Annotated in this window: 49 protein-coding genes (2 of these 49 cut by a window edge); 3 read left to right on the top strand and 46 right to left on the bottom strand. The window is 38.1% G+C overall.

All coding sequences use genetic code 11. The annotated features are described in order from the left end of the window. The 32 genes from JMN32_RS00550 to JMN32_RS00400 form a co-directional block, all read right to left on the bottom strand. Positions 1 to 571, bottom strand: partial view of a polysaccharide biosynthesis protein gene (locus JMN32_RS00550; RefSeq protein WP_238354290.1) — the beginning only. Its footprint begins 1,286 nt before the window's first position; the window shows 571 of its 1,857 coding nt (coding positions 1-571); it begins with the start codon at positions 569 to 571; the stop codon falls past the left edge of the window. Positions 572 to 727: 156 nt separating this feature from the next. Further along, positions 728 to 1,858, bottom strand: coding sequence for a DegT/DnrJ/EryC1/StrS family aminotransferase (locus JMN32_RS00545; protein ID WP_202854318.1), 1,131 nt, complete (start codon positions 1,856 to 1,858; stop codon positions 728 to 730). A 403-nt stretch (positions 1,859 to 2,261) separates the two neighbouring features. Then, positions 2,262 to 2,816, bottom strand: coding sequence for an exosortase family protein XrtF (xrtF, locus tag JMN32_RS00540; protein WP_202854317.1), 555 nt, complete (start codon positions 2,814 to 2,816; stop codon positions 2,262 to 2,264). A gap of 2 nt (positions 2,817 to 2,818) precedes the next feature. Beyond that, positions 2,819 to 3,439 carry an acetyltransferase gene (locus JMN32_RS00535; RefSeq protein ID WP_202854316.1) on the bottom strand — a complete coding sequence of 207 codons (621 nt, stop codon included), beginning with the start codon at positions 3,437 to 3,439 and terminating at the stop codon, positions 2,819 to 2,821. Between the two features lie 118 nt (positions 3,440 to 3,557). After that, positions 3,558 to 3,692, bottom strand: a complete 135-nt coding sequence (locus JMN32_RS27450) for a hypothetical protein (RefSeq protein WP_262896685.1) — start codon at positions 3,690 to 3,692, stop codon at positions 3,558 to 3,560. Positions 3,693 to 3,772: 80 nt separating this feature from the next. Continuing rightward, positions 3,773 to 3,892 (bottom strand): PglD-related sugar-binding protein, encoded by a 120-nt coding sequence (locus JMN32_RS00530; protein WP_202854315.1) that lies wholly within the window; start codon positions 3,890 to 3,892, stop codon positions 3,773 to 3,775. Between the two features lie 105 nt (positions 3,893 to 3,997). After that, on the bottom strand, positions 3,998 to 4,657 hold the full coding sequence (locus JMN32_RS00525; RefSeq protein WP_202854314.1) for a sugar transferase: 660 nt from the start codon (positions 4,655 to 4,657) through the stop codon (positions 3,998 to 4,000). Further along, a complete protein-coding gene (locus tag JMN32_RS00520; RefSeq protein WP_202854313.1) occupies positions 4,650 to 5,819 on the bottom strand; it encodes a glycosyltransferase family 4 protein in 1,170 nt (389 codons plus the stop codon). Before JMN32_RS00520 ends, JMN32_RS00525 begins: the two co-directional genes overlap by 8 nt. Further along, positions 5,819 to 6,802 carry a polysaccharide deacetylase family protein gene (locus JMN32_RS00515; protein WP_202854312.1) on the bottom strand — a complete coding sequence of 328 codons (984 nt, stop codon included), beginning with the start codon at positions 6,800 to 6,802 and terminating at the stop codon, positions 5,819 to 5,821. The genes JMN32_RS00520 and JMN32_RS00515 overlap by 1 nt, the downstream gene beginning before the upstream one ends. Continuing rightward, on the bottom strand, positions 6,799 to 7,632 hold the full coding sequence (locus tag JMN32_RS00510; RefSeq protein WP_202854311.1) for a hypothetical protein: 834 nt from the start codon (positions 7,630 to 7,632) through the stop codon (positions 6,799 to 6,801). The genes JMN32_RS00515 and JMN32_RS00510 overlap by 4 nt, the downstream gene beginning before the upstream one ends. Positions 7,633 to 8,000: 368 nt before the next feature. Further along, positions 8,001 to 8,930 (bottom strand): GNAT family N-acetyltransferase, encoded by a 930-nt coding sequence (locus JMN32_RS00505; protein ID WP_202854310.1) that lies wholly within the window; start codon positions 8,928 to 8,930, stop codon positions 8,001 to 8,003. After that, positions 8,927 to 9,991: a glycosyltransferase family 4 protein gene (locus tag JMN32_RS00500; RefSeq protein WP_202854369.1), complete on the bottom strand. Its 1,065-nt coding sequence runs from the start codon at positions 9,989 to 9,991 to the stop codon at positions 8,927 to 8,929. The genes JMN32_RS00505 and JMN32_RS00500 overlap by 4 nt, the downstream gene beginning before the upstream one ends. A 278-nt stretch (positions 9,992 to 10,269) precedes the next feature. Continuing rightward, the gene (locus tag JMN32_RS00495; protein WP_202854309.1) at positions 10,270 to 10,455 is read right to left on the bottom strand and encodes a hypothetical protein; all 186 of its coding nucleotides are present in this window, start codon (positions 10,453 to 10,455) and stop codon (positions 10,270 to 10,272) included. 22 nt (positions 10,456 to 10,477) lie between these two features. After that, the gene (locus JMN32_RS00490; protein WP_202854308.1) at positions 10,478 to 13,711 is read right to left on the bottom strand and encodes a T9SS type A sorting domain-containing protein; all 3,234 of its coding nucleotides are present in this window, start codon (positions 13,709 to 13,711) and stop codon (positions 10,478 to 10,480) included. Between the two features lie 143 nt (positions 13,712 to 13,854). After that, positions 13,855 to 14,940, bottom strand: coding sequence for a glycosyltransferase family 4 protein (locus JMN32_RS00485; RefSeq protein ID WP_202854307.1), 1,086 nt, complete (start codon positions 14,938 to 14,940; stop codon positions 13,855 to 13,857). A gap of 10 nt (positions 14,941 to 14,950) precedes the next feature. Next, positions 14,951 to 16,201, bottom strand: a complete 1,251-nt coding sequence (locus JMN32_RS00480) for a glycosyltransferase (RefSeq protein ID WP_202854306.1) — start codon at positions 16,199 to 16,201, stop codon at positions 14,951 to 14,953. Beyond that, positions 16,194 to 16,919: a glycosyltransferase family 29 protein gene (locus JMN32_RS00475; protein ID WP_202854305.1), complete on the bottom strand. Its 726-nt coding sequence runs from the start codon at positions 16,917 to 16,919 to the stop codon at positions 16,194 to 16,196. Before JMN32_RS00475 ends, JMN32_RS00480 begins: the two co-directional genes overlap by 8 nt. Positions 16,920 to 16,921: 2 nt before the next feature. Further along, positions 16,922 to 17,674: an FkbM family methyltransferase gene (locus JMN32_RS00470; protein WP_202854304.1), complete on the bottom strand. Its 753-nt coding sequence runs from the start codon at positions 17,672 to 17,674 to the stop codon at positions 16,922 to 16,924. Continuing rightward, positions 17,671 to 18,351 carry an acylneuraminate cytidylyltransferase family protein gene (locus tag JMN32_RS00465; protein ID WP_202854303.1) on the bottom strand — a complete coding sequence of 227 codons (681 nt, stop codon included), beginning with the start codon at positions 18,349 to 18,351 and terminating at the stop codon, positions 17,671 to 17,673. The genes JMN32_RS00470 and JMN32_RS00465 overlap by 4 nt, the downstream gene beginning before the upstream one ends. Positions 18,352 to 18,356: 5 nt before the next feature. Further along, positions 18,357 to 19,922, bottom strand: coding sequence for an N-acetylneuraminate synthase family protein (locus JMN32_RS00460; protein WP_202854302.1), 1,566 nt, complete (start codon positions 19,920 to 19,922; stop codon positions 18,357 to 18,359). Then, a complete protein-coding gene (locus JMN32_RS00455; RefSeq protein WP_202854301.1) occupies positions 19,852 to 20,538 on the bottom strand; it encodes an inositol monophosphatase family protein in 687 nt (228 codons plus the stop codon). The genes JMN32_RS00460 and JMN32_RS00455 overlap by 71 nt, the downstream gene beginning before the upstream one ends. A gap of 7 nt (positions 20,539 to 20,545) precedes the next feature. Continuing rightward, positions 20,546 to 21,448, bottom strand: a complete 903-nt coding sequence (locus tag JMN32_RS00450) for a glycosyltransferase family 2 protein (protein ID WP_202854300.1) — start codon at positions 21,446 to 21,448, stop codon at positions 20,546 to 20,548. Beyond that, positions 21,438 to 22,073 carry a NeuD/PglB/VioB family sugar acetyltransferase gene (locus JMN32_RS00445; protein WP_202854299.1) on the bottom strand — a complete coding sequence of 212 codons (636 nt, stop codon included), beginning with the start codon at positions 22,071 to 22,073 and terminating at the stop codon, positions 21,438 to 21,440. The genes JMN32_RS00450 and JMN32_RS00445 overlap by 11 nt, the downstream gene beginning before the upstream one ends. Before the next feature lie 2 nt (positions 22,074 to 22,075). Continuing rightward, a complete protein-coding gene (locus tag JMN32_RS00440; protein ID WP_202854298.1) occupies positions 22,076 to 23,155 on the bottom strand; it encodes a DegT/DnrJ/EryC1/StrS family aminotransferase in 1,080 nt (359 codons plus the stop codon). Next, the gene (locus JMN32_RS00435; RefSeq protein ID WP_202854297.1) at positions 23,156 to 24,019 is read right to left on the bottom strand and encodes a sulfotransferase family protein; all 864 of its coding nucleotides are present in this window, start codon (positions 24,017 to 24,019) and stop codon (positions 23,156 to 23,158) included. It lies immediately after the preceding gene. Continuing rightward, positions 23,998 to 25,443: a lipopolysaccharide biosynthesis protein gene (locus tag JMN32_RS00430; RefSeq protein ID WP_202854296.1), complete on the bottom strand. Its 1,446-nt coding sequence runs from the start codon at positions 25,441 to 25,443 to the stop codon at positions 23,998 to 24,000. Before JMN32_RS00430 ends, JMN32_RS00435 begins: the two co-directional genes overlap by 22 nt. After that, entirely contained in the window at positions 25,424 to 26,353 is a 930-nt protein-coding gene (locus JMN32_RS00425; RefSeq protein WP_202854295.1) for a hypothetical protein, read from the bottom strand. Before JMN32_RS00425 ends, JMN32_RS00430 begins: the two co-directional genes overlap by 20 nt. A 2-nt stretch (positions 26,354 to 26,355) precedes the next feature. Next, complete coding sequence (locus JMN32_RS00420; RefSeq protein WP_202854294.1) at positions 26,356 to 27,792, bottom strand: MBOAT family O-acyltransferase; 1,437 nt, start codon at positions 27,790 to 27,792, stop codon at positions 26,356 to 26,358. A 13-nt stretch (positions 27,793 to 27,805) separates the two neighbouring features. Next, positions 27,806 to 30,211 (bottom strand): GumC family protein, encoded by a 2,406-nt coding sequence (locus JMN32_RS00415; protein ID WP_202854293.1) that lies wholly within the window; start codon positions 30,209 to 30,211, stop codon positions 27,806 to 27,808. Further along, positions 30,211 to 30,990 (bottom strand): polysaccharide biosynthesis/export family protein, encoded by a 780-nt coding sequence (locus JMN32_RS00410; RefSeq protein ID WP_202854292.1) that lies wholly within the window; start codon positions 30,988 to 30,990, stop codon positions 30,211 to 30,213. Before JMN32_RS00410 ends, JMN32_RS00415 begins: the two co-directional genes overlap by 1 nt. 18 nt (positions 30,991 to 31,008) lie before the next feature. Continuing rightward, positions 31,009 to 31,845, bottom strand: coding sequence for a 3-deoxy-8-phosphooctulonate synthase (gene kdsA / locus JMN32_RS00405; RefSeq protein WP_202854291.1), 837 nt, complete (start codon positions 31,843 to 31,845; stop codon positions 31,009 to 31,011). Beyond that, positions 31,845 to 32,396, bottom strand: coding sequence for a KdsC family phosphatase (locus tag JMN32_RS00400; protein WP_202854290.1), 552 nt, complete (start codon positions 32,394 to 32,396; stop codon positions 31,845 to 31,847). The genes kdsA and JMN32_RS00400 overlap by 1 nt, the downstream gene beginning before the upstream one ends. Positions 32,397 to 32,538: 142 nt before the next feature. On the opposite strand from JMN32_RS00400, the gene JMN32_RS00395 reads away from it, so the two are divergent. Beyond that, positions 32,539 to 34,989, top strand: a complete 2,451-nt coding sequence (locus tag JMN32_RS00395) for a penicillin acylase family protein (RefSeq protein ID WP_202854289.1) — start codon at positions 32,539 to 32,541, stop codon at positions 34,987 to 34,989. Beyond that, positions 34,989 to 35,360: a hypothetical protein gene (locus tag JMN32_RS00390; RefSeq protein ID WP_202854288.1), complete on the top strand. Its 372-nt coding sequence runs from the start codon at positions 34,989 to 34,991 to the stop codon at positions 35,358 to 35,360. Before JMN32_RS00395 ends, JMN32_RS00390 begins: the two co-directional genes overlap by 1 nt. Positions 35,361 to 35,408: 48 nt before the next feature. Here the strand turns inward: JMN32_RS00390 and JMN32_RS00385 are convergent, their stop codons facing one another. From JMN32_RS00385 to JMN32_RS00335, 11 genes are all read right to left on the bottom strand, one after another. Beyond that, positions 35,409 to 36,407 (bottom strand): phosphotransferase enzyme family protein, encoded by a 999-nt coding sequence (locus JMN32_RS00385; protein WP_202854287.1) that lies wholly within the window; start codon positions 36,405 to 36,407, stop codon positions 35,409 to 35,411. A gap of 27 nt (positions 36,408 to 36,434) precedes the next feature. Then, positions 36,435 to 36,965 (bottom strand): DUF4920 domain-containing protein, encoded by a 531-nt coding sequence (locus tag JMN32_RS00380; protein WP_238354289.1) that lies wholly within the window; start codon positions 36,963 to 36,965, stop codon positions 36,435 to 36,437. Positions 36,966 to 37,140: 175 nt separating this feature from the next. Next, the gene (locus JMN32_RS00375; RefSeq protein WP_202854286.1) at positions 37,141 to 38,568 is read right to left on the bottom strand and encodes a pyridoxal phosphate-dependent decarboxylase family protein; all 1,428 of its coding nucleotides are present in this window, start codon (positions 38,566 to 38,568) and stop codon (positions 37,141 to 37,143) included. 42 nt (positions 38,569 to 38,610) lie between these two features. Further along, a complete protein-coding gene (locus JMN32_RS00370) occupies positions 38,611 to 40,095 on the bottom strand; it encodes a M28 family peptidase (protein ID WP_202854285.1) in 1,485 nt (494 codons plus the stop codon). Positions 40,096 to 40,183: 88 nt separating this feature from the next. Then, positions 40,184 to 41,653 (bottom strand): sugar porter family MFS transporter, encoded by a 1,470-nt coding sequence (locus JMN32_RS00365; RefSeq protein ID WP_202854284.1) that lies wholly within the window; start codon positions 41,651 to 41,653, stop codon positions 40,184 to 40,186. 83 nt (positions 41,654 to 41,736) lie between these two features. Beyond that, positions 41,737 to 42,564 (bottom strand): glycoside hydrolase family 16 protein, encoded by an 828-nt coding sequence (locus JMN32_RS00360; RefSeq protein WP_202854283.1) that lies wholly within the window; start codon positions 42,562 to 42,564, stop codon positions 41,737 to 41,739. Between the two features lie 3 nt (positions 42,565 to 42,567). Further along, a complete protein-coding gene (locus JMN32_RS00355) occupies positions 42,568 to 44,850 on the bottom strand; it encodes a glycoside hydrolase family 3 N-terminal domain-containing protein (RefSeq protein ID WP_317191740.1) in 2,283 nt (760 codons plus the stop codon). Between the two features lie 60 nt (positions 44,851 to 44,910). Continuing rightward, positions 44,911 to 46,023: a glycoside hydrolase family 16 protein gene (locus tag JMN32_RS00350; RefSeq protein WP_202854282.1), complete on the bottom strand. Its 1,113-nt coding sequence runs from the start codon at positions 46,021 to 46,023 to the stop codon at positions 44,911 to 44,913. A 67-nt stretch (positions 46,024 to 46,090) separates the two neighbouring features. Continuing rightward, positions 46,091 to 48,013, bottom strand: coding sequence for a PKD domain-containing protein (locus JMN32_RS00345; protein WP_202854281.1), 1,923 nt, complete (start codon positions 48,011 to 48,013; stop codon positions 46,091 to 46,093). A gap of 11 nt (positions 48,014 to 48,024) precedes the next feature. Further along, entirely contained in the window at positions 48,025 to 49,491 is a 1,467-nt protein-coding gene (locus JMN32_RS00340; RefSeq protein ID WP_202854280.1) for a RagB/SusD family nutrient uptake outer membrane protein, read from the bottom strand. Between the two features lie 16 nt (positions 49,492 to 49,507). Beyond that, the gene (locus tag JMN32_RS00335; protein WP_202854279.1) at positions 49,508 to 52,594 is read right to left on the bottom strand and encodes a SusC/RagA family TonB-linked outer membrane protein; all 3,087 of its coding nucleotides are present in this window, start codon (positions 52,592 to 52,594) and stop codon (positions 49,508 to 49,510) included. Between the two features lie 366 nt (positions 52,595 to 52,960). Between JMN32_RS00335 and JMN32_RS00330 the strand changes: the two genes are divergently transcribed. Beyond that, positions 52,961 to 55,798: a ligand-binding sensor domain-containing protein gene (locus JMN32_RS00330; RefSeq protein WP_238354288.1), complete on the top strand. Its 2,838-nt coding sequence runs from the start codon at positions 52,961 to 52,963 to the stop codon at positions 55,796 to 55,798. A 22-nt stretch (positions 55,799 to 55,820) separates the two neighbouring features. Here JMN32_RS00330 and JMN32_RS00325 read toward each other — a convergent pair whose 3' ends face one another. The 3 genes from JMN32_RS00325 to JMN32_RS00315 all read right to left on the bottom strand — a co-directional run. Next, a complete protein-coding gene (locus JMN32_RS00325; RefSeq protein ID WP_202854277.1) occupies positions 55,821 to 56,219 on the bottom strand; it encodes an STAS/SEC14 domain-containing protein in 399 nt (132 codons plus the stop codon). Positions 56,220 to 56,427: 208 nt separating this feature from the next. Continuing rightward, positions 56,428 to 57,375 (bottom strand): FKBP-type peptidyl-prolyl cis-trans isomerase, encoded by a 948-nt coding sequence (locus tag JMN32_RS00320; protein ID WP_202854276.1) that lies wholly within the window; start codon positions 57,373 to 57,375, stop codon positions 56,428 to 56,430. Between the two features lie 209 nt (positions 57,376 to 57,584). Further along, a protein-coding gene (locus JMN32_RS00315) for a hypothetical protein (protein WP_202854275.1) crosses the window boundary here: on the bottom strand, positions 57,585 to 57,671 show its end. Its footprint extends 135 nt past the window's final position; the window shows 87 of its 222 coding nt (coding positions 136-222); the start codon falls outside the window, past its right edge — the gene reads right to left on this strand; its stop codon occupies positions 57,585 to 57,587.

Below are 57,671 nucleotides of genomic sequence, written 5' to 3'. Positions count from 1 at the left end.
TCTTTAGTAAGTCACTCAATTCTGCTCCATTATAAATCGGAGTTCCGTTGAGTTTCTTACCCACCATATGCGGGTTATCTTCTAGAAAAGCTACAACGCGATAATTAGAATCATTACTACCCTCAATCAATTGATGGGTAACAATCCCTAATTGACCAGCGCCAAAAATAAGTATCCTTGATTTTTCATTTGTTGTAGCACGGTAATAAGAGAATAGGTTTTTAATGAGGAGACGGTACTGAAAAAGGAAGAGGAATGATGCCAAAAAAGCTATCAAAATAACTGAGTAAGGTATTAAATTTTTGCTATAATTATAATGATATAGAAGATTCGCTACACAGGTAATTACATGTGCAATGACCAATGAATAAAACACCCTTAGTCCATCTTGTAACCCAGTGTATCTAACAATTCCTGCATAACTTCTTGTAACCAATAAAGCTATAAAACAAGAAAACATGTTGATACCAATACCAAGAAAATAATTGAACTGATTTAACTCTACGATTTCAAAATTAAACCTAAGAAGGTATGCAAGGTAAGTAGCAAACCCCACAATGATTACATCCAATAGAATAATTATCCACCTGGGAAGTATTCGCAGTTTTAACAAAAAATGAGTTATCAAAATTTCTTTATTACATTTTTATACACAAAACGATTATTTGCAATTTAAACACAAATTGCAAAAAAGATGTAAGTATGGACCTCTGAATACGATACATTTCTACGAGAAAAGTCTGAGTAAAACTGATTTAACACGTTGAAGCTGACTTTCATTCATGTTACTTCCGGACGGCAAGCAAATGCCATTTATAAACAAACTTTCTGATACACCGGTCCCATAAAAAGGTGCTCCGGTAAATACTGGTTGAAGATGCATAGGTTTCCATAGAGGCCTACTTTCTATGTTCTCTTCTTCCAGAGCCAAACGAAGATCTTCTCTTGAGATCCCCCCTGTTTCTTCAGGATTTATCAAAGCCGTGGTTAACCACCGGTTAGAAAAAGTATTGGCCCGTTCTAAAAGAAATGATACACCTGAAAATACCCCAAGTAAATCTCTATAAAAATCAAAATTCTTTCTACGTAACAATATATGCTGATCCAACACTTCCATCTGTCCCCTTCCTATTCCCGCACATACATTGCTCATTCTATAGTTATATCCAATTTGTGAGTGCTCATAATGAGGCGCATTATCACGAGCCTGAGTGGAAAGAAAGCGTGCTTTTTGTACGAAATCTACATTTCGTGATAAAAAAGCTCCCCCTCCCGAAGTTGTAATTATCTTATTTCCATTGAATGAAAATATACCAATATCTCCAAATGTACCAAGTTTTTTCCCATGGTAAGTTGAACCTACTCCTTCAGCAGCATCCTCTATTACAGGTATTCCATATTGTTCAGCAATAGACATTAGTTCATCCATTTTGGCTGGCATACCATATAGATGGACCACAACAATGGCTTTTGGCGTTTTTCCTTTAGAAATTCTATCTTCAATTGCCTTCCTAAGAAGCTCCGGGTCCATATTCCAAGTTTCCTCTTCAGAGTCAACAAAAACAGGAGTCGCCCCAAGATAAACAATAGGATTACATGAACCTGCAAATGTAAAAGAACTACAAATCACCTCATCAGTCTGTTGAACCCCCAAAATGATAAGTGCTAAATGTATAGCCGCGGTCCCTGAACTTAAGGCAGCAACATTCAACCCATCAGTATACTCGGAAAGATCCCTTTCAAAACCATCTATATTTGGCCCTACTGGCGAAATCCAATTAGTATCGAATGCTTCCTGTATGTACTTGATTTCCTGCCCCCCCATATGCGGAGAGGATAAGTATATTTTTTCCTGCATTTATCTGTTCTTAGTTTTATATTTTTCCTGATAATAAAAAGCTGGCAACAGCAGTATTAATAGCAATGGATTAATGATTAATCTATGTAAAAATGACACTAATGGACCATTATATGTAGTATAATATTTTAGAACCAGATAAGGGATCAGAATTAGTAATATCCCCCCCAATTGCACATAAAATGCGAATATAACATATTTCCTTTTTAAGAATATGCCGTAAATCAGAAGTATCATCAACAAGTCATTAGCAACAAACCTGAAGGTACGGCCAACAACAAATAGGAGGTATCCTGAAACACCTAGTTGATTAAAAAAAAATGTAATATTATGCTGAAAAATATAGATACATATCAGCATTATTACGCTGAGTATAATAACAAGAGTTCGCTTAATATTGGCTCTATTGGGGAGCATTGTTGCTGATTGATTTAATACCATACGTCTTATTGAGCCATAAATACCACATTACAAAAACGACAACATATATAGTGGCAGTAAACAAGTACTTGTGAGAAAAATACATAAAACGAGGAAAATATATGGAGACACCAAAAAGCATTACAACTCTCAATAAATTGGTAATATGTATAATCAAAACTCCTATAGGGATAAACCAAATTAGTTTTTTAGAGGGACTCCCAAAAGAGAGAAGAAATGCAGAAAAGATTATAATTACATTCAAGCCATTGCAACCTTCATAAACACTAAGAATAATATCTTCCTCTTGTAAAACATCTATTGAAGGTCTGCCGGAGTTGTCCCGTACAGATGTATTAGCCCCGAGAACCTTCAAAGCCCAAACCGATTGTTCTGCAACTTTACGGGTAACAGGATCAGGTTGCGGGTAATAATGATTAATAAAAAGCCCATAAAGGACATTAAGTATAAAGTATAATACAAGAAACTTAACTAAAAAAAGAATTGTTGGTTTGAATTCCTTAATACTGAATGACATACTCACCATTTTTGATTTGCCGGAACGCCTACCACGGTAGTCTCTTCCTTTACTTCCCTGAGCACAACAGCTCCAGCTCCCACAATAGCGCTTTTGCCAATAACAATAGCATTGATCAAGCTAGCTCCCGCCCCCACTAGAACAAGTTCTCCAATTTTAATATTACCGGCAATGTTAACACCAGGCATAACTGAAGTAAACCTTCCTATTGAAACGTCATGACCAATAGTTGTATTTAAGTTAATAAGTACATGGTTGCCAATATGAATATCCGTAGTCAAAATGCTACCCGCTGCCAACACTGTCCCTTGACCTATCGTCACCTTGGATAGATTGCCTATAATAACCGTAGGATGAATAAGAATTGGAAAAGAAACATAAGGGCTAGTGATTTGGGAAACTAATTTGAATTTAATGGCAGGCGCACCTATTCCTATAATCAAGTGCAATGGGCTTGACCACTTATTAAGGTCGTTCAAATCACCTATCACTCCATTCTTTCCTCTATCATCATCAAAATAACCAATAAAATTATAAGTCTTTTTTTTAAGGTTAATGGCATCTATAATAGTTTTGACCTCCCTACCTAACCCTCCTGCCCCATATATAGCTATATCTTTCAATCCGATTTATTTATATTTGTAATTTTCTTTGGATTTCCCACTGCTTAATCAGGTACATCAGCAATAACTACAGCTCCTGCTCCGATAATTACTTCCATGCCAATACTCAAGCTAAGCATTACAGTAGCCCTGCCCCAACAAGTGTTCCTTCTCCTACAGTAATTACACCACATCCAATCAGTTCTCGGGTTACAATAACAGCATTGGGATGAGTAGCGTTCCCATATCGAGTAGTTGTAAATCGTTGAACCACTTCTTTTCGTATTTTATTATTCCAAATTGAGATAATACAAGGAATATGACTTGGTTTATGATCTTCAGCATCTCCTCCTATTACAGATATACCTTCAAGTCCATCGAATCTTCATCATAAAAATCATTTACCCTTATGTTTCTCTTCATAAGAATATCTATAACAACTTTTGAATGTCCACTTGCTCCAAACAAATACATTTCCTGATTATCTCTAATGTGTTTTCAAGTGCAAGCAAGTAAATATATAACTTTTGAATTAAAAAAAGGAAGCAGCGTCACTCCTTACAGCAGTTATTATATACACTAACAATTCTTCCTTTCACTTCCAGCTTTCCTATCTCTACCTTCACTTAATCCTTCTCCTTTGAATTTATCCATAGTAGCCATATTTTGACCACTAATACCTTCAGCTTTAAACACTTTTACCAGAGTTAAAAATAATATCTTCAAATCCAGGTAAAAAGATTGGTTCTGAACATACCATATATCATACTCAAACTTTTTCTCCCATGATATTGCATTACGCCCATTTACTTGCGCCCATCCAGAGATCCCAGGCTTAACCTCATGACGTTTAACCTGTCGTTCATTATAGAGTGGTAGATACTCCACCAATAGAGGTCTAGGCCCAATGAAGGACATATCTCCTTTAATAATATTTATTAGCTGAGGAATTTCATCTAAGGAGGTTTTGCGGACAAATTTACCTATCCAGGTAAGACGATCTTCGTCAGGAAGTAGATTGCCATACTGGTCGCACTCATCAGTCATTGTTTTATACTTGATTAGTTTGAAAATCTTACCATTCTTACCTGGACGGGGTTGTATAAAAAAAACTCCCTTCACTCCATTGCGGTTAAAGGCCCATAATAAAATGCTGCATAGTATAAATACTGGTGATAATATTAAAATCGCCAACAAAGCAACTATTCTATCAATAATATCCTTAATGGGCCTATACATCCTTGATCATGCTTCTATATTCAGTAATAATTTGATCCCAAACGTACTTCTGATCATAGTGTAAGACTACATTCTTCCTGCCCTTTTCAGCAAATTTATTTCGCAACTCCTCATTATCAATCATTTCTTCCATGGCCTTTTTTAAGCAATTTACATCCTTTGCAGGTACTAATAAACCAGTTTCTTTATGACGAATAATTTCATTACACCCATTAATATCTGATACAATGCAAGGCACACCCATGGCACAAGACTGGAGAACCACATTAGGGAACCCCTCCCTATAGCTAGGGAAAACAAATAAATCTGTCAAAGCGAAATAAGGCCGTACATCTTCCTGAAACCCTACAGAAATGATATCTGGATGATCATTGATACTTTCCTTTGTTGTTCGATAAATAGGATTGAGGTCATTTTCATAAGGTCCTACTAATAAAAGTTTGATAGAACGGCTACATTCCTTCTGAAGAGTTATAAATGCCTCAACCAATTCATTAATACCTTTATCACTCACAATTCGCCCTATAAAAGTGAGAACAAAATCATTTTTACTCAATCCCAGTTGTTCCTTAATTAACTCACTTTGCTGAACTATGCTTTTGGTACTCCTAAAGTATACTGTATCAATACCATTAGAGCTTCCATTAGCTATGACATGAAATTTATTCTGCGAATTTGATATTTCTGTTTTAATAAAGTCCATTAGCCGATATGAATTAGGGTAAACTCTTGTCGAGCACCAATAAGTGACCTTTTCTGTAAACTTCAACAAAATTCGCTTAATTCCCGATGCCTCCATAAGTGGCATACCTGCAACAGTATGTAAACGGTATCGAACACCCGCAATTCGTGCCGCTAACATTGCAATCAGACCTGCTTTTGGAGTATGAGAATGTACTATTTGTATTTTCTCCTTTTTTATAAAAGCCACCAGCTTCCATAATGAAACAAAGTCTTGATATGGCGTAATTTTCCTCGTCAATGGAATTATATGATGAGCTACTCCTTCCCTCTTCACAAGCTCATCAATCTCCTCCCCACCTGCACTGGCAGTTATCACATCAAAGCCTTTGCTACGAACATAAGCCAATTGACCTCTTAATAAAACATTTAGAGATACAGGCACCGTAGTAATACGCAATAATTTAACTTTTGGCTCCATTAATTTAAGCAATCTGCTATTTCCCCCATATTCATACTTTGCATCCCAAAATCATGATGTAGTTTCTGATAATGATTGGCTATTTCCACCAAACCATGTAAGTTTTCCTGAGTAAAATTACCAAAATTATGAGGGTGCCACCACAAATGATAAACTTCATTATTTTTAGCCGCCCTGGTCATCTCATTTTTAATTTTTTTTATCTTCAGCTTATTAAGAAACAATTCCTTAGAATTGTATGGCCTCAAAAGCCGACTGGCAGGCAATAAAATAATTCCATTCTCCTTTTTAATAGAATCAAGTGTGAAAGATGTTTTCCCTCCTATAGAAAAATATGCATCAATCCCCCGATTTAGTCTCTTCCATTTAGATTCTCTCTGGGTGCTATGAATCTGCCACCACCAATCCAATGGGTTTACTCTTACAATCTCAACCCCTTCTTTTTTACAGGCTTTTAGATAATCAGAATTATATTGATTTCGCGGAAAAACAAGAGACCTTAGAGTAACTCCATAACCCGCTGCTGCTTTATTAGCTGAACGCAGATCGTGCTGAAATTGAGTAGCATTTTGCCCTTTCTCATTACAGTAGTAGTGGGCAAATGTATGGGTGCCCACTTCCTGACCAGGCACCTTCATTATTTGATCTAAGATCGAAGCAGCATAATGAAAAGGATCTTCTTTTTCGTTTTCACCAATGGTATTGGTTTTCATGAAATGATATGCAGAAAGTTCAACTCTTTCATAATCAGGTTTCTCAGCGGGTAAATTAGCCAACAATTCACTCCTATTTCTATGCATCAATAAGCCTACCGTTGCCCAGGTCACATGCAAACCACTTTGGAGAAACAATGAAAGCAATGTAGGTATGCTGTTCCTTGTATTTAAGAAATAGGTTCGATAACTGTCATTCAATGGCCACTTTTCAAAGCCACCCCAGTGTAGTTCAAAATCAAGAGAGATGGTAAAAATTGATCGCTTCATCGATTAATTAATTGATTTTTCAATCGTTGGTTCTTAAATCTTATGGATCGGATACGTGCCTGGTTTCTTGAATCAAAAAATTCCACTATCACAAATAAAAAAAGTAGCATTACCTGACTTTTTTGACGTATTGCTAACCCCAAATTAGCAGAAATTTGAGCTAATGCTATTGACACTGTAATGAAAGAGAAAAAAGCAGATTTAACCATGTAATCTCCTTTAAACAAGTATTTCAATCCCCCAGAAAAAAGGAACTGGATTGTTATTAACAGTAAAAGTATGTTTTCAAAAGAAACAATAATTCCCAGTAATCCTGGAGCATCAAAAAACAACGGACGATACAGGAAAGTAAACATTAACATTGGAAATGAATAATTAGAAATATCCACGCCGGAAGTTGCCTTAGAAAGGTCATCTATTCTACTTGTTAAATCAAGTCCTTCGATCAACTCATCTCCCTGCTCAATGCCAACCAAGAGTAAAACATCGTTATATATATAAAAGAAAGCAACCCCTGAAACAACTAGAACAGCAACTCTAGTTGTCCACCTGACATCTTTAGCACTAAAAATAAACCCTAAAAAAGTTGAAATAAGTATAACAAACATCACATGGGGTCTAACATGGTATATAATTAGCCCCCCTATTAATATCTGAATCCATCTGTTAGCAGGACGATTAAGCCCAAAAAAATACAAGCCGATAGCCATAAAAATAATGGATCCTTTACCAAAAGAGCCCGACCAAAAATGTAGATTTGGAAGTAAAAAGACCAGATTCAAAAGGCCAATCCCATACATTTTAGGCTCTGTTTTAATTCGCCAACTCATAAACATGTAGAAAAAAACAAACCCAAGAAACCCAAAAAATGAAAAAAGCACCATACAAGCCTCGTATGAAAAGTTAAGGTACTTAATAAAAGGAAAGCCTATCCACTCAATAAAAGTCGTACTCACACCATAGTAATCTGACCATTCTGCACCTCTGTAATCAAGAATTATTTTTCTATAATATTGTTTCGAATCTGAAGGGTTATTGAGTGCATAGAGATAATAAACTAAGGAAAGGAAAGCATGATAATACATCAGAAGCAAAAGAAATTTCTTTTGAACGTTATTCAAGCTCTTACCCATATTATTAACAATAACATAGGAAAGAAGAAAAGTAATTAATAAAAGTATAAGTCCGTAGATCACTTTTAAAAAACCTCCATGTCTCCCAAAGTAGGATTCCAGTTACTTAGACCAATTGAATGACTATTATCAGAAAGAGGCATGAAAGTAACTATTGGTCCACCAACGTTTAAAGCAAACTTATTCATTGAGATATCATTTATCTCTCGGCTGGAAATAAATAGAGGACTCAGTTTTTTCTTTATGTATTTAATTATATTTCTCAGATTTAGGTTATTCCCAAATGTATACAAAATACGAAGTTCTAAGCCAAATTTAGATTGCTTAATTCTAAAAATCACATAAGAATTATCAAGTAAAGCGAGATAATAATCTAACACAGGTATTTTTCCATACCGCCATGCAAAAAAAGCTTTCGAGTAATTTGTGCTCCAAAAATCGCTACTAATTTCAGTATCCCAGTTCTGGCTAATATTCTCATCAATTTTGACAATTAAAACATTTCCATCAGGGTTACTGATTAGATCTACATCTTGATTCCCCCCAAATATACGTCTAGGCAAACATAAATTTATACTTACAGGAAGCTTACCCAGGCTTTTCCACCCCATTTTTATATATCCGGGCATACTCTTATCATTGGGAGTATTATATACAAAATCAACCTCTTCATGTCTGCATAAATCCAACATGGATAAAGTTAGCTTTTTAAAAATACCTTTACCCTGATGATCAGGGTGAGTAGCAGTATCAACAGCCCTTACAGTCCTTAATATATGTGCCCCGTTTCTCCATTCCCATTTCATAAAGGCTCGCACACCTATAATTTGTCCCTTCTCTTCCGCAAGTAATACATAAGACGGCCCAAAAGGATTATCGATATGTTTCCATCGCCAATAAGAATCTGATTTAGGCATAAGAGACTCCCCCAAGCTTAACTTCAATAAGGATACAATATCGGGGATATCTGCTGTTTCAGCTTTTCTGATTATCATGTACCTACACCCTCTTTAGCTTCTAAATAACAATTCTCTAACTCTGATACCATTCGCTGCAAACTAAAAGCTTCTATCACTCTCTTTCTAGCATTAATTGAAAGCCTCACTCTTAAATTTTGATCATTAAGACTATGCAAACTATGAATAAGTTCTTGCCACTCCTCAACATCTACCATAATGCCGGATTTACCATTAATGATCACTTCTCTAATTCCTCCCGCATTAGTACAGGCAATTGAGCACCCCATGCTCATAGCTTCCAAAAGCGCTATAGGAAGCCCCTCAAAAACTGAAGTCATCATGAAAATATCCATTGCTGAATACCAATCTCGCGTGTTAGTTTGTAATCCAGGCATGAGAAGCCTATCTTCTAGCCTCAATTCCTTCCTTAACTCTAATAACTCCTCTTTCAATGGTCCATCCCCAACAATTATTCCAAACAGTTGATCATTATCTCGAGTCGCATTTGAAAAAACTTTCATCCATTCGTGCAGACGCTTCTGAAAACGAAAAACTGATACTGTACCAACCACTAACGCTTTATCAGGTATTCCATACTTCTTTCTTATATTCAACCCGCTTTGGATATCTCGTTGAAAATACTCTGTATTTACACCATTTAGAACTGTTTTAACAGAAATCTCTGGTCGGATATGCTGAATTATAGAAGAGGAGACATCATTTGAAACAGCAATAGCTATATTCTGAAAGTTAAAAGAAAGCTTATTTAGCCAAAAAGTAATTTTATGATACCTTTCCTGCTTATTATGCTCAGTATATAAAACAGGTATCTTTATTTTATAAGATAAAAGTCGGGATAAAAAACCAGCCCATGGTAGATGAGCATGGACTATATCAATTCCATGAGTATATACATACTCTTGAACTTTTTTATACTGTAAAATCAATTGAATATTATTACTAGCCGAATAACACTTAACTATTCCTCCTGCTTGAATCAAATCATTAACCATTTGATCCTTCCAGGGAAGAAAATAGATATAATGAAATTCAAAGTTCCTCTGATTATGCAGCTTCAAAGTTTCGGGCAGCAACATTTCCGCGCCTCCACGCCCCAATGATTTTATTATATGAAGCACTTTTATTTTGTTCGAGGACATGATATTATGTTGGACTTAATTTTGCCTATCTGATTTGAACTATAAAAATAAGCAACCATAAATATAATGTGAGACCTAAAGCTATGGTATTTCCTAAAGTGGCATAAAAGTTTAACTATTGAGCTTTGAACACGGCTTAGTTTTTATCAATAGAACCCCAAACAAAATACTGATGTATTCCTTTAGGAATACATTTTTATACGGATTTATTGGCTTTAACTTCTTTTCCTCGCTGACCAGATTTTTTTTATACCTAATGCAGCACCCGCAGCAATTAGATATTCAAGTCCTCCCAAAGGTACTGGAGCTCCTGATCCCGGATCTCCACCACCACCAGGTTGAGCAATAGTTGCTACGGAAATAAATAAAAGCGCAAGAGAAAGTATTACTCTATGAAGCATGTAAATTAGAAACTTTTATACCTTAATACTTAACTACTTTACTTACAAAAATACCCTCTGCAGTAAGAACCCGCACGAAATACACCCCAGATTTTTTAGTGGACATGTCTATAGTAGAAAAAGTATTTTCTTTTCCACCAACATAAGCAATTTCCTCTACAAATTCACCGACTTGGTTATACATTTTAATATATTCAACTTCGCCAGAATTAAGTTTTATATTCAATTCTTCATTGCCAATTGGGTTAGGCCAAGTTAATAAAGTTACTATTTTGTCATTAGCTAAAATAGGCCTACTTGATAAGTAGAAACGGTCCTTGGTTTGTATTCCATTTTTCAATAAAAATCCATAGCTTACTGTCCCTTTGATTTCAATTGATTTTTCTTCTTCCCTATCAATCAAATAGTAGCCCGATAAATCGGGGTAATTCTCTGTATTTATTTTCAATTCATAAAAACCTTCATTTTGAGCAATAACTTCCAAAGGTAACAAATCAGGAACCTCATTACTAAATGCCATATGATTATACGACCTCACTTGATCATCTAAAATAGAAACACTCAAGCGTTCTATTCCAACCTGAAGCTTATATGCTTCAAGTCCTACATCATATTCATTTGTTGCATCAGGGTGATTAAAAATAAAGGATTGATCTGACGCACCCATATCATCATATAACCCTATGGTAGCTACGGCTACAGGTGCTGTTCTGTGATAGGTTCCTCTACTTACAATAGACTTAGCTGATTCATCTATACCTAAACTAGCTGATCCTGCAGTAGGAACATATACCCAGAAAGCCTGACCAGTAGCAATCACACCACCTGTAAGATCTCCCACACCAGTATTCGCATTGTATGATCTCCAGCTATCACTTAAAACATCCCATACCCATATTGTTGCATCAATATTAGATTTTGTCCAGCCAGGACCATTATCCCAAATAATCGATGAAGGATATGGATTACCTACCAAATTCCATCCATCAGCGAAGGGATCAGCCGGACTTGAGGCTGTATGTCCCAAATTTTGTCCTAAAGATACATTCCCTTTATTAATAGAGCCCGTAAAATTTATTGTGGCAGGTGCAACCCCATTCCACATGTAGACATCAAACCCAATTCCCGGGGTTAATTCCGCTAAATTAGATCCCCCACTGGAAGGGTAGTTAGTATAACCATTACTAAAGGATCCTGTTATAGTTTCATCGTACCACTTTAGAGAAGCTCCATTATTCATACAACCCGTACATGGATAAGAAGTGCCTGTAAAATTTCCCGTTACAGCCACGGCTTGCTGTAACTGAGCCACTGTAGCGTTTGTTACTGGAGAAGAAATGAATCTATTATCATTATCTCTTGCACTAAGATATCTTTGAACGGTAACATCTCCAACTACATCAGCACCTGTTGCCAATGGTGCAATATAGGCATCGATTGCTGGTTGATCCCTTGTAGATAATAGTGTAAGTTGACCATTTGAATTGAAATTAGTTGCTGAATTAATGAACAAACCACCTGTTAAATTAATTGCTGAGGTAAGACTTATATCACCACCTGTCTTATTAACAGCAATATCATTTAGTTCTGCTCCATTTACATTAATAGTTTGGTCACCACTACCATTAAAATTCAACGTACTTGCATTGGAATTAAGAAAAGCTCCTGAAACGATATTGAAATTTCCCCCAATATTAATTTCTTCATCAGGAAGATCTAAAGTTGTCCCTGAATTCACCGTAATATTTCTAAAGGTTTTAACACCAGTACCCCCTATAACAGCACTTCCGCCATCAAATATCACAGTACCCACCCCAGGGTCGAATAAGCTGTTATTAATAAATTCTGTAGTTGTAATCGTTCTTACACCAGCGATTAGTCTTGCCTGAAGGTTTTCAATTCTACCGTTGGTAATATTATTTAACAACTGTACAGTGTTAGAATTATCGATAATTAGAGTTACACCTAACCCAGAAGGATGCCCACTTCCAATTCTTTGGTTATCCGCACCATTGTAAATTACTGTACTTCCATCTTCATAAACCCTATTGGTTACTGGTACTCTAATTTGACCCTCGGTTGTTGAATTTTGTATGGCTCCATTGCCATCTGTACCAACAGTATTTGTTCCCGCCACCATAAGTGTGGCTCCCGTTCTTAGCGTAAATGCCCCACTGCCATTTAGAAAGCTTGTACCTAAATTTAAAGTGTCACCAGACTCTACATAATATCTAAAAACTCCATTCTGAGCTAAGCTATTAGTGACGTTGTGTTCATTTCCTCCAGTGAAATTAAATTGTCCGACCCCGCTTATAATAGAACTCATTGTACCATAAAGTTCCAGGTTGCCACTGAGGTTTATAGTCGTCACAGCCGAGGGAGCAGAACCAAACCTTACATCACCAAGGGGGTTAGTATGAACAAAATCACCTGATATATTGAGATATATAACACCTGTCTGTGTTAATAATGACATACTGCCAGAATTGTATATAAAGGATCCCTCAATATTTAATGTATTATTAATACCTTTTTGAGATACAGTAAATCTGGCACTGTTATTAACAATAAGATCTCCTAAAATATTAACCACACCATTTCCTGTATTATCAAAAAAATGTAGCTCTCTTGTTCCGGTATTATTAATAATGAAATTTCTTCGAATTTCATCAAACCCCAGCATAAAACGTGGCCCTGTCATAGCAGGGCAATCAAAAAAGACATCATAAAAACTTTGCCCTAAATTAGGGGGTACCACCGTACCAGAAACAAAGCCTGTAAATTCGAGAGTAGATCCATCTTCCCATGTTGCAAGAATTACCGCACCGCCTGTTGTATGCTTATGACGAAATACGCCTCCGTTATAAACAGTTGTGTTAGATGCTAAAACATTGGAAAATGTGGTACCATGGGACATCTCAAGTCTACCATATATATCCATTACCGATGTAGCATCAAAAATTAAATCGATTCCCGATCCATTAACAATATCCAGTACTCCCCCGTTTGCTATATTTAAATTACCAGTGGATTGAACAGTTAATTGATCCGCCTGAACAGAGAAACCTGTAGGTATAGTAACGATATCCCCACTTCTTATAACAATGGATGTTGAATTTGTAGCAGTAGGAATGACTCCCCCAAGCCAGGTCGAAGTATTATTCCAATCACCTCCTCCAGTCCCATTTGATTGAATTATTTGAGAAAAAGCAAATAGCGGCATAATCAGGAAGAGTAGCGTTAATAACTTTTTCATAATGAATTTAATTTTATATGTAAAAATACTAAAATAGTCTGATAATATGAAATAACGAATCCGCTTATCTAAACTCTATGGTGTATCCTGAATCATAATCTTAGGTAACCACATTTGCATAATAACTTACATCAATATTTCTTCTACAACAACTTATACATTTCAACAAACTTCTTGGCTATCAAAACATTATCATAATTATTTAAAACATTTTCATAAGCATTTTCTATTATTTCATTACATAGTCTCACATTGCTAAGAGCTTCAGACACAGATAATATAAACCCTTCTTCATCACCCTTTTCGACCAGAAATCCTGTAACTCTATTGACAATTACTTCACCTATACCCCCTACATTATAAGCAACAACTGGCACTTTGGCATACTGCGCCTCTAAAATAACACCTGGCAAGCCCTCAATGTTACTTGGCATTACTAGAGCATCTGCTTTCTTCAAAATTTCCATAACATCCGTTCTACTCCCCAAAAAATGAACATTATTTTGCAGCCCTAACTGCTTGACACGCTCAACCAGTACACCTTTTTCATTTCCAGTACCTAATATGATTAACTGAATACCTTTATGGGCTCGATGTAATCTACTGAAAATATTCAACAGCCCTTTATGATTTTTTTCCGGGACCAAACTTCCTATATTGATTAAAACCGGCCCCTTCTCAAAGATAAATTCAAGATCTTTAGAACAGTTCCCTATAGAAGCAATATTTACTCCTATAGTCCCTGTTTGAACCTTGTCTGCATCAATATTAAATAGTTGAACAAAGTCAGTTCTACAAGCTTCACTCACCGAAATAACGAGTGAGACTTGCTTTATGAGTAAAGCATTAAATTTATAACTGAAGAAGGAGCGAATGAAATCACTCATTTTATTCGCATTACGATAAACGATCGGAAACCTCCATCCAAATACCATTTTTGAAAATACCACAAATTTCAATGTATCTGAAGCATTTGCTTGAATGAGATCAGGTTTAAATTCCTCAATTAACCTTGCCAACAGTCTCCAGCCTTTCAAATCAAAAAATCTCCATTTCAGCTGTCTATTCAATTGTACTATAGGATTTGAAGCAGGCAGAAGTGCTTCTCCAGGATAAATTGCCACTACAATCACTTCATGACCTAACTTTATCAACTCTTCACTTAACTGACATGCAAATATTTCAGCTCCACGTAACTGTTTTTTCTGAATAACTTGGAGAATTTTCAAACCTTTATTCCTATTTTATATTCAATTTTTCACAAACTCTTTTTAACTCATGTAGCCAGGAGCCTTCTTTTTCTGATAACCTCACTGCGTTTTCATGCATTGTGTTATAAATATGCCGGTTTTGTAAAAGAAATTCCATTTTACAAGATAAGTCATCAATATCTCCTGGGACATAAAACAATACCTCTTTTTCATCTGTAAACAGAGATGGTAAATCCCCTGCGCTAGGAACAATGGTAGGTTTCCCACAGGCCAGATATTCCCTTAATTTAAGCGGAGAATAATGAAACCCTTTAGCCGAAGCTGCACTAACCAGGGCTATATCAAAGGAAGCAATGTATTCCGGAACTCTAATAAAAGGCTGCTTACCGACAAAAACTACTTTTTTGCTCAAATCCAGCTTTTCGACTAAACTATATATTTTATTAAACTCTAAACCATCACCAACTAGCATGAGAACGACATCGTCAAGGTTATTTGAGACTCTAGCAAAAGCCTTTATTACTGATTCTAGCCCATGAAAAGTTCTAAAACTTCCCGTCCAACCTATTATTTTTTTCCCTCGAAGCTTATACTTATCCCGGATACTGTCTCCAGTTATTAGAGTATTGAACAACGATGTATTAACTCTGTTATGAGATACTATAACCCTATCCGCAGATACCCCCATTGAGATTACTTTCGTGCGTAACTCTTCAGAAACGCAAACGACAAGATCGGCTGATCTTAAAGAAGCTGACTCAACAAATTTTTCCAGAAAATATCCCCAGACAGGCCTATTTACCCCCCATTTTTTTGCTTCCCAGACAACAGCGGCTTCAACAGAAACGACAAAGGGTACTTTCAATTGTCTTGCTAGTTTTCTTCCTACCCCAGGAAATAGATCATGCCTTTCCCATACCATTCGTACATCGTAGTTTTGATGCTCCAAGAAAGCTTCAATGGGCCATATTTTCGGTTTAGATAATCTTAGGCGATAGTCTTTATAGGCAGTAATTAGGAATTCCGGAATCCATTTTCTGAGAACAGACATCTTACTTTTTGTAGTACCACCTTTCGACACTGAAGTATTTTGGGGAAATGATATAGATTCCTGAGGGCTAAAGACCCCATTGGTGGTAGCCACAAGCGCTTCACCCCAAAGTTCAGCAGCAGCTCCTGCCCAGCCAGAGGCCGTAATCCAACCTGCTTCATTACCTTTCCATTCCGTACTTGATCGTGGCACTATAAAAATGGCCCCGTTTCTCATCTCTTTATCCATTTCTCAATATGTCCTGCAATGCAAGGTCTAATTTTAATTGGGGGTATTCTCTATAGATTTGTTTGAAATTCTCAAATTCAAGATCTACATCATGATGTCCTTCTGTATTAATCAGTTTTCTTACTTGCTCGGGCTGTTGCACCTCGTCTCGATAACCTTTAGCAAAGGGGGTTTTAAAAAAGGTAAAGCCCGTGACATAAACCTCCTTACAATCAGAAAGTAGAGTAAGCATAAGGGCACAAAACCCGATGGTCGGTTTGTTTCCATTTAAACCCTGAACCACTTTATTATAATCATCACGCTGAACAGAATAGGTTACTTTTGGAAGAAGGTACTTCTTATAAAAATTGTATGTAACGCGGCTTCCTGAAAAAGTAGCAACTGGATTAATTACATACTTAATCCCCAATTTATCAAACAGATTAAAATCTAATGGACCACCACCACTTTTCTCATTTTCGTAGAAACTATGAAAAAGAATGTCTGTCTTTCTTCCAATATCGCTAGCATGTGTTCCTTCGTAAATCAGTCTTGGCGCTTTATTTATCCGAATAACAAAATCAAACTCATCAATATAGTCTCCTAAATTGGTGTTTAAGGCTGAATTAGCAGCACCTATTATGGCCACCCTTTTATTCTTAACCAGTTTAGAGTAGTTTATCTTTTTATTAAATCGCCAATACAGCCATAAACCATATAGCGCTTTCAAATACTTCATTCTTAGCCCATCTTTATATTTCTCAAATAATCTTTTCTAACCGCCATGGTATTGATTCTGTCATGTGTCCAAGAATAACCATTGTCCTCTAAAAGATTATATAATTGATTTAGTTCCTCTTGAGAATAATTTTGAACTAACTGAGCATTTTCGAAAATGATATAGTTGGGTTTTACATTTTGTTTCATGGCCATTTTCACTACCTCTCCATCAAACCCCTCGGTATCAATCAATAGTATATCCAGGTCTTCAATTTTATATTCCGAAATTATACTTTTTAAAGTTTTGCAATCCACCATTTGCTCTGCTATCTCATCGTCTGAAAACTGATGTTTCGTTAAATGTTCTTTATAGAAGGAAGCTAATTGTCGTGCCCAACCGACATCTTTCCATTTCCCTTCGTCCTTAACAGAGTACATAATTCTTTTTTCGTCTTTGCCTGCCACTGCTGCATTAATGAGTACTGCGGATGGAGTATCTTTGTAAAATTCCTGAAGTTTCTGAAAGTTAATACTTACAGGCTCGACCAAAAAAGCATTTATAGTACCAGCCTTAATATAGGGATATATAGAATCACTAGTAAAACCATCGCATGCCCCCACTTGAAGAACAGTAAGTTTGTTTTTAAAATTATTATATAAATGAGCTACCACCTGTACATTATCAATATTAGGTTTAGGTAAATACTTACGCGTACCAGCCCGCGCTATTCTTATTCCAACCAAGCCCAGAAGGCCTTGTATAAGCTTTTTCATTTATGTTTTTTTTGATGTTTTAATTTATCCTCGTAAAGCAATTCAGCTACTTTAAAATCAAATGTAGTGTCGATATCAATGGATTCTTCCTGTGGCAACTTCATGAAGTAGGGACTTTTCCCTAAACAACTCCGGTTTGCAACCATCATTTCTCTGGGAAGCATGGAGATACAAAAGGTGAGTTTAGTGATATCCGGCAGATCCTGGGATCGCGGAATTTTTTTTCCATCATAATTGTAAGGCTTACCGTCTTTAATCAAAAATTCCTTAACGTCCTCTACAGTGGTAAGAGAATCAAATTCACTTGACAAACCAGTGTAAACTTCATATGCTTTAATGAATGATTCATCACTTACCAATGGTGTTGTGACAAGCGCATAGAGGAGATCATCACATTCTAATGCTGAAGCCATATTTTCATATACCTCACTCATAGAAACGGTATTAGAACCATAATACTCATCACGTTTATGCGTTTCAGCCCCCATCTCATGAGCCATTCGGATCATTTCATCATCATTAGAACTTACCACCACTCCCTGTAGAAAGGGCAGTTGCAATAATTGTTTTACTCTAACATGCAACAAAGTGGTGTCGCAAAAAGGTCTGATATTTTTATTTTCTACACGCAGAGAGCCGGACCTTACAGGCACAAGTGCTTTCATTATTCTTGTCATGATAATTATTTTTTTATGACCTCATATTTATGATGTTCGGAAGCCAAAATTTTCTTTTCGGAACTGCCCAAAGCCACCTCTGCATTCCTAACGTCTTTTACAAAGTTGATAAAGCTATCGTCTTTAAGATCCAGAGCTACTTTATCAAAATGCACCCAATCTACATCACCCAATTTCACATGCTTTTCAATCATTCTGGCTCCACAGGCCACCGCCAATACAGATCCAAATGATCCGATATCGTGACTGGAATAACCGGGAGTTAAATTTTTATACTTTAGCCCCAACTCATTATAGTGAGATACTACAGAAATGTTACAGTCATTTAATTGTGTGGGGTATGAAGATATACAATGCAAGAGATAAATCTTTTCGTTCTCGCTGAAGGTTTCCAATACATAATCTTCATATGCTTTATCGGTATAACCCGTGGATATCACAATTGGCCCCTTATACGCGGCGGCAATTTGTTTATGAAAATCGGTATGATTAGAAATAGTCGAGGGTATTTTGATTAATCCAGGATTAAAATCATTAATAATTTCAAATGATCGATAATCCAGGATTGAACAAAACCAATCAATACCAAGTTCTTTACACTTTCTATCAAGTACTTCTATCTGGTCATTCCGTAGCTCCACTCCCTTTCTATAATCCTTTAAGGTTTTACCAAAAGGCGACCAATAATAACTTTCCAGCTTCTCCTTTGAGTAAAAAGTATCCACATCACGTTTTTGAATTTTAATCAAATCAGCTCCGGCGTTATAGGCGCGTTCAACCATTTCTAAAAGCCGATTTGTATCTCCCAAATGATTGTTCGTTAACTCTGCCACAATTAGCACCTTGTGGTGCTCAACTTGTTCATCCGGATACTTATCAGATACTATTTTAGGCTTGGTAACTGAAAATTTTGTTACCAACTCTTGAGGAGAAAGTCTGCTGTATTTTTTCTCACCAACATGATATAAATCTACTTGTCGGGTTTCTTCACAAAATTTAGCAAGTTGCAGATATAAGGTTTCATGCGAGTGTACCATCAAAGAACGGTCCAATTCACCATGGGCAAAATCTTGTTTAAATGCTTTGCTCAATTGGCCATGTTCAGTAGAAAAATCGAAACCCAAAAGGTAAACATTAGGCTTTTTATCTGTGATCTTCGCTATATCAAGACATAATTTCAGCGCATTGGTCAGGACAAATGGCTCGTCATAGTACTCTGGTTTGGTAAAGCGGTAAGTGATTAACTCTTCATCATCTAGCTCAAAAGGAATGGGTGGCAAAAGATCATGATTGATCTCTCTAGCAAGAGGCTTACCTGCTAAATAATATTTGCAATGAAAGCCATTTGATCTAAGACTTTGCCTAACCCAGTTGGCACTGAAAATACCTATATCGCCCTTTATTATCTTTTCCGAATCATTAATGTTTATCACCAAGTGATCTTCATAGTTTAGATTCACGAATTGGTCTACACTAGGGCCTTTACCAATGATGAAAATATTATCGGTTTTCCACTTTGAACTTATACTTTCTATTTGGTTGTAAATATTCTCCATTATAATGCTTGCCATTTACCATCACTATTAAATCGTTTTCTAAAGCTAAATTAAGTCCAGCTAAAATATCCCATGAATTAGCCCCTTTAGGATTTTCAAATGATAAATATGATCCTCGAATCACATTTATCATGTTGTAAACACAACAACCTAATATACGGTATTCATGTCCTTGGGTAGCCTTTATAAGTTCATCCATTGATAGCGAGGAAGATAACCCTCGAATACGTGAATAATTTTTTTCAACTACATCTCCTGAGCATATCCATATATCCATCTCCGGGCAGGCCAACATAGAGGCACAGTGAACCCCATCATTATAGCAACTCAATGAAATTCCCCATTCAGGTAATCCCGAAGTAAAATTTTCAGTACCATCTATTGGATCTAACACAATAGTAACACCTTCTGCTTCAGTCTCCATGTGACTATCTGTTTCCTCTGACACAAAATGATACTGTTGAATATTTTTTTCAAAAATCTCCTTTACCCACTTATTGATAAGTAAATCCCCTTCTGTAACAAAACTTTTATCTTCTTTACTCATTCGCTTATTTCGAAGACGCAAAACCTCTTTTAAATTACTTCTTACAACAAGTTTTAATTCCAAAAATGATTTATAAAAATCCATAACACTTTTATCTAAAAATATATCTTAGCACCCTAAAAGTCCTTCTTAAAAGCCATAGGGAAAGGTATTCAAGCTTATCCATGACGGTATAGCCCCTCTTATTAAACGGACTGGAAAGATATCCCTTTTTGAGGATAAGTTTAAAAAAATAATCCGACAAATCTTTATTTCCAATACGTTGGTAGTACTGCCACATCCAGTAGTGTGAATTGACATATGCCTTTTCTTTATCTAAAGCTGATTTTTCTGACCATACTCCACCCGAATGAAATCGATAGGCAGAAGGTTCAATTTCCTTAAGAAATTTTACAGGGCCATGATGTCCTAATAAGGAGCATAAAAATTTATCTCCCAAATTGGTTTTGTTAAATTCTTCTGGGAATTCCGTGATGACATTTCTAAAACAAATTGAAGAAAGTGAAATAGTAAATCCCTTTTTAAGTTCTTCCTGACTTATATCTCTGTTATAAAGCTTACTTGATTTAGAGGCTTTTAGGATGTGGTTATGAGCGTCAACAACGCATACATTGTGATAACATCCAACATACCCTACCTCTTTTTCCAAAAAATCAACCTGTTTTTGAATTTTTTTCTTATCATTCCAAAAATCATCTCCTTCGCAAAACAATATATACTTCCCTTTACATTGCTTTAATGCTTTTATAAAATTCGGTATTACTCCAAGATTTACATCGTTCTTAATGTAACGAATCCTAAAATCATTGGGAATACGGTTTTGGATATTTTCTACCACTAGTTCAGTTTGGTCCGGAGAGTTATCATCAAGAATTATAAATTCAAAGGGATATTCACACTCTTGGTTTAATACTCCTTCAATCATCTTACCTATAAAAGCCTCATGACCATAGGTTATTGAACATACAGAAACAGTGAAATCTTTATTTGTCATTCATTCCAATTATTTTGGCGGGCACTCCTACTACAATGCAGTGATCTGAAACATCCTTCGTTACGACAGCACCTGCCCCCACTGTCACCTTCTTTCCTATTCTAACCCCTGGCAAGATGGTCGCATTCGCTCCTACAGTTGTGTCATCGCCGATTGAAACATTGCCTAAAACTGTTGCTCCAGGCGCTAACTCGCAAAATTTTCCTATGCTTGATTCATGATGTATTTTAACTCCTGAGTTGATAAGGGTCCCCCTACCAATAGTCACCAGTGAACTAATAAAGCTATTTACAAATATGTCGCAATCTCCTTCCCATAAGAAGTACGGGGAAATGACAGACTTACCCGATTTAATTCCAGTCAGAACTCCTCCTGCATCTATAAGCTTATTATAAAGAACTCTTCTTAAAGTGGGGCTCCCTACACCCAAGCAAAATTGATTGTCATTTGTAAGAAAATAATGAGTCAGTTCATTAAAAGACTTAATAATTAAGAACCTATTATGAAACAATCCCTGAGTCGATCCAAAATCATTATACAATCGAATATCATCAGGATCATATCCCGAAGCAATTAGGATATCTAAAGTTTCTAAAGCATGTCCCCCCGCACCAGCAATAACCATAGTTAATTGTTTTGTACCCTTAATAAAATTCTAGCTATCATATCCTGCTCTTCTTTACTCAAGTCCTGATAAATAGGCAAACAAAGTATACTTGAGGCAATGCTATCTGAGACTTCAGTTACCGCACTTTGAATATAATTTAACTTACTAAGGGAAGGATAAAAATATCTTCTAGGCGAAATCTCAAATTTTTCCAGCTCATTCTTAGAAGCCAGGGCGACTTCCTCACTTTCAAAAATTATAGGATAATATGCACTATTAAACTCACAAAAGTTTTGGATCACAGGTTTTCTCACGTTTAGATTTTTCAAAATTAAATCATAATGATCACATTGAGATTTTCTAGTAGCTAGTATAACTTTAATGTCATCAAGTACGCAAAGTCCCATTGCTGCATGAAATTCAGAATTTTTTCCATTGATCCCTACACCATTATATTTTTCTGGTCCATCATGCCCAAAGTTACGTATATAGGCCATACGTTTTAATAAATCGGCATTTTGAGTCACTACCACCCCCCCTTCCACTGAGTGCATCAATTTGGTAGCATGAAGGCTGGTAGTGCTAATATCTCCATACTCAAAAATTGATCTGCCACGATATTTTGTGCCAAAACAATGGGCTGCATCATAAATAACCTTTAACTTAAATTTTTCAGCGATAGCCTGTATTGCATCTATATCGCAGGCATTACCGAAGCAGTGGGTGGCCAAAATAGCACTAGTATCTTTTGTAATTGCTGCCTCAATCTTTGACGCATTTATATTTAGTGTCCGCTCATCAATATCTACATATACAGGTTTACACCCCTCCCAAACAATACTGCTGGTAGTAGCTACATAAGAAAAAGGTGTCGTAATAATTTCACCTTTCAATTCAAGGGCCTTAATTGCTATTTGCAGGGCCATTGTACCGTTATTCACGTATAACAAATGTTTTAGGTCAAGATAATCTTTCAGCCTCAATTCAAATTCATTGACCAGGGGCCCATTATTAGTAAGCCATTCTCTTTTGTAAATACCATCTATATAGGTAAATAATTTTTCTTTTGGAGGAAAATAAGGTTTTGTTACAGGAATCATTTACCAATTCGGTTTAAAATTTATCAATTGAAACAATTGCTGATTATATGAGTCAAAAAACTCTTCGAGTGACTTTTTAGTAACATCTTGCATTGGTGACTCGTATTTCCTGCTATTTCTTTTATTGTCATTTAAAAAATTCCAGGTTGAGGTTTCAAGATTTAAAAACTCCAAGATACTATTTAATGTGGACCTCCTATTTGCTCCTGTTAAATCCTTAAAACCTATAATTTTCACATTCTCTTTACCAAACATTTCGTAAAATCTCTTTACTTGTGGGTAGTAGATCCCGCGTCTTACAAAGGATGGTTCTTGTAACGAAGAAAGTTTATTCCATTTCATTATGTCCGCATAAACTGCCTCTTCAAAGGTCGGAAAACTATCCCTATGACTATAGAGTTCATGGAATATATTATTTTCCTGGCCGTCATAAAATTGTTTTGGTAAGCCCTGCTTTCTTTCTCCGAAATATTTATACATGTTCCAAGCGGAATAGGCGCGCTGTATCGGTTCCCTTAGTAAAATAATAATTTTCATCCGAGGATTGAAATCAAAAATTCGTCGTGCAGCGTCTGTATAGTAAAGGTATTCAGGCGTTGCTTCAAAAGATTGAATGGAACCAAAAGGATTTCTCATGTTAATAAAAGCCTTCTTATACCAACCTAAACCTTTTTTATAAAGCTTTTCATTAGAAAAAAAATTAACCTCCTTTGGTCTTGAGCCTAATAATAGAGGATGCTGGTTAAGATAATAGTGTAGTGCTGTAGTTCCACATTTTTGTCCCCCGACAATTAAGAAAGATGGTTTAACAGTCGGCCCAATAGTGCCAATTACATGCTTGACTATTTTGCGAACTTTCTCCATAGTTTATTTTTATAGAACTCGATTTCGATAAGAACAATTGAGTTGGTGACTTTCAAATATACCCAAAAATAAAAAGTAAAAAGGAGTAAACTTAACCCTGACCAAAGATAGCTGAAACCTTGTGGTAAAAGAAAAGAGAGAGTACCAATCAGAAAAACTACCACAGCTAAATGTAACAGTACCGATTTAACCTGTAACCAAAACCTAATTCCAATACTAACCTGAACAAAATAAGCATTTAATATCCATCCTAATATGCTAATAGTTACAAGAGCATAAAGAAAGTAGTCAAACCCGTAAAAATATGCGATAACTAAAGGAATAAGGTTTAGCAACCGTCTTATATTACCATAATGAAAATTGGCTTTTGATTTTCCTTTCGCAAAAAAAGCATTGACTACTAAAGCACTTATAGGATAGGCAAAGCCCTTTATCACAAGTATTTGAAATATGACAACAGAAGGCTTCCACTTCTGGCCAAACAATGTAATGATCAGTTCTTCACCAATTAGATAAAAAGCACCGGATAAGAAAATAGCGGAAACGGCAACGAGTTCCAGTACTTTAAGGAATACCCTTTCAAATTTTTCATTATCATCCTGAATAGAACTTAGTACAGGAAAAAATACTCTGTTAAAGGTACTTACAGAATTTTTACTGATAAGCGAATTGATACTTTCTGCGCGACTGAAATATCCAAGGGTGGCAGGAGAAAAGAATTTACCAACTGCTAAGGTATCTAACTGTTTAAAAATCTGGTTGATAAACTGACCTGAAAAAACATATGTAGAAAAACCTGTAAGTTTTTTTACCTCCTGCCATGAAAACTCCATGCGCGGACGCCAGTCTGCCACTTTCCATAGAAAGATTACATTTATTAAACCTATCAAAATTTGTTGTATAACCAGAGCATAAACCCCTAAACCTTGATAAGCACTCATAACAGCAACAATCCCAGCAATGACCTGAGAGGTCAATAAAATGATAGATATCCGTTTAAAATCAAGCCGTTTGCGCAATATTGTACCTTGTACAATATTAAAACTATTGATAAAGAAAACTATAGACAAAAGCTTCACCAACCTTGTAACAGTGCCGTTATCATAAAAGTCTCCTATTAATGGGGCAGCAAGGAATAATATAACCGTAAATAACAGTCCGATAAAGATGTTAAGAAAGAAGATGGAGGAATAGGTGAGCGAGGAGTTGTCACGATTTTGAACAAGGGCCGAGGCAAAACCCATATCTGCGAAAACTCTTAAAATAGCAATGAATACCATAGACATCCCCACTAGTCCAAAGTCTTCAGGACTCAATAATCTGGCAAGAAATATAGAGATAATGAAAGAGGTTGCCTGTCCTCCATAATTTCCGACTAAATCCCAGGCTAAGGCTTTGCTTGTCTTATTCCTTAATGAACTCACTAATTTTGGTATTTAATAATAAGCTAAACTCCCTAGCACCTGCTTCATTTAAATGATCTGCATTTCTGAAAAATGATTTATTTTTATAATGATTTGTAAAATCAAAATAAGAAACATTTGAATTACTCTTTTGCAATATATCTAATGTACTATCTATTAAAGCAGCTTTATCCTGATCAAGGTTTCTTTCATATTCATTTGTTTTTGGAACCTCGATCAGGACTACTTTTATATTATGTTTTTTTGACCAATCGATCATTTTCTTAAGTAATTTGATGTTTTCATTAAAATCATAACTATGATCTTCATGCCTATTAGCTGCTTCCTTGCCTACTTTTACAAATGAAATAGAATCTTTAGCTAAAAATCCTCCTTCTCCCATAAAACCATATTTATTGGTCTTTACATTACTAACCTTAAATTTTAAAAAGTAATTTAAAAAACCCCATGTGGCCCTCTTATATCCAATTGCTGGTAGCACTGAATAATTATCAACCTTTAACCTTGATATTAAAGGGAGTCCATAAAAGTGATGATAGTAAGATATTCTATTTGCTATTTCTCCCTCGTTTAAACCCGTACTTAATGTAAAATGGGATATGGTTAGTACTAGAACCTTTAAGTTTTTAAGTTCTTCTTTATATTTTTCAAAAACCGCATAATCCAACTGTAATGTTTGACTAACCATCGCCATATTATAAGTATAATAATCAATGAACTCGGGATTAACTGCCCTTAAAGCATGGGAGCTACCAAAAACTAATACTTCAATATTGTTAATTTCATCTTCAAAATTTTTTATTTTTGCTGAATACTCATTTGGAATTTTCCGGTTAATCACCTCTAATGATATGTATATTACAATCAGGGGTACAAAAAAAAGCAGCAAATTAATAAGGAATTTTCTCATCTCTAAAACTGGAAATAAATGAACTCAGACTCATTAAACATTCCATATAAAAAAATTATTAATACAAATAGATAATAAAAAAGATATCTAATTATTGGTTTGTTAAAACTTTTAATATACTCATCAACCCCTAAATGACGGCCCTGCCATTCTATTATTATCCATATAATAATAAGAAAGATCACATCGGCATCAAGAAGATTATTACTCCCAAATAAATCATTGTGAAATATAGCTCTAATATAATCATAAGCTACTGTTACGCCTTCGGCTCTAAAAAACACCCACGCCAAGCATGTTAAGGCAAACGTATTTGCTATTTGCCAAAGTTCGCTAAAACTGGGCAAAACCTTCTCTTCTGCCACAGTGTTTGTATTCGCCCTGTTTTTCCCCATTAATAACAGGGGAAGAAAATAAACAGCATTCAAAACACCCCAAATAATAAAAGTCCAATTGGCACCGTGCCAAAAACCCGAAATCGCAAATACCACAAAAACATTAAAAACAGCGCGTCCTTTTCCTACCCTACTTCCACCCAGGGGTATGTAAATATAATCTCTAAACCAAGTAGAGAGTGAAATATGCCATCTTCTCCAAAACTCTGCCATATCACGTGAGAAATATGGAGTCCTGAAATTAGTCATCAAATTAAAACCAAAAAGCTTGGCTGTTCCGATAGCTATATCAGAATATCCAGAGAAATCACCATAAATCTGGAAAGCAAAAAAAACTGCACCCAACATCAGTTCCAGACCACTTGCACCTTGATAATTAGCAAATATTTCATTCACAAAGACGGCACAATTATCTGCTATCACCACTTTTTTAAATAGACCCCATAATATCAAGCGAGCACCCTTTGCTCCCTGTTCATAGGTGAAATCATGTTTAACCTTAAATTGTGGCAACAAATTAACAGCTCTTTCAATTGGACCAGCTACTAGTTGAGGAAAGAAACTTACGTAGGCAAAAAAGGCTATCAAATCTTTTTCTACTTTCATTTGTCCTCTATAGACATCAATAGTATAGCTCATGGTCTGAAACGTGTAAAAACTTATACCAACTGGCAGTATAATGTTCAAAGACCAAGGGTTAGCTTGCAGCCCGATCATATACATTAAATCCGCAAAAGATTCGGCAAAGAAATTAAAATATTTAAAAAGGCCAAGAAACCCCAGGTTTGTGCAAATACTCAGCCATAAGAATAACTTCCTTCGAATTTTTGTATTACTTATTTCAATCTGTTGACCTGCAACAAAATCAACCGTTGAACTAAAAGCAATCAATGAAAGAAACCGCCAGTCCCACCATCCATAAAACAGATAACTTATTAGTAAAAGGAAAAAATTTCGTGACTTCAGGTTTTTTTGAAAAACAAACCAATAAAGTAAAAAAACTGTAGGAAGAAAAAGAGCAAACTCTAATGAATTAAACAGCATAAAAATTTATTTACTATCCCTCCTGATAATAACCTCCACCGTTTTTAGCTCCATAGCCATAGCCTAAACCATATCCGTAACCGTAACCGTATCCATACCCATACCCATACCCAGGACCAACCTTTTTAATATCATTAAAAAGTATACTTACATTTTTAATCTTTCCATTTTCATACAGCTCTTGTACGGTTTTGATCGCTTGTTTAGGGGTATAGTTCTGGCGTACCAAGAAAATCATGTGATCGACATACCGAGATAGAATAAAAGCATCCGTGACCAGTCCTATAGGTGGTGTATCTAGAATTATAAAGTCATAGATACTGAGAGCCTGTTTAATAAATAACTTCATATTATCCCCCATTAATAATTCACTTGGATTTGGGGGTACGGGGCCTCCACTAATCAATGATAAATTAGTTACGGGGGTTTGTTGTATAACACTTTGAAGATCTGCCTGGCCAGATAGAAAATTACTAAGCCCTATGTTATTGTTTAAACCAAAATCCCCAAATAGCCGGGGTTTTCTCATATCCGCACCAACAATTAACGTGTTTTTACCACTAAAGGAAAGTACCGTTGCCAAATTGATAGTTGAAAATGTCTTACCTTCACCACTTATTGAGGATGTAATCAAGAAAATTTTCTTATCCTTACCCTCGGTAAAAAAATTAAGATTAGATCGTAGAGCCCTAAAAGACTCTGAAAGCCCTGACTTTGGCTTTTGATAAACAATTAAATTATCATCCTGAGGGTTATGACCAACCCCTCCAATCAATGGGATATTAGTTACTTTTTCAATATCTTCCCTAGACTGAATTTTATCATTCAGCAATTCCATAAAAACAAATAACAGTAATGGTATTATAAGGCCTATAGCGGTCGCTACTGCATAATTTTGTAATGGCTTTGGCGAAATGGCTCCTCCAAATTGATGAGGGGGGTTAACAATTTCAATATCGCTGGTGGTCGAGGCTTTAGAAATACCAGCCTCTGCACGTTTTTGCATAAGAAAAATATATAAGTTTTCACTTAGCGAATAATTACGTTGTAAACGCACCAATCTTCTTTCTGACTCAGGCAGAAGTGCAAGTTGATTTTCCACCAATTTAATTTGGTTAGCCAAGAATTGTTCATTGATTTTTTGAGCACCTAATGAACTTCTTACACTTTCAAATAAGTTACTTTTTATCTTATTGACCTGCTCACGTTTCCTAAAAGTAATCGAAGTAGGTTCTTTGTTAGTATCGGTTTGTAATCGAAGCTCACTCTGAATTTTAACAAGATCGGCAATTAACGCTGTCATGATAGGATCCTCTACGCCCACACTAGAAGGAGGAACAACCTGATCCAGATTATTCTCTTGGGAAAGGTAATCTGTCAAATAATTTAAATAGTTCTTTTTTAATTTAAGTAACCCTAGTTGAGTTTCAAGTTCCTCCACTCTTTGATAAAGCCTCATTGCTTCCCCTTCGAGGTTGGTTATCACATTTTTCTTTTTAAAAGCCTCTACACTTTCCTCGAAATATTTTAAAGAATCTGCAATTTCATTGAGTTGATCATCAATAAAATCAATAGATTTAATTGCAGCTTGATTCTTTTTCCCCAAATCATATTTTTGATATTGCCGTATAAGTTCTCCTAAAAAGTCTAATTCTTTCGAAGGTATGGCACCATTTATTTCAAGATTGATTACCGAAGCTCCTTGTTCTTGCCAAGCGACCCTTAACCTTGAGGAATATTGATTGGCTATTACAGCTGAGTTTGTGAAATTCACTAAATATAATTTACCTATATAACCATCTAGTTTGGCTCCTTTTAATACCGGTAGAACATCGCTATCGTTAATCCTTACGGTATCTCCAAAAGAAAAGCTTTTTAAATCACGCGAAGTTTTACCATCGTTTAGTGGTGTTAGACTAAAATTAGTTTCACTTTGAAGGGTAAACTCCAGAGTACTCGGCCTTATGTTTTTTTCCCCAAGAAGCCTAAACTCTACAGGGAAATCAACATCATAAACTTCTGATGTCTTTATTTCCCCTTCACGTAATAAAGAAGTTGTGAAATTAAGAGAGTCCACTACATTTTGTAATAGTGGAATGGATTTGATAATGTATAGCTCATTATAATAATTCCTATATGGATCAACCAAAGCATTTTTGTAAAGAAGTTGACCTCCAATGTTATTTTCCTGGCTTTCCTTAATAATAATAGATGCCTTCATTGTGTAAATGCTAGTGCTGTATCGATTAATAGAATACGCAATCAATGAAGCAATAAGAAGACTTGTTAATACAATATACCAATACTTTAATGCCCTAAATAAAATACGCTTAAAGTCAATGAGATTACTGCTTTCAGAACGAGATGCCTCAAATTGCATCATATCTCGCTCAAAGGGATATCCTGAATCAGTTGTCATTAATTTGTGATTAAGGTAATGGTTAGTAGCAGAACAGAAAGTGAAGAAACAAAAATGCTTAGATTTTGCCCAAAATACCTTCTGAATGGCCGCTGCTTTAAAGGTGGTACAATAATAATATCGTTTTGATGGGCAAAAAAGTATGTTGAGTTCATAAGACTTTCATCAAGAAGATTGACATAAATAATCTCAGACATTCCATTTCCTTGGCGAATTACTTTCACATTAGAGCGATCAGCTAATTCTCCCAAGCCACCAGCTTGGCCGATGGCTTCCATTATGGTCATCCTATTGTTAAAAGTATTTACTGTACCCTCAGCGTTGACTTCACCGAGCACTGTAACTCTAAAATTCAATAATCTCACTTTTACGGACGGCTGCTCTAAGTAGGCTTCTACCATTTTCTGCAACTTCTCCTGTGTCTCATGCAGAGTAAGTCCGGCAACTTTCACTTTTCCCAACTCAGGAAACCCAACATTACCATCCTTATCGACAAGATACCCTCCCAAGATTTGACTATTAAAATTTCCGCCCCCTACTATCTCCTGATCAGAAAAAATATCAAACTCATCTAAGGTAAGACTTTTAAACCTAACGGAAATTATATCTTCCGGTTGTAACCTATACTCATAATTATCAAGATTATATATGCGAATAACTGTATCTTTTGGAAACTCCTCTTTCAGCTCATTTCCCTTCTGTAAATAAACAATCTTTCTATTCGGTACACACGAAACTCCCAGTACAACAATAAAAAGTAAAAAAATCAAATTTCTCATTTCAAAAAATCACATGTACTAGTTTACAAAACTTTTCCCCAACATCCACACTTCCTTTAACATCTTCAGAAAAGCCTCTATCTCATTTAGAGGAATCATATTTGGGCCGTCGCTTAAAGCCTTAGCCGGGTTGGGGTGCGTTTCAATAAAAAAACCATCCACACCAACTGCCGCGGCTGCCCTACCCAGATAAGGCGCAAATTGCCTTTGCCCCCCTGATGTTCCTCCGGCCCCTCCCGGCTGCTGCACGCTATGAGTAACGTCAAAAACTACAGGAGCGTATTGACGCATAGTGGGAAGTGCTCTCATATCAACCACGAGGTTGTGGTACCCAAAGGACACTCCTCTTTCAGTCAAACAGACGTTTGGATTACCGGCGCCACGTACCTTATCTACGGCGTATTGCATATCTTCCGGTGCCATAAACTGACCTCTCTTTACCTTAACCATTCTACCAGTTTCTGCCGCGGCCAAGAGTAAATCCGTTTGTCGGCATAAAAATGCTGGAATTTGAAGCACATCTGCTACTTCAGCAACTTCTTTGGCTTGGTAAGACTCATGGATATCCGTTACAATTGGAACGTTAAGATCTTTTTTAACTCTTGAAAGTATCTCCAGGCCAGTATCTAATCCTTTGCCCCGATAAGATCCTGACGATGTGCGGTTAGCCTTGTCAAAAGAGGCCTTAAAAACATAATCTATATCCAGTTCCTGACACACCTCTTTTACCTTCGCTCCGGTTTCCATGCATATATCATAGCTTTCCGCAGCGCATGGTCCTGCAAACAGCACAAGTTTATCGCCTCCTAAATATATATTTTCTGCAGCTCTTACTCGTTCTTTAAATGTCTCCATTAATTGTCTATGTAACTTTTAACTATTCCTTCCAACAAGCCTTGAGAAGCCAAAATAAAATCTGCTGTCTCCCGAACAACTCCCTCTCCTCCCTTTTTTTTCGTTACCATGTCGGCATCGTTTTTTACATATTCCAGGGCATCAGAAGGAGCCACTCCTAAACCTGCATATTTAATTAGCTTCAGATCAATGATGTCATCTCCTATGTACGCAATCTGATCATCTGAAAGGTTGTATTTCTCCAGAATCTCACTGTAAACCACAAATTTATCTTTTACATGTTGATAAAAAAAGTCCAGCTTTAACTCTTCGCACCTTCTGGCGACTAACTCAGAGGTTCTTCCAGTTATTGCACCTATGATAAGCTTATTCGCTTTTAAGTGTTTAATGATCTGCCCATCCTTTACATTGAACACCTTTAACTCATCACCACTGTTACTGTAAATAATTCCGCCGTTGGTCAGGACTCCATCTACATCAAAAATGATGGCTTTGATCTTTCTGGCTTTATCGATCTGGGATTGTGTATATTTTTTAAGGATAATTTCCATTATTAAGAATAAACCAGTCAAAGATAAGAGGATTATTTTACGTAAGCCTTAATATTTTCAATGATTTATAATTACTTTAATGGATCAGTAATTTTAATAACAATCACGCTTTACATGAACGCATAAAACTATACTGACATTCATGAAGTTATTCAAATTTTTAATAGTTGTCTGCATAACAGTTTTACTAACCTATACTTTCAATAACCGTTTAGTTGTTCAAGGTACTCCAATACCTCCTTTAGGCAAATTTCTCGACCCTAATCATGGCTTCTGGCAAAATGCTGAACGGGATAGTTTTCCATACCAATCTCAGGTAGAATTGACTGGATTAAATGAACCTGTAGCTGTCAAGTATGACAAAAATGGTGTTCCTCACATTTTTGCCAACAACAATCATGATCTATATGTAGCTCAGGGTTATATTATTGCTCAGCACAGATTATGGCAAATGGAATTCCAAACCCATGCTGCAGCAGGCAGAGTTTCTGAGATCATAGGAGAAAATGGTGTAAACTTTGACCGGATGCAAAGGAGAAAAGGTATGCTTTTGGGGGCGAAAGCTACTTACGAAGCCATGCTTGCTGACGAAGTAACAAATGAAAGTATAGAGGCTTATGCTAACGGTGTAAATCAATATATCCAGTCACTAACCTACAAGGACCTACCTATTGAATACAAACTTTTGGGCTATGAGCCTGAAGAGTGGACGCCTCTAAAGTCAGCCCTTATACTGGAATACATGATCAATAACCTTACGGGCTACGACGATGATTTGGAAAACACTAATGCACTACGACTTTTTGGTAAAGAAACATTTGATTTCCTGTTTCCTGAACATTTACCTGGTATAGATCCGGTTATTCCTACAGATATAAGTGCTTCATGGCCTTTTCAACCCATGGAGACGGAAGCGCCGTTGACGGCACTGCCTTCTGATAAAATCAAGACTTCTTTACCTAAACCTGACCCAGACAATGGAAGTAACAACTGGGCAGTATCAGGCACTAAAACAGCTAGTGGAAATGCTATTCTTGCCAATGATACTCACCTTGGGTTAAATCTTCCCTCCCTTTGGATCATGCTACAATTACATGCGCCTGATGTTAATGTTTATGGGTTCACTTTTACCGGGGCTGCGGGAATCACCATCGGCTTTAATGATTCCATTTCCTGGGGTTTTACAAATGCTCCGCGGGATCTCAGGGATTGGTACAAGATAAAATTTAAAGATGACAGTGCAAATCAATATTGGCACGATGACCAATGGAAAAATACTGAAAAACACATTGAAACCATCTATGTACGAGGAAAAGATCCTTTTTATGATACTATTACCTTCACACATCATGGACCTGTAGTCTACGATAAGAGTTTTGGTGATGAGGATAATCAAAAAAACTATGCTCTACACTGGATTGGACATCAACCTTCCCTGGTTCAAAAAGCTTTGCTAGAACTTAACAGAAGTAGTAACTATAAGGACTATCTGGAGGCTATTGAAAACTGGGATGCCCCTCCCCAAAATATTGTATTCGCCTCAACAAATGGAGATATCGCTTTAAGGGTGCAAGGCCAATTCACTGCAAAATGGAAAGAGCAGGGTAAATTCCTAATGGATGGAAGTGAGCCAAAAAATGAATGGCAGGCGCTCATACCAAAGACGCAAAATCCCTATCAATTTAACCCGGAAAGAGGCTTCGTAAGCTCTGCCAATCAACACTCCGTGGATAGTCTTTATCCTTATTGGGTTTATGATGCATCTTATGAATACTACAGAAATAGGAGTATCAATCAGTTACTTACATCAATGGACAGCATAACCGTACAGGATATGATGGAAATGCAATCCAACAGCTATAGCTTACTCCCACAGGAAACACTTCCTCTAATGCTTGATTCTTTATCTATGGAAGGTTTGAGCAAAGAGGAAAAAGATGTTGTAAATACATTAAAAAAATGGGATTATAATTACTTGGTTGAGCTAAAGGCTCCAAGTTATTTTCAGGCCTGGTGGCATCAGTTGAATGCCTCTATCTGGGATGAATTCTATACAAGTGATTTTGCCCTTGACGCCCCGAATGATTATACCACTACATACATCATTAAAAACTACCCTCAATATAAATTCATTGATGTGGACTCTACCGGTCAAAAGGAATCACTGACTTACCTTATCAACACCTCGTTTAAACAATCCTTAACCAACCTGGAAATATGGAAAGAAAATAACCAGATGGATTATACCTGGGGCAATTACAAAGGCACATTCATACGACACCTTGCAGATTTAGGTGGTAGTTTGGCTGGGTTTAGCCGGTACAATGTGCAAGTCAATGGTGTGGCAGATGCCATTAATTCTACCAAACGTAATCATGGTCCATCCGAAAGGTTTATTGTAGAAATGAGCTCCCCTCCAAAAGCCTGGGGCATTTACCCTGGTGGGCAGTCCGGAAACCCTGGTAGCATATGGTACGACAATATGATTGACCAGTGGCGTGATGGAGAATACATTCCCTTGCTTTTCATGGCCGCAGAGGGCGATAACCAGGAAAAAATACTATTCAACCAAATATTGAAACCAACCGAATAATGAAATTCATCATACAAACCATATTAATTGCTGTACTATGTTACATTACAGGGCAATACCTCCCTTTCTGGTCTTTGACTGCGGTCGCTTTTGTAGTCGCAGTTCTTTTTAAATTAAAACCCACCGCTTCCTTTATGGCAGGATTTTTAGCAGTATTTGCTTTATGGTCATTTTTGGCCTACGGCATTGATGAGGAAACATCATCTCGACTAACCAACCGGGTAGCACAGGTTTTTATGGGGATACCTAACACCACACTCATTTTAATAACTGGTTTTATTGGCGGTTTAATTGGTGGTTTTGGTGCAGCTAGTGGAGCATTATTCATTGATCTTACACAGAAGAAACGGGTGCAGAAATATTACTCGTAATGTTTCGACTAATTAGTCTGTTTTAGAAGGCAACTAGTTTATTTTCCTTTAAAACTTGCAGTAAAAATTTTCCCAGTCCTTCATCCAACCTATCCATTTTTGGAGGTGAGCCATACCAAAGTAAGTATTAGAGAAATCATCAAAGTTTTCATATTGAAAAGCAAGGTAGAAATTCCAGAACATAATACCCAGGTAAGGGATAGCTTCAAGCTCCTCCTCTGATATATATCTTAACTCTCTATAACCCGTAACTGCAGTTCGAAATGCAGTGTCTGCCTCTTTTTTGTCCATCCCTTTCATCACAATGTGGAAGAAGTAATGAACCTGAAAGGTCATGAGGTCATTGACAAGATAGCCCTTCCCACAAAAGTCATAATCAAAAACTGTAAGATTATTCCCCTCATCAAAATGAAAATTCTTAGGTAGATAGTCATAGTGGCAATATCCATAGCCAAACGATTTAGTATCGAACCCTTCCAGTTTTCGTATTACTTTTTCAGAAATACCATTCAAATAATCGTATCCTTCCGTGAAGTTTTCAAAAGCCGGTTTTAAAACTTTAAGAGGTTTATGTACGGTAGTCTCTACATTGTAAACCTTTCGGTTATATTCAAGGTCCAGCCCAGACGTAATATTATGATTATAAGCTATTTCCTTACCTATGATTTTAAGTTGTTCATCAGTAAAATCATAGTATACCTTTCCAGGGGCAAATGAAAATAATACACCATATCGTATACCCTCGGCTGCCACAAACTCCTGAATTTGCCTGCCATATAAGTCCTTCAAGGGGTAAGACACTTTGGCATCTTTACCTTTAAGCACATTGAGCAATTCAACCTCTCCATTTATCTCTTCGAGAGTACGGTGTGCTCCTCTATAAATTTTAAGAATAAATTTTTCCTGTTTATTGCTAATCAAATAGGTATCACTAACACCTCTCAACAGGAAGTTGCAGGAAGTTTCTCCCAACCCATAGTGCTCCTTCACAAAGTCGTTTAATGCAGAAGATGATAAGGTTGAGTATTGGGTTGGGAAAATCTTCATTATACTTAAAACTGTATGGTTTTAAACTTATTCTGCGTCCTTAATAATTACCCCTGACGCCACAAAAGTAATCTCATCTTTAGGTTCAGTGATGGCTGCAATTTCTTCTGCTGACTTACCGGCATCCTTTGCAAAATGCTTAAGTGTTTCCACATCAGTAGTCACTTTCTTGGCATAACCTTCCATAACTACGGTTTTTCCTTCCGCTCCTTCTTTAGGAACAAAAAATCCATAATCTTTGAATGTTACTCTCATCTTATCCTCGCCAGGGACTTCTACATTCATCCAGCAGCCCTTCATTTTGCAAGTCGCCAATATCTCACTGGTAACTTTAACTTGCATTGAATCAACACCCTCCATTTTGGTTAACAATTCTTCTGCTGAGATGGCACCTTCTTCATGAATCTCTTCTCCGTAGTTGCCAGCCACGACTAACTCTTCTGCAACAGCTACTTCCTCTTGTGGTTGTGGTTGTTCTTGTTCATTCTGTTGATTTTGATTTCCGCTACAAGCTGCCATTAAAAGGCAAACCGAAGCCACTCCTAATACTTTTTTCATTTTTCTTTCTCTTTTTAATTCCTTGTGCCCCAAAAATAGAAGAAAATGTGAATATAAAGGCCTCAAACAAGTGCAAGACATAAATTTTGGCTCAGAAACCTAAATAGGTCTCCATAAAATGACAAAGCCATCAGATACTTGATGGCTCCTACTTAATAAAGTACCTAATAAATTTTTAAATAGTTTTGCTCTTGATTTTCGCTGCAATTTCCTGGATTGTACTCCACGAAGACAACACATCCTCTTCTGTAACATTGGTTTGCCCCGCCACCAACCTCAAAACCATATTATCCCCAATTTTAGTATGTGTCAAGTACATTTTTCCTGATTCATTCAACAAATCAATTAGCTGTTTATTAATCCTGTTTAATTCATCAATTCCGGTTACTCCTTCTGGCTTATACCGAAAGCAAACAAGATTTAAAGAGGTTGATAGTTCCTCAAAATCACTATGTTCCCTGATTTTTGCAGAAAGATTCTCAGCGATTCTAATATGGTTTCTTAATACACTTTTTATTCCCTCTACACCAAAGCTTCTAATAACAAACCATAGCTTCAAACTCCTAAACCGTCTACCTAATTGGATACCCCAATCACGATAATCCTTAACTGTACCGGTAGTATTGGTTTTAAGGTATTCAGGGAGAATACTAAATGTTTTAATCAAAGCCTGTTCATCCTTTACAAAGTAAGCTGAACAATCAAAGTTAGTCATAAGCCATTTGTGAGGATTAAATACAAAGCTATCCGCCTTTTCTATGCCTTCAATCATCCAACGATACTCTTCAAGTATCAACGCTGAGCCTGCATATGCTGCATCAACATGTAACCATACACCATATTGCTCACACACTTCAGCCATATCAGAAAGTGGGTCAATTGCAGCGGTTCCTGTACTTCCAATGGCAGCAACCACTGCCAAAGGCTGATACCCTTTTTTAATGTCCTCTTCAATAGCCTGCTTTAATAACTTCGGGTTTAAAGACATTTTTTCATCTACACCAATCTTCACGAGATTACTCTTCCCCATACCCATGATCTTCACTGCCTTTTCAACGGAAGAGTGTACCTCTGTTGAGCAATAAACCCTCATGGGGCTGAAATTAAAAAGCCCATCGCTATTTGGTTGATAATTAGAAAGTTTTTCTCTTGCAGTAATTAATGCGCAAAGTGTAGCAGTTGATGCCGTATCCTGGATCACCCCACTAAATGAGGAAGGCAAGCCAAGCATATCTCTAAGCCAGACCATTACTTTCTCTTCCAGCTCTGCTGCCGCGGGAGATGTGTCCCATATCATGCACTGGGAGCCCAAAGCTGAAGCTAACATATCTCCAAGTAATGAAGGGAAGCTTGTATTAGCAGGAAAATAGGCATAGAAGTTAGGACTTTGCCAATGCGTAATACCTGGCATGATTATCTCCCTAAAATCTTCAAAGATATGGTCCATCGACTCCCCTCTTTCCGGCGCTTTATCTGCTATTTGTTCAAATACTTCCCCTGGTTTTACCTGCGACTTTACAGGGTAATCACGGACATTTTCATAGTAGGATGCAATCCAATCGACCATGGCATGGCCATGTTTTTTAAACTCTTCTATATTCATTTGCTGGTTACTGATTTTAATTGACTGACAACAGGATATAGGCTACTGCTCTTTGTATAGGTTCTGCCCTGCCTCATAATACTTATCCCCCTCAACCCACACTGGAGTATTTCCATCATTGGCTATTCTTCTGCAAGAAAGCACATAGGCTCTAAAAAACTTCAACAAGTAATCATAGTCCAGAGTCTCCGGGTTATCTGTTACCTGATGGTAGTACTTAAACAACTCAGCATCAAAAGAAGTGAACCCCAGACTAAAGGTTGGTGCAGGAATCCCTTTGGCAGCAAAATGAACGTTATCGGAGCGATCAAAAAGATTCTGCTCGGGGGCAGGGTCATCTATAGCTTTGAGTCCTGCTTCGGCACATGCATCCTTAATGTTCTGAGCAGCGGTGGTTCGTTCCAACCCCACTATAGTTGCTTTTGTGGTATCGTTATAAGAAGCATTGTCGCTATTGAAACAATAGACTGATTGCTCAAGTGGTACCAACGGATGATCTACATACCATTTACTACCCAAAAGCCCCTTCTCTTCTGCTGTAAATAATATAAACAGTGCAGATCTTTTAGTTGGATATTTGGCTATATTTTCAGCAGCGCTTAAAACGGTAACAACACCCACCGCATTATCACGGGCACCATTATATATTGAATCCATTTCCGCATTAGGTTTGCCAACCCCTACATGATCATAATGTGCTGAATAAATTATATATTCATTTTTGAGTTCCGGATCGGTACCTTCAACGATCCCTACTACATTACGAGACATTAACCTATCGTTATTAATGCCTTTAATTAGCAGTTTGGTTGACAGCTCTTCTCCTTTCCTTTTATTCTGAAAAATGTCCTTATCTGTATTTACCCAAAGATGTACAGGGCCTCCTGCGGGTTCCTTCTTATCCATCAACGCCATCTTATTGTGGCTAAGATACCCTTTCACAGAGTTCCAATATTGCTCATCATAATCATGAATTTCTATGAGAGCAACAGCTCCAGCTGCCTGAGCCAGGCCGCGCTTTTGCAACGAAAGTTTAAACAGGCTTCCCTGATCCACCTGGTCAGGTGCTCCGGCCTTAGCTAATATGATCTTCCCTTTGACTTCTACCCCTTCGTAGTCATCGGACATACCGTAGTTAAGGTAAATAGCACGAGCATCCTTTTCAATATTCTCCCCATGGAAAATAGCTATTTGCTGATTAGCAAAGTTCTCTTCCTCAACTGAGACCTTCACCTTACCCGGTAGTGAAGTCTGCTTCAACACTACTTCCTGAAAGTAGCCGTTATCTGCCCCTGGAACCGGTTTAACACCATGCTTTTTAAACTCAGCGGCTATATATTCAGCAGCTTTATCAATTCCGGGTGTCCCTACCTCTCGGCCTTTTAGCTCATCAGAAGCCAAATAAAAAATATGGGATTTAATATCTTCTGTTTTAACGGTCGCCTTTACTTTCTCCAGATCAGGAGATTGTGCCATAGATGAAAGGCACATCAATAAAGCAGACAGGAATAAAATGACTTTTTTCATACTGGTTATTTTAGGTCCGTTTAAAGTTAGGAGAAATCCCGGCATTTCATAAACAAGATTTCTCCTAACGGTTAATAACCATAATTAATTAGGACATGAACTCCTCTTCTACCACTATGGAATCTACAGGATCCGCATCCACCATCCATAGGCCATCCATTTCCTCCAATGTTTTTCCTTTAGTTTCCGGAATCATTTTCCAGGTAAATAATATAGTAACTATACAAAGAGTTGCAAAGATAAAGTATGGTAAAGCTCCATTAAACACTTCTTCATTCAAACCACTACCGTTAATAACTGGAAATGTATTAGCCACAATAGCATTAAACAACCATTGCGCCGCAACCGCGATAGACATAGCTGCACTTCTAACCTTGTTAGGGAATATCTCTGACAATAAGACCCAGGTAACAGGCCCCATAGAAAGCGCAAAAGACCCAATAAAAGTCAGCATACCAATAAGAGATACTAAGCCCAATTGATTCAGATAGATAGATACACCTAAAGTTCCGATCCCCAGGAACATACCAATTGTCCCCATAATCAATAGAGGCTTTCTACCCCATTTATCAACCTGATAAATAGCTACAAATGTAAACAGCAGGTTCACTCCCCCCAGAAGGATCTGCTGCTTCAGAGCATCCTCAGGTCCATATCCCAAAGCATTGCTAAATATCTCGGCACCATAATAAAGAATAGCATTAATACCAGTGACTTGCTGAAGAATAGAAAGGGTTATACCGATAATAAGCACTACCCGCATGCTCTTGGAGAATACGGATACCTTCTCTACCTGGGTTTCCTTGTGCAGAGATTCCTTGATCTCACGATACTCACGTTCCGCCTCGCTTGAAGAGGTGGTAACTTTGGCAAGAACTTTCTTAGCTTCTTCTTCTCTACCCTTCATCATCAGCCAACGAGGAGAATGAGGAACAAAGAATAACAAAATAAAAAAGGCAAGTGCTGGTATCAATTCAGACCAGAACATAACCCTCCATCCTGTTTTAACATTATAATCATGCAATGCTTCAAGTTCTCCCGGGCTAAGTACAGAGTTATCACCCCCTCCGATAAAGTATGTTGCCAAAAACACGACAAAAAAGCCAATAACAATGGCCAACTGGTAATAGGAAACAAGCTTTCCCCGTTCTTTGGGTGGGGCCACCTCCGCAATATACATTGGGGCTGTCATGGAAGCGATACCTACACCTATTCCACCAATAATTCTAAAGATCGATAACACAGTAAGTGACTCAGGAACACCAGAACCCCATGCAGAAACTGCAAACAGGAACCCTGAAAAAATTAATGAGTATTTACGGCTGAATTTTGAGCTTAAAAAGCCTGCCATAAGAGCACCAACAAGACACCCATACAAGGCACTGCTCACTGCCCACCCCTGCTCTCCTTCTGTAAAAGAAAAATACTCTGTAAAATAAAGTTGTGAACCTCCGATCACTCCGGTATCGTATCCAAACAAAAGGCCACCCAGGGTAGCCACTACAGTAATTCCGAGAATAAACCTTTTGGAGTTTCCCGTACTTTCGATTTCATTCATGCTAATAATGTTTCTTTTGGTTAGTTGATTTCAAACGTTTGCAATAATTTTTGAGAGGAATATGAAGTTGATTAAATGTGTACTCATCTGTGGTTGATGAGTTTTTTTTGTGTCGCATAATTCGCTTCATAAACCCGAATATAATCAATTTCCAGTCTTTGAGGCCATATTTTTTCATCTATTCCATATTTCCCTCCCCAGTCTCCACCTACTGCCAGGTTAAATATAATATGGAACTGTTGATCAAAAGGCCACGCCTCTTTCCCCTCTCCATCATTCTCGATGGTATAATATTTTTCACCATCTACAAACCAACTAATATACTCAGGCCCCCAGTCAATAGCATAGGTATGAAAATCCTTATGCAGGCTTTTAATGTAAATACTGTCAGACTTTTGAGTCCCTATACGGTGGTTGTATTTTTTGGTATGAATTGTTCCATATACCATCCCCTGGTTATACCCAACATGCTCCATAATGTCTATTTCACCATCCATAGGCCAGTCGAGCGACCTCTCCAACGTAGGAAGCATCCAAATGGCCGGCCATGTGCCCTTACCATGAGGTAGTTTCGCACGGATTTCAATATAACCATACTGCCAATCGCCCTTGCCGGTACTTACTACTTTGGAAGAAGTATACTTATAAGGTTTACCTTCTACAGCATGGGCTTCAATAATTAATCGTCCGTCAGCGACCCTTACATTATTGGGACTATCGATATAATATTGCAATTCATTATTACCCCAACCACAAACATGAGGACAACCATCCCCTAACTCGAAACCCCATTTGGTAGAATCAGGTACTCCTTCATAATTAAACTCATCGCTCCAAACCAATCGCCGTTCCTGCGACTCAGCCAATATTGACAGACTCAGCAGTAACACAGTTAATATCAGATTCTTCATAGCTTAATTTTTCAGATAAAATCCGGTCTGCTTTACTCGCTCTGAACTCGATCCTATAAACAAGTGAAAAGCTCCTGGCTCTGCTTTATGAGTCATATCAATAGTATAGAAGGCTAGGTCATCTGAAGTAATTTCAAACTCAACCTCTTTTGTCTCTCCGTTCTTAATCATCACCTTCGTAAAACCTTTCAATTCTTTTACCGGCCTTGTCACGCTGCCCACCAGGTCCCGAACGTATAGCTGAACCACTTCCTCTCCATCGTATGGCCCCTTATTGGTAACTTTTACAGAAGCTTTTAATGTTTGGTCAAAACCAATAGTATCTGCACTTAACCTGATATCTGAATATTCGAAAGTAGAATAGCTTAAGCCATGCCCAAAGGGGTACAATGGAGTGTTTTGCACATCTCTATATTTGGATTTATAAACTCGCTCACTTTTAGGCTCAGAGTAATCTCCATCATAAGGTCTCCCTGTATTTTTATGGTTATAATAAATTGGTACTTGCCCTACATTGCGGGGAAATGTGACCGGTAACTTACCCGCAGGGTTATAATCACCAAAAAGGACATCGGCAATAGCATGGCCTGATTCCGATCCCAAGGTCCACACTTCAAGGATAGATGCTACATTTTCATCCAGCCAGCTTAAGTCCAGCGCACGGCCACTCATCACCACGGCTACCACTGGCTTCCCTGTTGCTACAACTGCCTTCATTAGGTCTAGTTGTATCCCGGGAAGCTGAATATTTGAACGTGAACCTGCTTCTCCATTCATAACTGCACTTTCTCCAACTGCCATAATTACGACATCAGCAGAACGAGCCGCTGATACAGCACGAGCTATTTTATCTTTACTATCATCATAAAGATCACAGCCTTCTTCATATACCACTTCTGTATTTGGACTTGCGACATTTTTGATACCTTGCAAAAAAGTGACTGGATGCTGCGCTTCACCAAAAAATGACCATGTACCGTTCATATCTGCTTGATTATTTGCCAGGGGACCAATAACAGCTATGGTGCCTGTCTCTTTATTTAACGGAAGCAAGTGATCTTCATTTTTAAGTAATACAATAGATCTTTTGGCTACGTCTCGGGCAACATCCAAATGTTGTTTTGCCCTGATCTCCTGCGACTCTCTGGCGGTATCACTATACCTGTATGGGTCATCGAAAAGTCCAAGATCAAACTTTAGCTTGAGTACATTCCTGACTGCTTCATCCAGATGTTTTTCCTCAAACTTTCCTTCTTCTATTAATCGGGGTATCTCTTCAAGATAGGCATCCCCCATCATATCCATATCTACTCCGGCTTTTAAGGCCATGGATGCAGCTTCTGCAATATTTTCAACATTACCATGTGCTACCATTTCATTGATAGACTGCCAATCGGACACTACCATACCCTTAAAACCCCATTCTCCTCTCAGGATATCACGTAGCAAAAACTCATTACCAGAAGCGGGTACACCATTTAATTCATTAAAAGAGGTCATGATTGTGGCCGCACCTGCATCAATACCAGCTTTGTAGGGAGGTAGATAGGTTTCGCGCAGCGACCTTTCCGACATGTCTACCGTATTGTAGTCGCGGCCGCCTTCGGGCGCACCATAAGCGGCAAAATGTTTAACACAGGCAGCCATTGTTTTGGCCTCTGAAAGAGACTCCCCCTGGAACCCTCGAACCCTGGCCATAGCCACCTGAGAGCCAAGGTACGGATCTTCACCTGCACCTTCGGCCATCCTTCCCCATCTGGGATCACGGCTTATGTCAACCATGGGTGCGAAATTGAATGTAATACCGGCAGCAGTAGATTCAATAGCAGCCACCCTTTCAGCTTTTTCAATAGCCTGCATATCCCAACTGGCAGCAGAGGCTAAGGGGATCGGAAACACCGTCTTAAACCCATGAATCACATCTGCACCAAAAAGCAACGGAATCCCTAAGCGTGACTCTTCCACTGCGATTTGCTGCAGACGCCTGGTATAAGCAGCTCCATGCACATTGAAAAGCCCTGTCAGCTCACCTTGTTTGATCAAATCATTAAACTTGTCTGATTCAGTTGTTCTTACTGTAGGCCCCGTATTGAAAAGGTCCCCAACATAGAAATTTAATTGTCCTACCTTCTCATCAACTGTCATTTGAGCAATGAGCTTTTCTATCTTGTCATTTTTAGGCCCCTTACCACCTGAAGCAACCTGTTCCGCAGGTTCCTGGGTAGAACACCCCAAAAAGGACGTAATTGTTGACGTAAATATTAATGCGTATAATGTTCTTTTCACTTATTAAAATGTTTTCGCCAGCTCATGAGATGTTCACGCCGACCTTAATGAATATTTTATTTATTGTGTTTGAAAGACTCTGACATAGTCTACTATCATCTTCTGCGGAAATATGGTATTGGCATCAGGACTACCGGGCCAGTTACCTCCAACAGCTACATTAAATATAAAAAAGAAATCATTCTGGAATTCGCTCAACTCTGTGGGAGTAGTATCTACCACATTGAACTGCACATCATCAACATACCAAGTGATAGAGGTAGCATCCCAAACTATAGAGAATACATGAAATTCATCTGCAAAAATTCCCGAACTCAGCGTATAGTGATCTCCATAATTAGCATTACGACCTGCGTTATCCCAGTGCACAGTTCCATGTACGGTATTATCTCTCCCTGTTGCACTTCCACCGATTAGCTCCATAATATCAATTTCACCACATGCTGGCCACCCTACCGAATTGAAGTTTGATCCCAACATCCACAAGGCTGGCCAGATACCCTGCCCCTGAGGCAATGCAGCCCTGATATCAATTCTTCCATACTTAAACGTTTGTTTGCCTGACGTTATAATTCTTGAAGATGTATAATCCCTGCCTCCAAAGCTTTCTTCTTTAGCTGTTATGATCAGGTATCCATCCCGCACCTCTGTATTTTCTTCTTTATAGTACTGCAATTCATTATTACCCCAGCCGTTGCTTCCGGTTCCAATTTCATGGGTCCAGTCTCCGCTAATCGATGTTCCGCCGAACTCGTCCTGCCAGACTAAGTTCATACCTGCATAGCTCTCTGGTGTGGTATACCCCTCTGAAGGAATATCTGAAGGTGTAGTATCTCCCTCCAGCTTGATGGTTACTTTCTTCTCCGCACTTACATACTGACTGGTAGTAGCATGTGCCAAAACATTTACCGTATAAGTTCCTGATTCCGTATATTTAAAAGCAGCTTTTCCATCATTTGAGACCGTTGCTTCTTCATCAGGTATTCCAAAATAATAACTGTAAAAATTCACATTGTCCGCGGTGGCTGTAAAAACTACAGAACCCGGATCACTTTTATCTACCTGAAGCTCAAACTGCAGATTTGAGGGTAAGATTAAGACCTCTGAAGGATCATCATCCCCACATCCGCAAAAGGTCATCAAAAAAATTACAATCGTTAATATTTGCTTCATTATATGATTAAGATTTGTAGAGTTTTAAAGTTTCTCAGAGCCATATCACCCTGAGAAACTTTAGTATTTATTCAGCCACCAGCACAAAGCTCCAGAAAGCACTTCCATCACCGGCAATGTCTATAGTAATTGAAAGAGTCTCTGTAGTGCCATTGTTTACATAGCTTAGTACTTCATAAACAACTGAAGCGTCTGTTGTAGGTGGTGCAGCACTGTACTCGCCTCCATTATAAGCTTTTGGCAATGCAATAAAGGCACCGGTACCCGTCACCGTTATGTATGCAGGGTCCGTTTCCGTTGCCGGAGTGAGTGAAAATATATGTGTACCTGAAGCCCATGGTTCAGCATCGGTACCTATTAGATTGCTTTCATTTTGACAACCATCTGATAGCCCCATATACGACTCTCCATAAATATCTCCCTGAGCATCATATTCATATACACTACCTGTCTTAAAAATAAACAGGTCATTAAACAGACAAGGTCTGTCTCCGGAAATATCCGCTCCATTAGGGAACCAGGCATCACTCCCTTTATTAGGACCAACACCAAAGGCTCCCGCAGCAGGCTTAAGCCTCCATATTTTAGATGAACCTCCAGTTAGAGCCTCCTCTGTCAATACAGCTTCCTCCGCCGACTGTCTGATATCATCAATGTAGAATGTCCCCCCATTATTGTTATCAAAATCGAGGAATATGGCAATTTTATCATAGGTATTAGAGGCAGTGCCTGAAAAATCAAAAATGAGTTCTTCCCATTCATTAACCTTTGTAACATCCGCAAACACTTCAACAGGGGTAGCCGAACCATCAACGGACTCAAGTTTAAAAAGTGCTTTTCCTGCAACCGGAGAGTAAACTTTGTATTTGATCAGGTTAAGTGTAGAAAAGTCAATTTTGGCATCCAGTGCTGTTTCTATTCCAGCCCAGTTGCCATCAGTACCTTTTACATACTCTCCTACCTTGGCACTGGTGTTGATGCCTGAAGCATCTGGGTTATCAATAACCTGATAGGTGGATCCGCCAAAACCATTAAACGGAGGCAGTGCGCCTTCAAAGTCAACAGGCAGGGAGGAAACAGCTGGTGGTGGCGGTGGCGGAGCCGTGAAACCTTCAGGTACCAGTCGTTGATACCATGCTAACTCTGGGTTTTCAGTATCTTCATAACGAATAAAAAGTTCATTTTCTTCCAGGCTGACGATCTGATAGTTGTATGTTCCTGTAAAATACCCAATAAAGCCTCCATTTTTAATATTGATTACCTGATTACCATCTGTATCTTCACTAACCGACCATGTCAGGTTATCAGGCGCGGTATATGGTGCTGTATAATCTCCGGCATTTTCAAATGCACCCGGAAAATTACCTGCCTGCAATGTATTTATAAAAACATCTCCGTCAGTCTTCTGCGCAAAGCTAAAGCCATCAAGCTTGAATGTAAACTTGTCGTTGTATAAGCCTGCACCAGCCTTCTCATTAATTCCCGCAGCATACCAGTTAGGGTAATCACCTACGGCAGGATCAGAAGGGTTCGGTCCAACACCAAAGTGGGCTGATCTGGTTGCATCGATTACCCATGTTTTCCCATCCACTGCATCAGCACCACCGGTTAACATATTGTAAACAGGTATGTCCAGCAAAAGTGGATTAGTTTCAGCAATTTCTACAGTTGTACTGGACGAGATACTTCCTCCTGAAGTATATACTGTCAGAGTAACTTCATAAGTCCCCTTCAGAGGAAAAATACCGGTAACATCATCGCCCTTGGCTCCACTTCCATTGCCAAAATCCCATACTTTCAAAAAAGCTGAAGAGGCATTTTTAAAATGTATAATATTTGCATTTTCGGCATTCGCTGTCATGCTAATGACAGCATCTTCTGCTGTTGGTGGTGGGCCTAATTCAAGATCCTCCTCACCATATGGATCACAAGCTGTAACCAATATCAAAAGTGCCAGTATCCATTTAAAATTTATAATTAAGGTCTTCATATCACTTATTTTTAGTAATTAGCATTTTGTTTCCAGCCAGCACCAGCCAAGTCAATTTCAATCTGAGGAATGGGAAAGACTTCATGTTTTCCAGCCACAAACCCTTCAATATTTGCAGCTGCCTGTCCAGTTCTTACAAGATCAAAGAACCTATGTCCTTCACCAGCCAATTCTACCCTACGCTCCTTAAGGATCGCATCTGTAAGCGCCTGACCTGTTAAACTTAATTGATCAAGATCAGCCCTGTCTCGTACCTGATTCAAATAACTCAAGGCTTTAGAGTCATCAATCCCCCCTCTGTTGAGAGCCTCTGCTGCCATCAACAGCACATCAGCATAACGGATAGCCCTGTAATTTAGCGGGCTGGTGAGATGCACATCTCCCAGGCCAATATCAGTAGCTCTGGGGATATATTTATGGTTGTAGTACCCCGTATGTTCATACCCTTTGGTATAGGTAACTTCTTCTTCTTGAGTAGTTGCAAAGGTTTCAATGTCAAGGATAGTGGGCTCAAAACGCAGATCGCCAGCCTCAAAAGCATCGACAAGGTCCTGAGTAGGCACATTAAAACTAAATCCATCTGCGTATATAGGCCCATTATATCCTCTTATACCATTGAAACCCACAGCAACATTACCTTCTACACATTGCAGGCAATCAAAGCCAGCACCTTCTTCATTCGAATACTGGATCTCAAAAACCGACTCTATGTTGTTTTCGTTTTGGGTCAGGAAAAGTGTACTGTAATCATCAAACAGATCATACACCCCCAGGCTAATCGTCTGCTCCAAGGCATCGGATGCCTCTGCAAATTCATCCTGATATAAGTGTGTTTTACCAAGCAGTGCTAATGCTGCTCCTTTGGTAACTCGACCTAACTGTGCTGGAGTTACGCTCAGATTAGCTACGGCATATTCAAGGTCTTTCTCAATTTGGGTATAAACCTCAGATTTGGGTGAACGCGATATAGAACTGAGCCCTTCAAAGGTTGCCCTTTCATCAACAATAAGAGGAAGGTCACCAAAAATCTTAACAAGTTCAAAATAGTAGTATGCCCTCAGAAAAGCTGCCTCTGCTAATATCTGTTCCTTACCTTCAAAGTTGATCTTGTCTTTGTTCTCAAAAATGTAGTTGGTACGACTTATACCTGCATACATCCAAGACCATATATTTCGTAACTGATCATTTACAGCACCGTGCCGCATGTCATCTATTTCCTGAAGTGCAATTACATCATTGGCATTTTCTCCTCCAGCCAGTGTATTGTCTGAGGCAATATCCCCTATCCAAACATTGATGTACGAAGCCTGTAGTAAATCATAAGCTCCAACGAGTGCGTCCTCATAGTCTTGCGGTGAATTAAAATAGTTATCCGCGTCAATTGTTGCTTCCGGGTCAATATCCACGTAGTCATCGCTACAGCCAAAAAAAGCTAACTGACAAATTGTCACAAGGATATATTTCAAATATCTTTTCATATTGATAATCATGATATTAGAACATTAAATTTAAACCTAACATGTAAGTGCGTGGCTGAGGGTAAAAGCCATAGTCAATCCCTGAAGAAAGGGCTTCCCCACTAGATACATCAGGATCATAGCCTCTGTATTGGGTATAGGTGTATAAGTTATTGACTGATGCATATACCCTAAACTTGTTAATTCCAACTTTCTCAGTGAGTTCAGTCGGCAATGTATAGCCCAGTTGAATATTCCTGACCCTTGCATATGAGCCATCTTCAACATAATAGTCAGAGATCAGATTATTGTTATTAGCCCCCGTAGTCACTTTTGGGTCTGTATTGGTAGTGCCCTCACCAGTCCATCTCTCCAAAGTATAGGCAGACTTATTAGTCAATGGGAGAAAACGGCTATAGTTTCTCAGAATATCATTACCAATGGATGAATAAATATTAGTTGAAAAGTCAATATTCCTATATTTCACACTTAAACTAATACCCATTGTAACATCAGGTATCGGTCTACCAATCAGCATTTTATCGTCATTATTATCAAGTTCCACTACACCATCTCCATCTCTATCTTTATATTTAAGATCACCTGGTGTTGCATTTTGCTGCTTGGCGTGCTGATCAATATCTTCCTGACTTTGAAAAATCCCCTCCGTTTCCAGTCCGAAGAAATAGCCAATAGGATACCCCACTTCGAACCTGGTTGCGGTCTGACCTATCCCAAAGCTTCCTCCTGGAATAAAGTCTACACCATTTGCTAATTCAACAGTTTCATTGGTCAATGTGCTCAGATTATAGTTGATGCTGAATTGAACATCATTACTGATCTCACCATTGTACCCAATAAGGAATTCAAAACCCCTGTTATCAATAGTTCCTGCATTGATATATGGTGCAGCACTGCCGGGAGCTCCGGAGCCCAGAAGCCCTGATACCTGTGGCTGAAGCAATAGATCTTCAGTACGTTTCACAAAGTAATCAACAGAAGCAGATACCTTCCCTTCAAACAAACGGAGGTCGAAGCCGACATTGCCTTGCTTAAGCTGCTCCCACTTCACATCAGGGTTAGATATCCTGCCAAGTGCACGGCCTGTAACCAGTTCTCCATTCAGCACATAAACACCTTCACCATTGAGTAAGCCCCTGTAAACAAAGTCCTGAATCTTGTCATTGCCAGACACACCATAGCTGGCCCTGAACTTAAACAGGTTAATGAAGCTCACATCAAAAAATGACTCGTCAGAAACTATCCATGCAGCGGATAGTGAAGGAAAGTACCCCACTCGGTTATTCGGACCAAAACGGGTAGATGCATCTCTCCTAACGATTAATGACAGTAGATAGCGGTTTTCATAATCATATTGTACCCTTGTAAAGTATGACAACTGCCTGAAATCATATTGATATGAAGAGGCATTGTTATCATCATTATTAGGGTCTGCAGCAGAAATGTCTGCAAAATCATATGAGTTGTTAGGGATATCAAATGCTGTACCTGTCAGTGACTCCCCTCTCTCCTTTCTTAGTGACATGCCCAGCGTCACATCAAATCCATGTTTGTCATTTAACCTCTTCTTATAGTTCGCAAACGTTTCCCATATATTATCATAAAAAATTTGCTGGGTTTCCGATACTGAATTAAATACTGTCTGTACTTCTGAATTGGTCAGGGTATCCAGTTTGGTAATCGGGTCAAGGTCGGCATTTAAAGTATTGTTTTGAACTTTGTTTTGACCATAATATACATAAGGGTTAAATGTCTTATTTCTCACATTAGCATAGTTGTAACCAAAGCGTGTAGTTACGTTCAGGTCATCAAGTATGTCATAGGTCAATGACAGCTTACCGGTAAGTTTATCCACCCTGTTCCGGTTAAAGGTATTTGCAATCTGAGCGAGGGGGTTGATCACCTCTGAGCCCAAGCCGTCGGCTAAGGTAAAGTTACCATCCTGGCCGTAAACTGACATCGTTGGTGCCATATTGATGGTATTATACAACACTGATGCCTGGCCATTTTCTGGCAAAGTGCGCCTTGTCTCATTTGCATATAAAAGTACATTTTGGAAGGTCAGTTTATCGGATAGTTCTGTATTAAAATTCATCCTCATATTGTAGCGCTGAAAACTGGCCTTATCGCCGCCTACAATACCTTCCTGATCAAAGTATGAACCTCCAATGGAATAAGTTGTTTTCTCACCTCCTCCATTTACAGACAGGTTGTAGTTTTGAATCGGTGCACGGCCAAAAACTTCATCCTGCCAGTCGGTACCTTCCCCCAGGTTTACATTAGTAAATGGAGGGGTTTGCCCACCGTTGGCGTAAGCTTCATTAACCAACACTGCATACTCCGTTGCGTTAAGCAGTGGCAGCTTTCTGGAGGTTTCCTGTATACCATAATAAGAGTCAAATGAAAAACGAGGCTCTGCATTTTGCTTTCCCTTTTTGGTGGTTATCAAAATTACTCCATTGGCAGCCTGCACCCCATAAATAGAAGCTGAGGCATCTTTCAATACGTTTATAGACTCAATGTCATTTGGGTTTAATGCACTGAGACCATCTACTGAATAAGGTACATCATCTACAAGCACAAGTGGGTTATTATTTCCATTTGTGGTTATACCTCTAATCCTGATATTTGCAGAGCCTCCGGGGGACCCAGAAGCAGTAGTAACATTTACTCCGGCCATCTGACCTTGTAGGGCCTGCTCTAACCTTGTGGGGTTGAGTGCCTGAATCTCTTCGGCCTGCACTACTGATACGGCTCCGGTAAGTTCTTTTTTAGTAGAGGTACCATAACCGATCACTACAACTTCATTAAGTGCTGTAATATCCGGCGTGAGTACCAGTTCTATAGTAGAGCGGTTTTCTACCCTGATCTCCTCAGTAACATATCCGATAAAGCTAAAAATTAAGGATGCGTTTTCGGGGACTTTGAGTCTGTAGTTACCACTAATATCGGTAACCGTTCCCTGGCTGGTTCCTCGAACCAGTACGTTTACCCCTGGCAGCGGCTCGCCAGTTTCATCTTTCACTGTACCAGACACTACACTTTGCCCATGAGAAAGCATAGCAATGAACAGTAAAAGTACCGTTAGTAAGTAGTTCTTCATATTGTTAAATTAGTTGAGGGTTTATGAAATGGATTTAATCCTATTTCTGGTCATCAAGGAAGACGAAACCTCTCTCAAAGACAAAAAACATACTACATCATAACTACATCAATGCTACTTTTGGGTTTTATCAAAACTTCATCAAAACAACTATAAATAAGCCCATTATAGCCAATAAACGTATTAAAAACGTTTCCTAAACCATGTACCACCATTACTTCACTATTCTATTCTAAATACATCATTAATTTTTTACCTTTAAAAATCAACAACTGTATTGACGCCCCACTCATGACTAAAAACTTTCTGTTGATTTGTTTAATCTTATGTTGTTTTTCACCAAACGGCCAGACCCAAAATTATGACTTGGGACTGCCATTTATAAAATACTATTCCACTAGGGAATATAATGGAGGAATACAAAACTGGGCACTGGCTCAAAACAAGTATGGCCTCATATATGTAGCCAATAACTTTGGTGTTCTCGAATTTGACGGCTCTTCATGGAATATATTTACCCAAAGCAGTGGCAGCAAAGTAAGACACATCTCAATAGGCCCTGATGGAAAGGTCTATGTGGCCAGTCAGGGTGACTTCGGATACCTGTTTCCTGACGGCTTAGGTAAGCTCACATACACATCACTTGCAGATAGCCTCCCGTCTGATTTTAGAAATTTTGATGAGGCATGGCGTGTATTTCAAGACCATGACCGTCTGGTATTCTGCACTTTTCAGCAGATATTCATTTATCACCCTGATGGAAAGATTGATATTATAGACCCGGAGCTAGCTCCGGAGAACTTCTTCTACACCAATCACCAGCTTTATATCAACCAACTTGAAGCAGGCCTCTCTTATCTTGATGGTACTTCATTAAAAATACTTCCTGGAGGTGAAAGGCTTCGAGGTATGACAGTTACAGGATTACTGAACTTACCGAATAATGAGCTTTGGGTCGCTACATTACATAATGGCATTTTTATTTATGATGGGAGCGACTTTGTGCCTTGGAACATAAAAAACAACAACACTTTTAAAAGCTCAGCTATCAACTGTGCTCTGCGCTTAAGGAATGGAAATTATGCATTGGGATCACAAAACAACGGGCTGTATATAGTTTCTCCCAAAGGTGAAATACTTCTCAACCTGAACAAAACCAAGGGGCTCAATAACCGCACGGTACTCAGCCTTTTTGAAGATGCTCAAAACAACCTTTGGCTAGGGCATAATAATGGTATTACATACATTGAACTGGACATGCCCTTCACCTATATCAATGAACAGGTTGGACTACCCGGAACAGGATATGATGGTTACCTTGACAACAGTACGCTTTATCTGGGCACAAATAACGGGCTTTATGTAAAAAAACTAAACGAAGACAGTGGCAAGAACTACCAGTTTTTAGATAATACTGAGGGCCAGGTATACAGCATCAATAAAGTAAAAGATCATTTGCTTGTAGGACATCATAATGGAGCTTTCCTGCTAAGAGATAAGTCTGTATCAAGAATTTCTGATGTTTTAGGCGCCTGGACCTTTTTAAGGTTAAAAGATAGGCCTGAGTATATTATTGAGGGAACTTATAAAGGACTTGTGCTATATAGGGAAGTAGGTGGCAGTATAGTGTTCCAACATAAAATAAAAGGGTTCGATGAATCATCCAGGGTTATGGAGCAGGATGAGGGTGGGGATATCTGGATGACCCATGGATACAAGGGTGTTTACAGACTCAAGCTAAATCACAGCATGGACTCCATATCATCGGTAAAGTACTACGGCACTGAATCAGGCCTTCCTTCAAATGTACTCATCAATGTATTCAGAATACATAATAGACTGGTGTTTACTACTGAAAACCAGATCTATCGATATGATAAGGTGTCGGATCGTTTTGTGGTAGATGATTTTTTTAAAGAATTTTTTAACAACGATCCAGTTATTGCCCTCGCAGAGGACCCTTACCAGAACATCTACTACATGACCATCCAGGAGATCGGGATACTAGAAAAGGATGCCAGTGGTGAATACCATAAGAAAACCAGCATTTTTAACAAGTTGGAGGACATGCTAAATGATGACCTGCAAAATGTGTCCATCCTCAGCGCTAACCAGGCACTCTACGCAGCCAAAGAAGGTTTTGTACTCTATACCGCAGGCTCGGCAAACATTACTGATCACCCTTTTCATACTCTTTTAAGAAAGGTTAACCTTACAGGCAACAGCAGTGCGCCCCTCTTTCACGGTCACTACATTAATAATGGAGAGGTAACGAATAAACAGCCTGAAACGTACATCCAAAAGATACCTTACGAACAGAATTCAATTCAGTTTAGCTACAGCGCAACCTTTGTAGATGGCCTTGAAAAGACCGTATACCAATACTGGTTAGAAAATGGAGAAAAAAGCTGGAGCGACTGGACAAGTAGAACAGATAAAGAGTATACCAACCTACACGAAGGTATATATACCTTTCATGTAAGGGCCAAAAATATTTATGGTAAAGTCAGCGAAGCTACTTCATATAAATTTATTGTATTGCCACCTTGGTATCGAACAAGGTTCGCATATATCATCTATACAGGCATAATCCTCACTTCTTTATTCATAGCTTTTTATCTCTTTGACAAAAAGCACAAGCTGGAAAAGCACCAATTAACCATAAAGCAGGAAAAGGAATTACATAAAAAAGAGACTGAAATAGAATCTATCACCAAGAAATCTGAAGAGGAAATACAGCGCCTCAAAAATGAAAAGCTGAAAGCTGAAATAGATAGTAAAAACAAGGAACTGGCAACGTCTACCATGCATCTTATCAATAAGAATGGTTTCATTGCCAGTATAAAGAGCAACCTAAGCAGTATTTCAAAAAGAAGCAAGAACCAAGAGGTCAAGCACGAATTGAAAAAGATCATTGGCAATATAGACAGGAATATTTCTCAGGATGATGACTGGGAACATTTTGCCTTTCATTTTGACCAAGTACATGGTGATTTCACTAATAGGCTAAAAGAAACATTTCCTGATTTGAGTCCTCAAGAAATGAAGTTAAGTGCCTATCTACGTATGAACCTTTCTACTAAGGAGATTGCTCACCTGCTGAATATATCCGTGCGGGGCGTTGAAATAGCACGGTACCGGCTTAGAAAAAAATTGGGGCTTGACCGGTCGGTCAACTTACAGGAGTTTATTCTCAAGTTTTAAATGGCCACAGGCCTTCTTTATCTTATTTCTCCATAAGAAATTCGATAGCGCTTTCTTCATCCTGTACAATCTTGAAAGGCATATCAAACTTATTAACTACCGATAAGATCATATTTAGGTAGTATCGTTTAAACACATTTCCGCTAGTAATTACTGCGGCACGCTTACAGCCAGCATTAATGGCAGCAGGCACCATCTCTGCTTCAAACCATTTTCGGTTCTCAGGAGAAACCACACCTTGTTCCCTAGTATCTGACAAAAACCTCGTGGTCTTGTGATCTTCAGCCCATTCCAATAATTTCAAAAAAGGCAGTTTATATTCCTCGGTCTTTGGATTGCCTTGCCATATTACTTTACCTATGTATCTTTCCGGATCATATGTAACTCTGGCATAGGGTTCATTCATCAATTCTTTTTCCATAACATTTTCCTTTTTGCTAAAACGTTTACATTCAAAGCGTAAATATGTTAATATATGAACAAATAAGAAATCATCACCAATAATCCCTTTGTCAATAGAGAACGATCAAACCTGCCTAATAGTAACCGGACTTCCATACGAAAGCATAAAAAAAAGCCCGTCATCTTACGATAACAGGCCCTTATCAATCTACCACGTAAATAAAAAATCAATTTGTATCCACAAGCTCTACCTCATAAACAAGCGGTGAAAACGGCAAGACTCTGGTCAGCAAAACCTGGTCTTGAATAAGCTCTTCACGAACCGAAGCCGGAAAAACCTGAATACTACCACCAAATGCTAGTTTGGATGGCATAATCAAAGTAGATTTCCCTCCCTCTTTCATTTTAAGTATTCCCTCCTTCAAGCCTTTTACTATGTATCCGCCATTCAAATCAATAATTACAGGCTGGCTGGGGTTTGTCTTATCTACCAGCGTACTGTCAAGATATCGACATTCATAGTGAATTTTTACCCTGCTTTGGCTGGTAGGCTGGATACCTGTACCTTGTATTTTTTGATTGTAAATAAGCCCGGAGCTAAGCTCCTCTTTATTGGTAACTGCATTTGAGGTCAGGTATTCACCTAACGCTTTCACTTCCTCACTATTACGCTCCTCAAGGGTCTGAACATCAGCAACCTGAAGCTCTATGATAAAGATAGAATTAGCATCAAAATCATCTGACTTATACTCTCCATAAGCCAGACTAGAAGGTATATAAAACCTGTACTTCTCTCCTTCTTTCATTAAATGAACGGCATAATCCAACCCTAGAGGTATTACACTTCGATAGTCATGCAAAAACATAACCGGCGCTAATGAATCAGTCGTCTTCTCCAATAGCTTTCCTTCCAACGTCTTGATATCATAAAAAACAGAAATGATATCATTAGTCTTCACAGTTCTTCCTTGAGCATTTTCACCTAAGACTTCATAATAGATACCACTGGCATCCTTTGTTGCCGAGATATTATTATCGGTCAAGTATTTGGTTATCTTTTCATCCTCTTCCCTTCTCCAACGCTCAAGCTGAGTTTCCTCTTCTTTACAAGAAGTAAAAAACGAGATTAACAGTGACATCCCTATCACATAAGTAATCGGTCTAATTGTTATCATATTTATTCATAAGTTTTACTACAATATGACACACTTAACTACCTCAGAGTTGGAAAAGTTAAATAAAAATAAGACCGAGAAGGCTCAAAAAAAGCATAAATAACTATGCATCAGGAATAAATAATGAGTAAATATTTTCAGAAAAACAAACAAGTTTAAACATGTATCAGTTCATAGTTCTAGTCACTGCAACTAAAGACTATAGTGCCCTACTCCTTGAGTTCTTCACAGCGAAAACCGAGTTCCGTTAAACTGGCAATCACCGCGTGAGTCTCGATACCACTACTTACAATCCT

The organism is Fulvivirga marina, from assembly GCF_016775155.1.
In the GTDB taxonomy this organism is placed as follows: domain Bacteria; phylum Bacteroidota; class Bacteroidia; order Cytophagales; family Cyclobacteriaceae; genus Fulvivirga; species Fulvivirga marina.
The sequence above is the reverse complement of the archived record's forward strand: the minus strand, read 5'-3'. Positions and strand labels throughout refer to the sequence as shown.

Bases quoted from the DNA above. Each gene is read 5' to 3' on its own strand.
- JMN32_RS00545 (WP_202854318.1), bottom strand. From the start codon at position 1,858: ATGCAGGAAAAAATATACTTATCCTCTCCGCATATGGGGGGGCAGGAA.
- xrtF (WP_202854317.1), bottom strand. From the start codon at position 2,816: ATGTCATTCAGTATTAAGGAATTCAAACCAACAATTCTTTTTTTAGTT.
- JMN32_RS00530 (WP_202854315.1), bottom strand. From the start codon at position 3,892: ATGTATTTGTTTGGAGCAAGTGGACATTCAAAAGTTGTTATAGATATT.
- JMN32_RS00525 (WP_202854314.1), bottom strand. From the start codon at position 4,657: ATGTATAGGCCCATTAAGGATATTATTGATAGAATAGTTGCTTTGTTG.
- JMN32_RS00520 (WP_202854313.1), bottom strand. From the start codon at position 5,819: ATGGAGCCAAAAGTTAAATTATTGCGTATTACTACGGTGCCTGTATCT.
- JMN32_RS00515 (WP_202854312.1), bottom strand. From the start codon at position 6,802: ATGAAGCGATCAATTTTTACCATCTCTCTTGATTTTGAACTACACTGG.
- JMN32_RS00510 (WP_202854311.1), bottom strand. From the start codon at position 7,632: ATGAGTTGGCGAATTAAAACAGAGCCTAAAATGTATGGGATTGGCCTT.
- JMN32_RS00505 (WP_202854310.1), bottom strand. From the start codon at position 8,930: ATGATAATCAGAAAAGCTGAAACAGCAGATATCCCCGATATTGTATCC.
- JMN32_RS00500 (WP_202854369.1), bottom strand. From the start codon at position 9,991: ATGTTGCTGCCCGAAACTTTGAAGCTGCATAATCAGAGGAACTTTGAA.
- JMN32_RS00495 (WP_202854309.1), bottom strand. From the start codon at position 10,455: ATGCTTCATAGAGTAATACTTTCTCTTGCGCTTTTATTTATTTCCGTA.
- JMN32_RS00490 (WP_202854308.1), bottom strand. From the start codon at position 13,711: ATGAAAAAGTTATTAACGCTACTCTTCCTGATTATGCCGCTATTTGCT.
- JMN32_RS00480 (WP_202854306.1), bottom strand. From the start codon at position 16,201: ATGGATAAAGAGATGAGAAACGGGGCCATTTTTATAGTGCCACGATCA.
- JMN32_RS00475 (WP_202854305.1), bottom strand. From the start codon at position 16,919: ATGAAGTATTTGAAAGCGCTATATGGTTTATGGCTGTATTGGCGATTT.
- JMN32_RS00470 (WP_202854304.1), bottom strand. From the start codon at position 17,674: ATGAAAAAGCTTATACAAGGCCTTCTGGGCTTGGTTGGAATAAGAATA.
- JMN32_RS00465 (WP_202854303.1), bottom strand. From the start codon at position 18,351: ATGACAAGAATAATGAAAGCACTTGTGCCTGTAAGGTCCGGCTCTCTG.
- JMN32_RS00460 (WP_202854302.1), bottom strand. From the start codon at position 19,922: ATGGCAAGCATTATAATGGAGAATATTTACAACCAAATAGAAAGTATA.
- JMN32_RS00455 (WP_202854301.1), bottom strand. From the start codon at position 20,538: ATGGATTTTTATAAATCATTTTTGGAATTAAAACTTGTTGTAAGAAGT.
- JMN32_RS00450 (WP_202854300.1), bottom strand. From the start codon at position 21,448: ATGACAAATAAAGATTTCACTGTTTCTGTATGTTCAATAACCTATGGT.
- JMN32_RS00445 (WP_202854299.1), bottom strand. From the start codon at position 22,073: ATGGTTATTGCTGGTGCGGGGGGACATGCTTTAGAAACTTTAGATATC.
- JMN32_RS00440 (WP_202854298.1), bottom strand. From the start codon at position 23,155: ATGATTCCTGTAACAAAACCTTATTTTCCTCCAAAAGAAAAATTATTT.
- JMN32_RS00435 (WP_202854297.1), bottom strand. From the start codon at position 24,019: ATGGAGAAAGTTCGCAAAATAGTCAAGCATGTAATTGGCACTATTGGG.
- JMN32_RS00425 (WP_202854295.1), bottom strand. From the start codon at position 26,353: ATGAGAAAATTCCTTATTAATTTGCTGCTTTTTTTTGTACCCCTGATT.
- JMN32_RS00420 (WP_202854294.1), bottom strand. From the start codon at position 27,792: ATGCTGTTTAATTCATTAGAGTTTGCTCTTTTTCTTCCTACAGTTTTT.
- JMN32_RS00415 (WP_202854293.1), bottom strand. From the start codon at position 30,211: ATGACAACTGATTCAGGATATCCCTTTGAGCGAGATATGATGCAATTT.
- JMN32_RS00410 (WP_202854292.1), bottom strand. From the start codon at position 30,990: ATGAGAAATTTGATTTTTTTACTTTTTATTGTTGTACTGGGAGTTTCG.
- kdsA (WP_202854291.1), bottom strand. From the start codon at position 31,845: ATGGAGACATTTAAAGAACGAGTAAGAGCTGCAGAAAATATATATTTA.
- JMN32_RS00400 (WP_202854290.1), bottom strand. From the start codon at position 32,396: ATGGAAATTATCCTTAAAAAATATACACAATCCCAGATCGATAAAGCC.
- JMN32_RS00395 (WP_202854289.1), top strand. From the start codon at position 32,539: ATGAAGTTATTCAAATTTTTAATAGTTGTCTGCATAACAGTTTTACTA.
- JMN32_RS00390 (WP_202854288.1), top strand. From the start codon at position 34,989: ATGAAATTCATCATACAAACCATATTAATTGCTGTACTATGTTACATT.
- JMN32_RS00385 (WP_202854287.1), bottom strand. From the start codon at position 36,407: ATGAAGATTTTCCCAACCCAATACTCAACCTTATCATCTTCTGCATTA.
- JMN32_RS00380 (WP_238354289.1), bottom strand. From the start codon at position 36,965: ATGAAAAAAGTATTAGGAGTGGCTTCGGTTTGCCTTTTAATGGCAGCT.
- JMN32_RS00375 (WP_202854286.1), bottom strand. From the start codon at position 38,568: ATGAATATAGAAGAGTTTAAAAAACATGGCCATGCCATGGTCGATTGG.
- JMN32_RS00370 (WP_202854285.1), bottom strand. From the start codon at position 40,095: ATGAAAAAAGTCATTTTATTCCTGTCTGCTTTATTGATGTGCCTTTCA.
- JMN32_RS00365 (WP_202854284.1), bottom strand. From the start codon at position 41,653: ATGAATGAAATCGAAAGTACGGGAAACTCCAAAAGGTTTATTCTCGGA.
- JMN32_RS00360 (WP_202854283.1), bottom strand. From the start codon at position 42,564: ATGAAGAATCTGATATTAACTGTGTTACTGCTGAGTCTGTCAATATTG.
- JMN32_RS00350 (WP_202854282.1), bottom strand. From the start codon at position 46,023: ATGAAGCAAATATTAACGATTGTAATTTTTTTGATGACCTTTTGCGGA.
- JMN32_RS00345 (WP_202854281.1), bottom strand. From the start codon at position 48,013: ATGAAGACCTTAATTATAAATTTTAAATGGATACTGGCACTTTTGATA.
- JMN32_RS00340 (WP_202854280.1), bottom strand. From the start codon at position 49,491: ATGAAAAGATATTTGAAATATATCCTTGTGACAATTTGTCAGTTAGCT.
- JMN32_RS00335 (WP_202854279.1), bottom strand. From the start codon at position 52,594: ATGAAGAACTACTTACTAACGGTACTTTTACTGTTCATTGCTATGCTT.
- JMN32_RS00325 (WP_202854277.1), bottom strand. From the start codon at position 56,219: ATGGAAAAAGAATTGATGAATGAACCCTATGCCAGAGTTACATATGAT.
- JMN32_RS00320 (WP_202854276.1), bottom strand. From the start codon at position 57,375: ATGATAACAATTAGACCGATTACTTATGTGATAGGGATGTCACTGTTA.